A 54,215-nucleotide genomic window follows, 5' to 3' on the forward strand; every position below is an offset into this window, starting at 1 on the left:
ATGCCATGCCGCAGCTTTGCGTACCTGATCCGATAAACCATCTGGTCCACCAATGGCGAGTACTACATCATTACCTTCAAGCATCCACTGTTTCATGGTGTCAGCTAATTTTTCTGTACTGAGTTCTCGACCACCGACTTCTAGGGCAATTAAAGTTTCATTTGGTTTTAATGCATTTAGAATACTTTCGCCTTCAATTTGGCAATACTTTAAAATATCTGCTTCTGAATCATTCTTACCACGTTTGGCCATAGGAAGTTCAATGACTTGAGTTTGCACAAAAGGCTGGATGCGTTTGAAATAATCTTCAAACCCAGTGAGAACCCAAGCAGGCATTTTTTGACCAATGGTCAGAATACGAATTTTCATGTTATCTATTCATTCAAAGCAGCTTGCGCATTATACCTGAGGAAGAGATAAGTTCGTGGTAGTAAAATAGGCATAAAAAACGCAGTCCAAAAAACGGTGTTGGACTGCGATCAAATGATCATCTGTCTGGAGTTCAGATGATCATAGAGAATAAAAACAAGGCTATCTATAAAACAACAGATAACGAAGAATACTTAATTTAATTAAATACTCTTAATACCTATTATGAGGATGGTTGGATATTTTTCAATCAAATTGTGTAACAAAAAAAAGAGAGCCGAAGCTCTCTTTTTTCACATTTCAATTAGTGACGTGCTGCTTTTGAACCTTCCACCGGTTTTACAATCGGTGTTTTAGGTAAAGGCTTTGGCATTGAGACTAATGCTAAAGGTAAGATGTCATCAATACTTTTTACAGCTTTGATTTCTAAACCTTCTTTAACATTGGCTGGAATTTCTGCCAAATCACGAACATTGTCTTGTGGAATAAATACAAGTTTGATCCCACCGCGGTGTGCTGCAAGAAGTTTTTCTTTTAAGCCACCAATACGCATTGCACGACCACCTAAACTTGTTTCACCAGTCATTGCAATATCTGGACGAATCGCAATACCTGTAAATGCTGATACAAGGGCAGTGGTTAACGCTAAACCAGCAGATGGACCATCTTTTGGTGTCGCACCTTCTGGTAAGTGAACGTGTACATCAGTTTCTTCAAAACGAGAAGCCTCAATACCTAGCTCATCGGCACGCGTACGTACTAAAGTCATTGCTGTGGTAATAGACTCTTTCATGACATCACCGAGAGAACCAGTGGTAATGAATTTACCTTTACCTTTGACAGCTGCAACTTCAATGGTAAGCAACTCACCACCTACAGATGTCCAAGCTAGACCATTTACGCGGCCTACTTGCGCTTCATCTTCTGCAATACCAAAGTCAAACTTGTGTGGACCTAAGTATTCTGGAAGATTGGCAGAGGTAATATCAAGCTGTAAGTTTTTAGACTTTTTACTTACGGCTTCTTTTACCACTTTACGCGCAATTTTAGACACTTCACGTTCTAAACTACGTACACCAGCTTCACGTGTATAGCGCTGAACAATATCACGAATCGCTTCTTCATGAATTGTTAACTCTTTTGCACGCAGACCATTGTTCTTAATCGCTTTTGGAACAAGGTAACGTTCAGCAATGTTCACTTTTTCATCTTCGGTATAACCCGGTAGACGAATAACTTCCATACGGTCAAGCAATGCTTCAGGAATATTCATACTGTTTGCAGTACAGATAAACATCACTTCAGACAGGTCAAGATCAAGATCTAAATAGTGATCGTTGAACTTACTGTTTTGTGATGGATCTAATACTTCAAGTAATGCAGAAGCTGGATCACCACGGTAGTCTTGCGCCATCTTGTCAATTTCGTCGAGTAAGAACAATGGGTTCTTCACGCCAACTTTTGTTAAAGACTGCACGATTTTACCTGGCATCGCGCCAATATAAGTACGACGGTGACCACGAATCTCTGCTTCGTCACGTACGCCACCAAGCGCCATACGAACAAATTCACGACCTGTTGCTTTTGCAACTGACTCACCAAGTGAAGTTTTACCGACACCAGGAGGGCCTACTAAACATAGAATCGGACCTTTGAGTTTTTTAACACGAGACTGAACAGCCAAGTATTCAACAATACGATCTTTAACGTCATCTAAGCCGTAGTGATCTGTATCAAGAATCTCTTGAGCTTTCGCAAGGTTAATACTCACTTTGCTCGCTTTATTCCACGGCGTATCTAAAATTACTTCTAGATAGTTACGTACAACAGCCGCTTCACTAGATGCTGGTTGCATTGCTTTAAGCTTACGGAACTCAGCTTCAGCTTTTTTACGTACGTGTTCAGGTAAATCAGCTTCAGCAAGACGTTTTTCTATTTCAGCAACGTCATCTTCAGCGCCGCCATTCATGTCAGAAAGTTCACGTTGAATGACTTTCATTTTTTCATTTAGAAAGTATTCACGTTGGTTTTTTTCCATTTGGCGTTTTACGCTGTCATGCAAAGTTTGTTCAATTTGCTGTTCTGCAGATTGATTCACCAAGTAGCTCATAAGCTCTTGCAAATGTGCTTCAAACTCATCGTGCTCTAAAAACTTCTGTTTAATTTCAATATTTAGAGGCACACGTGTTGCCACGAAGAACATAAGCTGTAGCAAGTCTTCAATTTTATTAGCAGCTGCAACCAGTTCACGTGCATTACGTAATTTTGCTTCAGCATATTGAGCAAATAAAGTACGTAACTCTTGTAAACGAGTTTCTTGAGTAGCTTTATCTACGTTAATTGTCATTGGACTTAAGCTATGTTCAGCAGTCAAATGGCTATCTTCATCGATAATTTTTTCAAGCTTAGAGCGCTGTAACCCTTCAATCAGTACTTTGATGCAGTTTTCATCATTTTCATGATTTACGACCTGAACAATCTTAGCGACAGTTCCGTACTGATAAAGGTTATCGTGATCAATATCTTCTGTAAGCGAATCTTTTTGCGCAACTACAAATACTAAATTGTCACTGTTACGAGCCACATCAACTGCATTGATCGATTTTTCACGACCCACGAATAACGCAATTTGCATGTGTGGATAGACCACTACATCACGTAACGCTAAAAGTGGTAATACACTTGGAACCTGAGGCTCTAAGTCAGTTTTTTCATTCATAATAAGTTCAGACATGGGCACTCCTAATGAGTGACAACGAGGTTGCCATGTTTTTATAGTGATGTGTATTTTGAAAATTACAAGGGCCTTTCAATAGAAAATGTGGAAAAAATGACTAATTTAGTCAACTTTTTTTAAAAATATTATGAATCAATGAATTAATTCTTAAGAAGAATAAAATTTTGTAGCAAGGATAAGTAATTTAGCTTAATAATTATGAAATATTCATATAACAAAAAAACCGTTTGGATGGAAAGTAAGCAGTTTTTTATGCCATTTATAAGCAATGTATTGTTAACAATAATGCAAAACTTATTCGATATTGAACATTAAATAGGCGTGTTAATATAAGTTGGTAAAGCGGTCTGTCACTTAAAAGTAACCATCCTTAGGGTGGTTACTTTTATGATTTTAGAGGCATGAAAAGTAAAGGTTGATTTTAAGTTATTGAATTTAAATTGTTTTTATATAAGGATTATCTTTTAAAATAATAAATATGTTGAGGGGTGAGTAAAGCATCTAAGGGTTGATCCCAACTTTGACGTTTTAAAGTATGCTCAATAAATTGAAATTGATGGGCCACACCCAAACGATAAGGCTTGTGTTTTGCACTTGCCAATGTACGGTCATAATAACCACCTCCCATACCAATACGCGTACCGTATTGATCACACGCTAAAAGTGGCATTAACAGTAAATCAAGTTTAGATACATGTTTTCCTCTTGTTGCCATAGGTTCTTTCATACCCAATGGATGATGAGAAAAACGTCGATTTAAATATTGGTTTTTAGATATTTTTACCCAAACTAAATTTTGATTCATAGAACAAATCATAGGTAAGTAAACTTTCTTATTCTTTTTAAAACATAACTTTATGAGAAGGTCGGTATGGATTTCTCCAAAGGCATGTAAATATAAACCAATTTTTTTTGATGAATGAAAAATAGCAAGGGTATTTAGATAATGGAGAACATTAAGCTGAGCTTGTTTTTGCTCCAATTGGGTTAAAGAGCGTCTTTTAGATCTTAAATTTTTTCTAATAAAACTAAGTTCATTCATGTGTAAATCTAACAAAGATTTGAGATCAGTCGAGAAAAATTATACCTATTTTTTATAGCTTTATGAAAATAGAAGAGTAATTAGAAAATAACTTTAAATTTAACTGATTAATTGTCTCAAATAGATCTGATCTATTTTCTTTAGCGAAAAAAAATTCTATTTCTTTACGTATTACCAGTATTTATTTACATTTAATGAGATAAGAATATTTAAAAAGATAAATGTGAAATTGTTAAGCCTATGAAGTTAAAAAATTTAACCATTACAATAAGCGCTGTATTGATGCTTGGTGGGTGCACAAAACAAACAGAACCTGAAGCGGCTGAAGTTGACTATAAAGCTCAATTTGAAGAGTCTGACCGTAAAATTGGAGAGTTTTTAGATCAATTGGATAATCTGAATACACCACAAGAGGTTAAAGTCAAAATCTTGTGTCATGATTATCCAGAGGTTTATAAGACCCAATATATGCCTGCATTAATAAAAATTTCACCCAAACCTTATACCGAAGAAAAATTATTGTCAGATCTGAAGAGTGCAACTGATTACTACAAAGATGCCTTTGCCATTAGGTGTAACCAATAATTAATTGGTGTTTAAAATCTCAAAAAATCCGATAAGTGTGAATTGATTGGCATTATTAAGTTGTGGTAAATTTCATTTTGTCTTTATAGTTGCTAATTTAGGGGGTTCTAGATATGGAAATCTTGAAATTCTTACAGAGTTTTAATACGGTCGGTACATACTTAACAATTGCTTCAACCGTTTTAGGTGGGCTTATTGTTTATTTTTACGTGATTAATCCAGCGTGATCTTTTAAAAAGAAATAGTAAGAAATTTTCTATTTCTTTTTTTCAATAATTAAATTCTGTCATTCGTTTTAAACTATAAAAATAGGATAGGGACATGAAGTTTAGATTATTTCTTCTTGGTTTTTTGGCTTTAAGTTGTCATGCAGACGAAAACGTAAATGATCCCGAGATTTGTAATGTAGTGAAAAAAGTTGCTCATACAGTCATGGAGGCACGTCAACAGAAAGTTCCATCTCAAGACTTGCAACACATAGCGAATGGTCTCGAAGACCCAAAAGCGAAACAACTTTATCAGGATTTAATTAATTCGGCTTACTCGACCAAAATATTCAAAACCAGTTTCTTTAAAAGAAAAGCAATAGAAGATTTTCAAACAGGCTGGTATGAAGAGTGCCTTAATAGAAATGAAAAATAATATTAGAGGGTGTGGGATATATTAATCAGCCAATCTGAAATTTAATGTTTAAAAAGAAAATTTTAGACTGACAGGTCTGTATGAAAAACTAAATTAAAATAAATATTTTGAATTTTTCTTAAAGTTAAAAATAAATGCTCCGAAGATGCCGCTGCATGTGTCGTTACCCTGAACCCGATGAGTTCTCGGGTAAAAGTGATTTTATAGCACTACGAAACGATATTAGAGCATATATAAGCACATGAAAAGTATTCTTAAGTATTTGTATTTTAATAAAAATACCTGAAACAATATTTAAGCTTATGTCATGATACGACAGTATACGTTATTTGCCTACTATCTGCCTATTTATTCAAATTTGCCTATTTTTAATAGTTTTTAGCCTATTGTTTGCCTACTAAATTTTTACAAAAAAAAGGCGGTTAAACCGCCATTTGTGATGTGGATTGGATGCGCTGCCGTTCAATATAAGCTAACACATCTGCTTTTTTATAAAAAATTTTTCGATAGTGGACTTTTGAAAAGGGAATACCACCACCTTCACAACGCTTTTTCTGCAACCATGAAGTTGAAACATCAAGTATTGCCGCAAGTGATTCAGGTGAAAATTCTGCATCATCATTAGCGGCATTAAATTTTTCAACCTCAGCTTGTTTATCAATACATTTCATTTAGATTACCTCACCAAAAATACAAAATTAAAAAAGCTAAAAACCATAAAATATTTGTTACGTAGAGTGCTTCTTTCATTATTTTATTTCCTCAAAAGCTTGTTTACGGGCAGAAGCCTGATTTTTGAGTAAAGAGATATGAGCATCTTTAATCAGCTCATTGCTCTGCATGACACGTTGCTTAGCGTGGAGGGCAGAGGTCGCTTCAATACGACCTCTTAGAGTGCCGTTGCCATGTAGTTTGGCAACATACCTAAAGATATAGGTACTTAAGCACTCCAACCCTCCATATCCTTTTTTGCTGTGCAAGCATTAATAATGATTTGCTCGAATTTAGTGCCCTTGAAGTAATTAACTGGATAGTCCAAATCATCAAAAGATTGTGCTGACTCGATATGTTTAAGAGCAAGTTGATACTCGTTTTCTAAAGTCTTTTCTTGCTGGTCTTTGAGTTGCTGCTCATTTGCTTGTTGAGCTTGTTCAGTACGTTGAATTATTTTCTTAATACTTTCACACGTTTCTTCAAATATTTGCTGTTTCACATCGTGAAGACTATTTAGACCACGTTTTGCACAGTAATTTGCAATATCAATTCCCGCTTGTTGCATTAAATGCTCAAGCTCTAAATATTGATTCCCATTGATACATGCATTAGCAGATCCTGAGAGTAGCCATTGTTTTAATAAAATGCCGTCATGCTCACCCAATTGACGAGGATCTAGGAACAGACGGGAACGGTCCTTAGTTGCCATCGCAACATTGTCATGTGTTAGGTCTAAAACAGTAGTAAATTCATATTCAATACCATCGCGCTGTTCAGCTTTCATACCAACTTTTTCAACTTTCTTTTTGCCGTTATCGTTGGTCTGTATGGTTTCCATTTTTGAGCGCATGGTCACGATGATGTTGATGCTTGACTGCAACATTGCATCAATGAACTTTCGATGGCGGGGAGTTACTTGGCTCCACGCACCCCAAGAGTTACCTTTAAATGAATTAGAAGCTAATTGGTCAACAATCTCAAGACAACCGCCAACACCAGACCATTCATGAGTAATACTGTCTAAAATAAGGGTGTCAAAATTTGCTTGCTCAGCAGCTTTAATTACCTGAATGAATTTTTCAGGTGTGTATGGTGGTTGAATGTTGGCATGCTCAAATTCAACTAAATCTTCATATAGCTCAGCGCTACTATTTTCAGTGTCAGCTACGGCAATACGGCCGCCAATACCTTTTGCAAGTAATAGGGCAGTAAAGGTTTTACCTGAGCCTGTAGGCCCTGCAATAGCTAAGCGCAATTTCGCATTTTTACGTTCAGCTTTTTTAAAGAAAACTGTCATTTTTATTATCCTTATTTTGAGCCAGTGAAGCCGCGAGAACGCTTATAGTTTTTGCGGTCATGTGACGGAATATGTGAACCGCCTAGATCTTTAGCTAGTTGCTTAGTGCGCTGGAAGCTAATTACTTGGGTGAGTACTTCCCAAACTTTGGGATAATCAGCTTTGAATTTTTCAACATCTAAAGGTGTTTTAACGTCATTCTTGGCGATTTTATAAAGCACTTTGCCATTAGCGTTCGAAGCAAATACTTGCCAGCCGATCCGAACTGAGTAGAGGCCTGTTTCATCACGGCCTAAATATGACTTGTAGCCATCAGGGTGTTTTTTGAAGTTTGTCATGATTAGCCACCAAACATCCAAGTGATAAAAGATGAGATGACTACCCAAAGGATTACAGAAAGGGCAATAAACTTTAGAAAGTCGATTGAATTAGCTTTGAAAGCCGCGAAACGAGAAGGGCGCTGTTCTTCAACAGTAGGGTGTTGATATAAGCGTGCAGTCGTTTGACTAGGGATAGTGTTTTGTTTCATACTTATCTCGCAGTTTGTTTGCAAAGCACATCGGGGGTCGAAATCTGATGTGCTTTTTTGTTGTCTTGATGAATAAAATATACCTACTAGGTAAAATAAAGTAAATACCTGTTAGGTAAAATAATAAAAATAATTTTTTACTCTTGAGGTAAATTGATGTTCAATAAGCAAAAGAAAACCCACCGCGGTGGTGGGTTGGAAGGGGGTATTAATATGTATGGAATTGACAAACACGGTAAGCGTATTGAAATCACTGCTAGATCATCACTTGTAGGACGCTCATTTCATTCAATTACTATAGAGTGTGTGGATGATTTAAAGATTCTACCTAGAGTTCAAGGTCGCTTGATGTGGAGATGTACTCGTAAAAAACATCCATCAATCACCTTTCAAATAAAAGCTTTCAGCATTAATTCGTTCAAGGAGCAATTTATTGGTAAACTCAAAAATGCTTTCTTGAAGACTGACCATTAATTTATCTAATTCTTCTTTAGTGAATTTGCTCGGTATAGTTTGGCTGAAATCTTGATCACAAATAATATCAAGAAAAGAAGTCATTCTTTCCAGAATGAAATTTACATCTTCAATGGCAGCCCCTTGTTCTAAAAGGTTTTCTCGCAAAATACTTTGAATCTCTTGCTTGCTATTATCTATTTTCGGAAATTGTATAATATTATCCATTGATATTTTCACATAGTAAGTTTTAAGAAAGGTGTCGGGTCACGGTTTTAATTACACAAAAAGCTGAATTCGCTTAAATTCTTTATTAGCCTCAATATGGCTTCTATAAAATTTATCTTTATCTTCTGAATCAACAAATTCTTTGAATGTACTTGCTTCAAGAAGTCTGTAAATAAATCTTTCACCTGTTCTGAGCACCACCGTCAATAAGAAGTGTTGGTAAAGAACATGGCTGATATTGCGGGAATTAACTTCAATTTTTTTCATATTTTGATCAATAATTATGCTAACTAGGGTGGTGACTAAGTTGTTGATTTATCGGTATAACTTACTGTTAATTATTAAAATAAGGGTGGTGATTAAATCCAGTAAATAGAGATAATAGTAAATGGATTTTGGTATGTGCTTTGAAGATCATTTCTTTCATTGCATCACTATTTCAATCGCATCATATCCCAGAATATTTTTCCAAAAACTCATCAATCCATTCTTGAGCTACTTCAATATTGGTTATATCGGCTAGCTTTAGATTAGTTTCTTCTGCTTCGTTAAAACCTTCAATAATAGCTTCAAAAATATTGGCTTCGTTAATAACCTCGCGTGCCATTTCAGCAGCGTCATAGCTCTGCTTGGCTTTCTTAAGAGAGGCAATTTGTTTATCAATTCCTGCACCAATTTTACCTAATGCCAATTTAAACTCTTGACGATTAATCGTTAGTGTAGTTTTGGATTTATTAAGTGTTGCGATCATTAGTTTTCCTTGGAATTTAATACTTAAATAATCAATTATGAGCTACCACACCACTAATTATTGACATGTTGATTTTGTTGGAATTTTGAGTGGAAAAATCCGCCAATCATTTTAGTAGCCATTTGGATGCTCTTGTCTGTGCTGACTAGGTGGAACAATATCCGTAATGGCGGTAATGCTTTCAACTTCATCCATGTTGAATGTAAGACGTTCACCGCCATTAACAGCTATAAGGCTTAAGACATCATTATGTATGCCTATAAACTCTTTAATTGTGCATCGTCCGTCTTTAAGGCAAACCTGAACAAATTCCATAGGTACCAGCTCTGCATCAGGATCACATACTACATACCAACCATTGCGTATGGCAGGGAACATGGAGTCACCAGTTCCTTTGATACCATATGCATTTTCACCTGCTGCGTGAGTAGGTACATAACCATCCCCGCCATTTCCTTCATAGCCCATATCCGTGAAATAGCCATCCATCCCCATTTTTGAATAGGCTTTAACAGGAACATATCTTTTTTGACGTGGGAATGACTTAAGTGGAGTCTCTACAAACTTAACAGCGTCTTCACTATCGGGAATATTGTATTTTTTCTTAAATGCTTCTATATCAAATTTTTTAAATTCAACAACATCCACAGTTTTTTGAGTGGTTAAGTTAGACAAGTCAGACTGATCAAGATAACCACGCGGCTTATTAAAGGCATCTTCAATTTTTATAGCTGTGTCATCCCCAATATTTTTGGTCGGGTTTTTACCTAAATACTGACTCAACAGGCTATATGACATATCAATCTTCTCAGCAAACTCTTTACGTTTGAGACCAGATTCTTCCATTAGCCTCTTCGCATTAAGAAATCTAATTTCATGAATTGTCTTTAGTTCAGCCATTACAAGAACACCTATAAATCAGATTTTAAAAATACCCTACAGGTAGAAAAAATAAATACCCTGACAGGTTGAATAATATTTACCTTGAGGGTATATTTGTAATTAATTTACCTTTGAGGTGTATTTATGCCTACTCTTTATGAATTTTGGCGAGGATTAAGCAAAAGTGAGCGGGTCCAATTCTGTAGTAATGCAAAGGTTTCATACAGATATATGGAAACTCATTTAATCCATGGTCGAAAGAAACCAAGCATGGAAACCATCCAAAATATGGTTAATGCAAGCAACTCGGAATTAACTCACAAGAGTCTTTTTGATTTCTTTTTAGGAAAACCAACCACAGCCTAAAAGCTAACAAGGCAAAGTATCAACCATATGGTTTAAAAAATAAATGTGAAGGAAATGAAGGATTTCACAATGCAAGAAATGACTTTAAGCCGAGATGCGCAGATAGCACTTTGGCAAATGGTAAATAAAACACCAAATTGCACAGCAAAGGAAATTGCCCAAGCAATAGGGGACTCACATAACTCTGTGTGTAATTACGGCAATCAGAATATGCCCGCATATTTGCCAAGTTTGAAAAAACTTGAAGCAATGATTTATTTCACACAGAACCCAGCATTACTAAAGGTTTGGGCGCATGAATTGGGCTTTGCATTAGTTCCAGTTGGGTGCGACAGCTCTAAACATCATGAGTTATCAATCTTTGAAGCAATGATGCAGCACAACATTAAAAACGGAAAAGCGAACAGTGTTGTTTATGAGGCGTATGAAGACGGAATTATCACGCCGTTGGAATATGAAGAAATTCATCATCTGACACAAAACCTTATTGAACTTATCACAGCAGTTGATCAGGCAGCATTGAAGCAAATGAAAAAATGTTCAGCAACGTTCGGAAATGAAAAAGCCTGATCTCGTACATCAGGCTTAGTAATTCAATTACTTGCTAGAGGAATCGAATATGCAAACTAATTTATCAAATCAAACGGATAAAGACAATCTTCAAGAGCAGAAGCGTCAGCAAATTATTCAATCTTGGTATGAACCAGCTCTTAGAACTTTAGAAGGATTGCTTGAAGTACGTAAGCAGAATTTGCGAGACCAAAAACGTGATGAAAATAATGCAGCAGTAAAACGTGATGAGTTTATGCATGCACTTTCTGTGCAGCACAGAATGCCAATTTTCCATGCTGGTCAGATCATCTCAAGTCTACATAGAGCCAAACGGATCCGCTACTTGGGTACCACTTTCATTCAGATGAATGAAGAGGGGGATAAATGAGCTTAGACGCAACAATTTGGGCTTGGAAAACCCGTCAAAAACAAAAGGTGGGTGGGGCATTAAAACCACTCAAAAAATTGGTTCTTCTTTCGCTGGCTGATAGGGCTGGCGAAACACATGAATGCTATCCGAGTGTAGCCCGTTTGGTAGATGACACTGAAATGGACCGTAAGACAGTTTTGAAAATTATTGATGAACTAATTGAGGATGGATTTATTATCGATACTGGTAAACGCGAAGGTAAAACTAAGCAGGTTAAAGTTTATCTTTTGATCGGAGTTAAAGGCCGAGAAACAGTACCAACAACGGTACACTTTGACACGAAAGATAATGATTTAAACAGTACCAACAATGGAACAGTTCCAACAACGGAACAGTTCCAACAATTCCATGAAAGAGTCCCAACAATTCCGTTAAACAGTCCCAACGTTGGGACACGGAATCTTTCAATGAATCTACCAATAGAATCTAAAAATAAAAAAACATGGTTGAGTTTAAAAAAACTTGGTGAAGAAATTCTTTTGGCAACTGATCAGGAAACTTACGAGCAAATCAAAAACGCGAGTTGGTTCGATCGGGAGCTTCGAGCATTTGAGCTGTACAACGCTGATAAGAATCTTTGTGATGAACTCATGAATTACCACTTTGCAGATTGGTTAATCAATGCATGTGGAAAATACAAATCTCGTGAACAAGCTAAAGCCTCAAATACTGGTACACAGGTTCGAGTCCCGCAGGGTGAATCAAACGCACTTAGCTCAAAACAAATTTACTCATTCGCTCAAAAACTTTCTGTTCTTCCTGAGTTCGCAAGCAAATATGCCGAAGGTAACGAGAGCTATGAGCAACTTGCAGCCCGTATCGCCGTAAAACTTTCAGATCCTGAGCAACAACAAAAGTTGATGCCTTATCTCATTCAGGTTGGATTTCAACAGGCCAAAGGAGCGGCAGCATGAATAAATTCGAGATTTTAAGGTGGGGATTGCTTATATCTTTTTTTACAGCAGCTCTAAGCGGTGCAGTAGTTTTGTGGTGGATAGCAAGAAGGGAGTCAATTGAGGAATGAGTTCAATAAGCCTTGCCGATTACAAGCGTCTTTATGCAAAACCACGATGCAAACCTAAGCGCCGTGCTTCAGTCAAAAAAGAACGAGTTGTAAGTGAAGGTGAGGCAATGCTTGTTCAGCACTTAAAGTCACACAAGATTGGTTTTGAACAGGAATATAAATTCCATCCAACTCGTAAATGGAGAGCAGATTTTCTGATTACAGGTACAAAGATTTTAATTGAGGTTGAGGGCGGGATCTGGAGTGGAGGCCGTCATACAAGGGGCAAAGGTTACATCGGGGATATGGAGAAATATAACTCTGCATCAATGATAGGTTTTACAGTTTTACGGTTTTGCACAGATCAAGTTAAGTCTGGCATAGCAATACAACAAATTGAATTATTAATGAAGAGTAAATAGGAAGGCGATTATGTTAGTTGAAAAGTTTGATTTTATTGAGTTACTTCGCCTTGCTATCGCTCAAGGCAAAGCTGAAGGTAAGAAGATTTCAAAAGATGTGGTTTTAGGTGAATTAGCGCTGTTATCACCAGCTGCAAAGCTTTGGGCTACAGTAATGGTTGAAAAGGTTGATTTTGAACGTATTGCAATAATTACCCCAGCACAAAAAAAAACTGAAACTTTTTACAGTAAATATGATTTTAATTTTGAAACCGAGCGCCGTATTGAAGATATACCAGGCAAGGTTGAATTCGTTCGCGGTGAAATTAAATCTGGTGATTTTTTCCGAGCGCGAAATAAATTAGCGGTAAAGATTCATGAAGAAATGGTTAAGAGAAAATTTACACCTACTAATGCTCAAGGTGATCTTACTAATCTAGCAAAGGGTATGGCTGAGATTATTTTGCGTGGTCATGTTTTTGTTAAAGCTATGTGTGGTGCATGCCAAGGAATAGGTAAAATCGAAACATTTAATTCATTGGGTTTTCCTGAAGGGGCGAAGTTTTGCGAAAAGTGTAATGGAACTGGTAAGCGCCCATATACATTGAATGAAAAAATGAAAATTGCAGGTATCGTTGCCACTAAGACTGCTTACATAAAAAGCTATCAGAAGTTTGAGTTACTTGGAGAATCTATTATTGCAGAATGGGAAAATGAAATTAGATCGCGTATTTCTCGCTCATTTCGTTTTGAACTTCCTGATAATCAAGAAACTTGTGCTTGACAGTTGGGTATACACTTGAGTATAAAGATTTCTAAAATGGGCGAAATGTAAAGTAATCGCCAGAATGAATTTAAGAGCTCGCCAAAAGGTGGGCTTTTTTTGAGTCGATAAAAATTATGGATGCGATAAGAGCAACTCTTGATGCAGCTTACATTCAAGGTTTTTTTGGTTTTCTCGGGGCATTAGTTGGCGCTGGGGTTCTCATTTGGTCAATTAGAGTTACGGCAAAAAATACATTAGAAGCCTTTAAGTTGGAGAAACTGGCAGAGGCAAAAAGAGACACTTATATTGAATTAGTAAGAAAGTGGCAAAGTTTTCTAATAGCGTGTAATTCTTACCGGTTATTAGAAGAACAAGTTTTTTATGATCAATATTTTTCAGCATTAAAAGATCTTACAGCTTCTTTACATGAATCAAGCTTTATCTCAAACCCAGATACAAAAGAAAAAATAATGAATTTTACGATTCAATTTGGAGATTCAATTTCAAGCATTTCTAAATATTTCAACAAATGGTATTCAGCAACCACAGATGAAGAAAAGCGCACAATAAATATTGAACTTTTTGAATTTATGGACTTGTTTGCATTGCAAGCTTTAAAGCTTCAAGATGATTTAAGGACAGAGTTGGGGCTTCCTAATGATGAAGCAATAAATAAACGTCTTCTAGAGAACCAGAAAAAATTCGCTTCAAGAATTAAATCAAAATTAGATTGAAGAAGCTCGAGACTCTTAACGTGTTACAGTCCAATCTAATTAAATACTGGTAATTATCATGACATTTTGTGTAGGACGGGAGTGAGAAGTTTAAAATTTGACAAAGATGTGAATTCATTAAGAGTTAAATAGGTATGAAGTTTCTAATATTGTGCATAGTACTTTTGACTATCCGATCAGCAGTTGCTGATTCACCGATGCAACCAGCTACAAAAGAATATGAATATTGTAATGAGGCAGGTACTTCCTGTGGTGTAAGTATTATCGAAAAATCTTTTGAAAATGGGGTTGTCGTAAATTCTGTAGGAAATATTGATGACTCAAATGAAGAGCAATTATTAAATTTAGACCACTTTTACAGAAAGGAATGTTTAAAACTTCTTGGACTTAATCCAGATAATGGGGTTCCAAGCGATAAAAAGAAAACTTTCGGAACATGCCTTATTAGAAAACTGACTATTGCAGTTAAAAATAGAAATTCAGAAAATTCTCACTACATTGAAAAAACGAAGCGAATCTTTGATTAAGTAGATTTAAGTATCAATTATGATCAAAACACAAGTTTGGTTGGAAAAATTTAAACATTTGAAGCCTCGCTAAATATCGATTATTGGCAGGGCTTTTTCTTTTGTATGTTAAGCTGCCATTCATAATTTTATGGAAGCTTACAATGTATATTTGTATTGGCGGTGATTTAGACGGTGAAGTTGTAAATAACCGTGAAGGTACACATTTTGAAGCTAGTGAAATTGATCCTGCTAAGCAATCAACATACAACCGCCAGAGTTATATTGTTGAAGGCAATACTTACCGATTCTGGCTTTGTGCGGAATTGCCATATATGGAAACAACAGAAATCGCTGGTAAGCATCTAGCTGAAAAATACAAATACCTTTCTTGAATTTAGATACTGAATTATCAAGCCCACCAATCGGTGGGTTTTTTGAATGTTGTTTTTAATTTGCCGGACGTATTACGGCATAAGTGGCCCCTCTGAAAATTGATATTGGAGGGGCTTTTTCTTTTAAGAGGATTTGATATATGAGCATCGATATTAAACAAGAGAAGTATTTCAGCTTAGAGGTTGAAGTGGAAAAAACTACCGTAATTATTTATCAAAAAGATTCAGACATTGTGATTAGCAAAGAAGCCGCGAAACAGCTGATTGAAATTCTAAAAGGGTTTGTTGATTGATTACTTATAGTTGAAAAAGATGAGTGCCTTTTGTGTGCTTCTCACGAGCATAATCCGTTCTGATATAATGGTTACTAATCAACCATATCGAAGAAACAATTCAATGACCATGTATCTAGCTCAGCAAAATGATGAAAATTTTACCTTCACCAAAGTTAACGAAATTTCAGAAGAAATGATTTGGTTGAATTCAGTACTAACCTTCACCACAAACAATGGAATTCTAAAAGTCTATCATGACAAGGGCCTCCCTTTAGAATCAAGAGAAGATTTGGTACGACAGTGCCAACAACATTTTAAATAAGCCACCCTCGGGTGGTTTTTTTTGGAGTACTTATGACTGAATTTCAAAAAAATGTAAATGAAATTAGACAGCTCCAAACAGAGCTAAATCACTTGGGAAGTTGCACTACCAAGGGCATCACAGAACAACAGATCGCTCAATTAGATGAGCGATTTTTTTTGACCATTGCAAAGCAATATAAGTTAATTGCTCGGCTCAACAACAAGCCTGAGGGATTTCTTTAAGGGGCTTGGGTATGGATAGTAAAGATTATTTTTGGCTAACAAGAAGAAAAGAGCCAAAAACTAAACCTAAAAGCAGACCATTGCCTAAAGCTACTCAAAAATATCTAGAAGCAGAAGAAGAATTTACTCAATCCTTACATGTTCTGGAAATTAAATACGAAAAGAAGTTTCAAATTAAATCAACCAAGCACTGGCGATTTGATTTTCATTTAATAGAGCATCGTATTTTAGTTGAAATTGCTGGAGGTCCTTGGTCAGGTGGCCGAAAGGGTAAGCTTAAGAATAAAGCTTGGAGTCTTGATCGTTACGACGTGGCTGAGGAGATGGGCTATACAGTAGTTCGTATAGAGACAGCATCAAGATGTCGTATTGATGAGTCTGGACCTTTGCAGTTAAGGACTGAATACGCTAGTCAGTGGCTAAAAAATTTAAAGAGGCAAATATTTAATGGATCAGATCAGACCATTCCCGCAGCCAGACTTTATTGATCAGGCAGAAGAAGAGGAAGCAATCCGTTTAATACCGGCACCAGATTTAAAGAAATGGGTTGTTGCTAATTTCCTTACACTTGGTGGGCCACTACATAACCCGGACCATGACCATATCGCTGAGCTGCTTCATGATAATGAAGAGTTTTTAGAATTTGCTTGGGCTTCTTCTGCTTATACGCGAGCTAAGCGTATGGTGTTAGGCCAATGTGAAAAGGTTATGTTTCAACAAGGCGGATGGAAGAAAGCTCGTCAAGAACAACAAATGCGGGATTGGTTCGGATTTATACCGACTTACTTAATTACTATCGACGCTACCTTTTGCGATAAAGCCAATGATAGCGAGTTCTGTGCTTTGCTTGAACATGAGCTTTACCATATTGGTGTAGAGCGTGATGGAGACGGTGAGATTATTTATAGTGATCATACTGGCCTACCAAAGCACTATTTAGCTGGTCACGATGTAGAAGAGTTTATCGGTGTGGTCAAACGTTGGGGCGCAAATGAAAACGTTAAGCGGCTAATTGAAGTCGCTAAAAACCCGCCGTTTGTTTCTGATTTAGATATATCAAAATGCTGTGGAAACTGCGTTATCACATGATGAGCCTGAGGGCTTTTTTTTTGGCTATTTAGGTTGACGTAGGTTGACAGGATTGAGGATATGGCGGCTCTAAAAAAAGAGGTAAAACTCTTTATAGTTCGCTCACTTGCCGTATTTAATACACCCACAGAAACTGCTGAGCTCGTCAACCAAGAATACGGGATAAAAGTTACTAAGCAGCAATGTGAAAAATACGACCCAACTAAACGGGCAGGTGAGAACCTTAGTGAAGAGTTAAGAATAGATTTTGAAAAAACTCGCGAAATGTTTTTAGGTAAGCCTGAGGCAATCCCTATTGCAAATTTGGCGGTGCGGTTACAGCGATATGAAAACCAATATCAAAAGCACAGTAAAAACCGTGTGGCGGCTCTAAGTATTCTTAAACAAGCTGCAGAAGATATGGGAGGGAAGTACACCAATAAGACAGAGTTTACTGGTGCAGATGGTCAGCCACTCAACCCTGAGCATGTTACCCATGTCGTAGCAACGCCTGAACAAATAAGGCAGGCAATGGATGAACTCGAAAGTAAATACTAACTTGCTAGAAATGCAGTTAGAGCAAGAGCGCTGTGAGAAAGAACATTTATTCTTTACACGGCGTTTTTTCTTGCCTCGCATGGGCTTTAAGTTTTCGGTCAATTGGCATCATGAATATATTGCCGACAAGATCGACGAGGTTATTGCGGGGAAGGTTAAAAACTTAGTTATTAACGTTCCACCCGGTAGCGGTAAGACTGAATTACTAACAAACCTGATTTCTCGTGGCGTAGCGCGTAATCCTCGATCTCGCTTTTTGTATTTGTCATTTTCACAGTCACTTGTTGAGGATGTATCTGCAACAGCCAGAAATATTGTTAAGTCAGAAGACTTTCAAAGACTTTGGCCTGTAAAGATTTCTACAGCCACGGATGCTAAATCAAACTGGAAAACTACAGTTGATGGTTATGACGCTGGTCATGTTTATTCTGCATCAATGGGTGGGCAAGTCACTGGTCGCCGTGCCGGTACATTAGCGGATGATGGCTTTACTGGTGCAATTATTCTTGATGACCCATTAAAGCCTGAGGATGCATTTAGCCAAACAGCAAGACGTAAAGCTAATCGTAAGATTCTAAACACGGTCAACTCGCGTAAAGCCAAATCTGATACGCCAATTATTCTGATAATGCAGCGCTTGCACGTTGAAGATCCAACTAACTTTGTGATGACAGGTAACGTGCCTGGTAAATGGGAGCAGATCAGTATTCCAGCGCTTATTAATGATGAATACATCAGTAAGTTGCCAGAAAAAATACAAAACAAAATTCCACGTAATGTTGAGCGTGATGCTAAAGGCCGTCAAAGCTATTGGCCGTTGAAAGAATCATTGCAATCTCTATTGCAGCTCGAACAAGGCGGACAGGATAAAGACGGCGCTACGGTATCCCGTTATACATTTGCAAGCCAATACCAACAGGCACCTAAAAAGCTCGGCGGTGATCTTGTTAAGGCTGAATGGTTCCCGCGCTATCTAGATCTACCTGTTCTTAAATGGCGAGCTGTATGGGCAGATACGGCGCAGAAGGTCAAAAAGCATAATGACTTTTCAGTGTTCTTATGTGCTGGTCTTGGCTATGACAATAATCTTTACATCATTGATGTGAAGCGCGGCAAATGGGAAGCACCTGAGCTATTGAAGGAGGCTAAAGCCTTTATCAATAAGCACAAGGACAACAACACCAAGATCGGCAAACTTCGCTATATGGCCGTAGAGGATAAATCGAGTGGTACTGGGTTGATTCAATCTATTTCTAGGGAAACCACTTTACCTATTAGAGCAATTCAGCGTGATGAGGACAAGCTGTCACGAACAATGGACGTCATTCTTTATGTTGAAGATCGGCGCGTATGGTTACCTGCAAGCGCACCATGGTTATTGAACTACATCGAAGAGATTGAAGGACTCACCGCGGATTGGTCACATGATCATGACGACCAGTGGGACCCGACCATTGATGCGATTAATGATTCATTAGCCAAGAAGCCAACTGTATTTGATTAGAGGAAATTATGGCTGAAAATAAAAAGCATGATGCAATTGGTGATGCAGGGGCGTATACAAACTTTGTCTCAAACATTGGTACCGCCCGCGACAAGGCATCACACGGGAGCTTTGTTAAGAAGGTTATTCCTGATGAGCAATTAGAAGCGGTATATCAACACTGGTTAGCTAAGCGCATTGTGAACCGGCCAGCAAGTGACATGCTCCGAGCTGGTTGGTTCTATGAGGGGATTCAGGATAGTGATCTAGAGAAGCTTAAAGAGGCGTGTAAGGCGTTTAATTTAGATGGGGTGCTCTTATCTAGCTTGATCCTTTCTCGCTTATATGGCGTTTGCTACGTGCTCTTAGGTACTGTGGACGGCGGCAACTTAGATCAACCATTCGATATAAATAAACTAGGTGTTGGTCGTTTAGAGTTTTTCACAGTACTCAAGAAAAAGCACATTGAGGCCGATACTTCAAAGTACTTACCGCCAAATGAAGCAGGCGGGCTTTTAAAGCAGCCAGAATTTTACAAGCTTAAACTCGATGGTAAAGCGAACCAAAGGATCCACCACACACGCCTATATAAACTTGGCCATGCAGATGTGGTCAATGAAGAGCCTGTGAGTGTTTTGCAAGAAGTTTACGAGGACCTTTTAGATCATGCTGCTGTAAAGAAGGCCACGGCCAGTCTTGTTCATGAATCAAAAATTGATGTGATTAGAACGCCAGACTTAGTGGAGAAGATCAAAGAAGACATGAAATCAGTTGCTGAACGTTTTCTTAGTGTCGGTTTGCTGAAAGGGCTTAACGGTATGCTCGTATTGGATAAAGAAGAAGAGTATGACTCTAAATCTTATAGCTTTGGTGGCTTGCCTGATCTTATGCGTGAGTATTCGATTCAAACTGCTGGTGCTGCCGATATGCCATATACCATTCTATTTGGTCAATCACCCGCAGGTATGAATGCTACAGGTGAGCATGACACACGGAACTATTACGACAGTATAGCAACCAAGCAAATATGGTCCTTAAAGCCATTCATGTTGAAGCTTTTAAGAGTAATTGTTCAAGCAACATTTGGTCGTCAGATTTCAAGTTTAGATGTTGTGTTTAACCCGTTATGGCAATTAGACGCTAAGGTTCGAGCTGAGGTTGAGAAAGCTAATGCAGAACGGGATGATAAGTATCTTCAGATGGGTGTCATTACAGAGCCGCAGATAGCGAAGCAGCTTGTTATTGACGGCGTTTATTCAGTGATTGATGAAGACCACATTAAAGAGCTTGAAACAATGGTGAAGCCTGATGACGACGATAATACAAATACTAAAACCACACCTCCAGCAGGCGAAGAAACGTAAGAAAGGGCGTAAAGCTTCCAAGCCAAGAGCAGTACATGTAAATCGCCGTGTAGAGCTGTATTACACACGGCAATTACTGACTATTTCAAAGTTTTGTCAGAACCAAACTAAGGATCTTGTTATTCCAACGGTTGGCCAGAACATCGGTGATGCTTGGTTTTCTGACATGATGACGTCGTTTAGGGAAAAGCTCACAAAGTATGTAGTTGAGATTTCCCGACCATTGGCCACAAAAGTTGTGACTGATACCCAAAAGGAAGTGGACAAGCAAATTGCAGAGCACACCAAAACAATTATTGGTGTGGATCTGACGCCGTTCTATCGAGCTGCTGATATTCAGGACGAGGTAGATCTAAACATTACGGCCAATGTCAGTTTGATTAAGTCTATTCCGCAGCAATATGCCGATAAGCTTGAAGTGCTAATTACCAATGCTTTGCAGACTGGTCAAACTAATGAACAACTAGCAAAAGCAATTAAAGATTTAGGGTTGTCTACTGATTATCGTGCTCGTCTTATTGCTAGTGATCAGATGGGCAAGATTAACGGCCAAATTAACCAAGCCCGACAGCTTTCAATGGGTGTTGAAACTTACACATGGCAAACGGCGAAAGATGAGCGTGTGCGGCCAGACCACCAACATAAGCAAGGCAAGACATTTAGATGGGATTCACCGCCAGATGGAGGACATCCCGGTCAACCTATTCGTTGTCGTTGCACAGCATTACCTAATTATGAGGATATATTGATTGATTAGAATTATTTATAATCATGGTGAACTTGAAATAATGGGTTAGAACATGAGTGATTATAAATTTGTAGAAGAGCAACAAGTAATAAATATTGAAACCAATGAATCAGATATTGTTTCAGTCTATTTGCAGCAAGAAATTCAGAATACAGGGTCATTTAACGTCACTATCAATAATTATCTTTTTGTTAATTCTGCGGGGGAGCAATTAGCTTGTATTGGAAAAAAACGTTACCAATTAAAGTGTGAACCTTATTCAGTATTTGAGGCCTCATTGTCTTAATGTTAATTGAAACAGCCTACTTCGGTAGGTATTTTAATGGTGGAAATTTATGAGACGAAAAAAGTTTTCAAAAGACCGGTTTTATCGCCGTTTGAATGCTAAACAGCAAGTTTCTTATGAGCCAAATTTTTTTGAAAGTTTTATGATTGATTTCGCTAAAGGGCTTGATAAAACTGTTAACGCATTTAAGGACATGGTGAAAGGTACATTTCTAGCTTTAAGTGAAATGTCTAATCAGCAACTAAAAGACCTTGAGCATAAGTTGAAAACTGAAAGAAAGTAAAGATAGGGCAAATAGACTAATTATTTAAACTTCAATCAAGCCACCTTCGGGTGGTTTTTTATTGAGCGCAATTTATGAAAAACATTTACCTCTTCAAGGTAGGTGACTTTGCGCCAAGTGAATCATCACGCTCATTTACCAAAGAAGGGTATTTGAAGTGCGTAAATGTTCGCTTAGCTAAAGCGCCTCAGGTCCGTCAGTACTATGCCTATGAGTTTCCATCATTAGAGGGTTATTCAGCAGACCAGATTATCAATATCTATACGCCTGCAGAAGAACTCTTTAAGCCTGAAACGATCGCAAGTTTTAATGGCGTAGATGCTACCGACTATCACCCACCTAAAAATGAAATTAATGCCTCCAACTGGAAGGATTATCACATTGGTTATTGTGAGAACGTCCGACAGGAAGGCGATTATTTAGTGGGTGATCTGCTCATTAAGGACAAGATAAGTATTGACCTTATTCAAAGTAACGAGCGCATTGAAATGTCGCTTGGCTACGGGGCCATGTTAGTTGTTGAGCAAGGTACAGCTCCAGACGGTACGCCGTACCAAGCTAAATTTATCAATTTTAATGGTGATCACATAGCTCTCGTTAAATACGGGCGTTGTGGTGGCGATTGCCGCATCGGTGACGAAAAGCAAACTCCAAAGGGGAAAACAATGGAAGTAAGTGTAAACGGTATTCGTTTTGACATTGGCGATAATAAGCCCTTGGCGGATGCATTAAAGCAGCAACAAGATCAGCTTGAAAACTTGAAGGCTGCAAAACTTAAAGTCGGTGATAAGCAATTTTCTATCGGAGATGAACTAAATGCAGTTCAAGCGGTAGTAGATCAGTTGCATACCGATAAAAGTACTCTTGAGCAAAAAGTGGGTGATCTGGAAAAGAACCAGATGACGCCTGAAAAGCTTGAACAAGCTGCTGCTGAACGTACTGCTGTAATTGCCGATGCTAAAGCATTGGTGCCAACAGTTAAAACCGAAGGCTGCACATGTGAGCAAATCAAGCGCGATGTAATTGCGGCTAAAGCGGGTGATGCGTTGGTAACTGCTTTATTGGGCAGCGTATCGGTAGGCGATGCTAAGCCTGATCAGATTGACACAACTTTCCGCGCTTTGTCTGCTGTGAAGGGAACACATCCATCTAATCCGGTTGGCGATGCACTTAACTACCAGCAACAACAGCAAAACAATAATCAGGACCCTAAAGAAAATAAGGGTTATGACAAGTCTGCTGCATACAAAACAATCTAAGAGGGACTTGAATCATGGTTCAGCAATTAAATGCGGTAGTCGGTCAGCGTGGCCGTTTAACTGCCAAAGAAGTTGTACTGTCATTACCGCTTTCAGGCACAACTTTAGTCAATGACGGCGATGTGGTTGTCCGCACGACTGATGGCAAATCTGTAACGGCAGTTACTGGTGCTACACCAACTCGTTTTGGTGTGGTTGTACGACACGGCGTGGGCAAGACTGGCAAAACAGCGGCTGGGAAAGAAGCTTATAAGGCTGCTGACATGTTGCCAGTAATGTTTGAAGGTGCAATTTGGGTTAAACCTACTGCGCCAATCACAGACATTACTGCTGCTGTTTATGTGAAAACTGCAAACGGTACAACAGCCGCGCCGTTGGGTTCACTCTCAAGTGCCGCTACTGATGGAACATTACTACCTGGTGCAGCATGGGAAACTGTGACTGGTGCCGATGGTTTAGCCCTCATTAATCTTCGTGGAGCTTAATAGAACATGAGCAAATTAGTAAAAATGAAAGCACGCTTAACGCCGATTTCATACGCCATTCAGGCACAGGTAGGTGATGCGTTCAATATGGATGCATTAGCACAGCTTTTCATTAAGATTGAAGAGCAAAACGAAATCACTCCACAGCTTCAGCAAGTTCTGGACTATGCCAAATTCATTCCAGTAACAGATGTGAAGGCTGCATATGGTGGCGGAGAAATTCTCTCGCGTAAAAAAGGTGTTGGTATTGGTAAGGACCATTCAGGCACAGGTGATGATATCCCGCTTGCAGAAGTGGAATATGACACTGTGCAGTTACCTGTGAAAGTCGGTACGATCGGTTATCAATATTCGATTGTAGAGTTGGCGACAGCTCAGGCAATGAACCTTGCACTTGAAGCTGATAAAGTTCAGGCAGCAAACTTGGCTGCTGAAAAACACATGTCAAATGTGGCTTGGTATGGCTACACCACAGCGAATGCAAGTGGTCAGCTTACTCAGGTAAATGGCTTTCTTAACCAAACTGGCGTAACGGTAGTTACAGCTCAATATAACTGGGCTACTGCAACAATCGAACAAGTACTTTCAGACTTTAATAAATCGCTTGCAGATGCTGCAAATCAGTTTGATGGTGATGCATCGATTGAACCTGATACCTACATCCTTGCATCGAACCAATATTCTAATCTAGCCAACCGTATTGTCGCTGACTCAGGTGGTAAGACTTTCCTTGATTGGGTAACTGAAAAAAATATTTTCGCTACTCAAGGCAAACCATTAACCATCCGTGGTTCTGGTCGTGGTAATGGCAAAGGTACAGCAGGTGCTGACCGCTCCATCATCTATCGTCGTGATCCGTCATGCATCCAGTTTAAAGGTAATAGCGTTGAATTCTTGACAGCGCAACCAAAAGGCTTAGATGTGCTTGTGCCGGGTCACTATAAATACCAAGGCGTTTGGCTGAAGCGTGTTGATTCGCTTCGTTACTTTGACCATGCATAAGGATTAAAATCACATGGCTAAATATTCATACACATACAGCGGCTCTAATGCCGCTTTTGTTTTTGCTGGTGTAACAACTTTGCCAGCGGGAATCGCCGTAGCGCTTGAAGCAGCTCAGCATAAGGAACTGCAAAAGAATAAGTTTGCCAAGCATCTTGTTGAATCTGGTGAGCTTGAAATTCAGGAAATTCCAGATGAAGAAACAAAAGCAACAGGTAAAACCGGTGGTAAAGGCGGCAAATCAAACGATGTAGCAGGCGACCAGCAAAAGGCAGCAGATGAAGCAGCTTTGGCCGCCGTGAAAGCTGAACTAGCAGCGCTTGAAGTAACGTTCAGTGATGATGAAACACTTGAGCAATTACAAGCTAAGTTAGCTCAAGCTAAGGAATAAGGTGGACCTATGGACGTACAAACGTTTCGTGAAAAGTTCTCTACTGATACATCTTTAGTCAATTTGCCTGATGCAAAGATTCAGGATGCATTAGAAGAAGCGGATCTGGTTGTATCTCAAATCGAGTTCGGGGCATTAAAGGAACGTGCTGTAGGTCTATATGCAGCACATATTCTTAAAGTCGGTACCGCAAGCGGAAATGGTGCCGCTTTTAGTAACGCCTCGAGCATGACAATCGCGGGCCAAAGCGTGAGTTACTCCAGATCATCGAAAGAAGCTTTCTATGATCTAAGTATGTATGGCCAGCGCTATCTTGCTTTAAAAAATTCCATTCCAATTGATGATGAAGGCACAAACCCTAATCGCTTAGGCGTTGGTTCTTTTGTCGTATAGGAGATTTCCATGCCTTTTAAATATCAGGCACCTGAAGGTTATAAACCAACTAAAGTTGTTATTGCTGGTCAAAACCTCGATATCAAAAACGGCGTTTTAGAATCCGATAATGACATTATCCATATTTTAAAGCCCTTAGGTTTTGAGCGTTATGTCGAAGTGGTTGAGCCAAAGAAATCGGCGACCTCCGCTAAAGAGTAATTAAGCTATGAGCGATTATCGTGTTGATAGCCAATTCAACTTTGATGATATGAATGATCGCGTTAGGTTTGAAATAAGACGCACGATTAACGCTCTTACTTTGCGCTTACAGCGGATTGTTCAGGAAGACATGTTGAGTGGCCAAAGGCTGAATGTTCAGTCTGGCCGCTTACGTGGATCCGTTTCATCTAAAGTTGATGAGGATAAGGATTCGATAGAAGGAACAGTGGGGGCTGGTGGTGCTTTGGTTCCATACGCATTTGCCCATGAGTTTGGCTTAAATGGCTCGATGGGAGTTAAAGCTCATCTGAGAACTATTAAGCAGGCTTTTGGCCGACCTATATCACCAGTACAAGTCAATATTAAGGCTCATTCAAGAAATGTCAGATTTAGGGAATTACGATTCATGCGTGATTCACTAGATATGGTTGCCAAGATTGTGCCGAAAAATATTGATGCAGCAATTCAGCGAGGTTTAGCGAGTGGATAGCGAAGCAATCTATCAAGCGTTGTTTGAGCAGTTAAGTACAAGGGTAGAAGGGCTAGTTACAGTCAGTCGCCGTTTACGTCACTTTAACCATGTGACAGCAGAACAACGACCAGCCATGTTTATTACTCAAGGTAATCAACAGGAAGTGCCAGTTCATGGTTTAGATTCAAAAGTTGAATTAGCTGCTGAGGTTTATCTCTATATCCATGAATCTGACAGGGCAAAGCCACCATCATCACAGATGAATATTTTTATTGATCGTGTACGTGAAGCTATTCAGCCAAACCATCCAGAATTTAGTGAATATCAAACCTTAGGTGGATTGGTAGAGCACTGCTGGATTGAAGGCACGATAGAAGTATATGAAGCAGTAGAAAACATGCTGGATGATCAGGCGATTGCAATTATCCCTATCCGGATCCTCACAACCAATTAACAAAACATTCATTTTATGACCGCCTCGATGGCGGTTTTGTCATTTTAGAGAGGTCAAAATAAATGGCTCAATATTTATTTGGTGCCGGCAAGATCTTTGCTACACCGATTCAAGATGTTTATGGGCAACCGATTAGCAATCCCACACCCGTTGAAGTGGGAGTCTTGCAGTCGGTAGGTGTCGATATTAGTTTCGATTTAAAAGAACTCTTTGGCCGTGGACAATTCGCCGTTGATGCTGCACGCGGTAAAGGCTCAATTAAAGGTAAAGCATCTTTCGGTCGTATTAACGGAACCTTGTTAAATTCTATCTTCTTTGGTGGTGTAGTTGCTGAAGGTGGGATTGAGACAGTATCTCAAACCATTAATGGTGAAACTATTCAAACTGGCGGCTTGGTTACACCTGTAGTTCCAAATGCTGGCACTTTTGTTAAGGATTTAGGTGTTACAGATGGTAAGGCTATTCCACTTAAACGCGTAGCCTCAGCACCAACCGCAGGGCAATACAGCGTGGATAACGTGACAGGTGCCTACACATTTGCTACTGCCGATGTTGGGAAGATAGTTTTTATTAGCTTCCGATATTCGGCAACAGTTGCAGGTGGTAAGTCAATCACCGTGTCAAACTTAGACATGGGCTATACACCTGAGTTTGCATTGGATCTGCAACGTGATTACAAGGGCAAATTCATGCACATGAATTTCTACCGTTGTACCAGTAACAAGCTTGGGTTCAGTTCAAAGCAGGACGATTACGACATTCCTGAATTTGAATTTCAGCCTATGGCTGATGACCTTAACCGTGTTTTCAAAATCGATTTATCGGAGTAATACCAAATGCAATTTAAGCAAGTTGAAAACCCTCGAGGCTCTACAGTTCTTGTAGATGGTCAGCCATTTGTTTTTGCCCCGTTGTCACTTGGTGCAGTTGAAAAACTATTGCCGGCCCTTCAATCATTCAAGCCAGATGATGTCGGCACTGTAATTGATGTCGCACACAAATCTTTGAAACGAAATTACCCCGACATTACTCGTGATGATGTAGCAGAGATGCTATTTATGGATCAGCTCACAGAAGTGATGGAAGCTGTAATGTCTGTGTCTGGTCTTAAAGGGAATGAAGACAGCACTGCAGGTGGCTCGGGGGAATAGATTGGGAGGAGCTGTACACGCATTTAGTGCTCACCATGAGCAAAGATTACGACTATGTACGTAATGAAATGGATCTGCCGAGATTAAGAGCATTAAGTGCGTATCAGCAAAATAACCCTCCCGCACATATAGGTATACAGCGTCTTTGCCGTATATTGGAAGCATTCATGGGAATTGAAGAGACTCCTCAAGCAATCACAGTTTCAGATGATGATGAAGACGATATGCTAGAAGTTTTAGAAAGTTTCCCGCAGGGCGGTTAAGGCTGCCCTTATAAATATTAATGTGACATTAAGTAACCAGTTTGTTAGATTGTACGAACTTTATAATAATTGGTGAAATTATGACTCAAACAAAATTTTGTTATGCCTGTGGCCAACAAATTGATGTTCGTGCAGAAATTTGCCCTAAATGTGGTGTAAGACAGCAAGATGTTAGAATCACTGGGCAAAAAAGTAAGGTGGCTGCTGGCATATTTGCTTTGCTACTAGGTGGGTTTGGGGCTCATAAATTCTATTTGGGTAGAGTTGGCCAAGGTATCTTGTATCTTATTTTCTGCTGGACCTTTATTCCGGCAATTATTGCCTTTATCGAAGGTATCCTTTATCTCTGTAGTTCAGATGAAGATTTTGCAAAAAAATATGGCTAATTAATTTGCCATAATCAACTTTATAAAGCCTTGCAATCGCAAGGCTTTTTTATTTCTCCATAGCTCCTATATAGGGGCTTTTTTTATGCCTGTGAGGAAGTTATGGCAAACAATAACCGTGTTGAAGTACATGTCGGCGCCAAGACCTCTGAACTAAAAGAGGGAATGAAAGATGCAGAAAAAATAGTATCAGAATCATCAAAAAAAATTGAAAACACCAGCGAAAGTATAGATCTTAAAATTGATGTATCAGGCATGCGTTCTGAATTTAATAATTTTGCTAATAACATTTCAGATAAGTTTAAAACGGTTGGCAATGACATTAAAGAATCTTTAACAGGTGGCTTTTCACTCATTAAAGGCGGCTTTCTTTTAGGTATCGGAGAAGAAATAGCAAGAACGGCTGCTGAAGCAATTAGTGCAATACCTGAATTAGTGTCTGCGGTTGGCAAAGCCTCAAAAGAAATTGAAATTCAATCACGTTTAGCAAATGCTAATACTACTGAGTTTCAGGAGTGGGCTTTTGCAGCAGGAAAGGTAAATGTAGAGCAAGATAAGCTCAGTGACATCATGAAGGACGTCAACGACAAGTTTGGCGACTTTATGCAAACTGGTGGTGGCGAAATGGCAGACTTCTTTGAGAAGATCGCACCTAAAGTAGGAATAACAGCAAAAGAGTTTCAAGGTTTATCAGGTCCACAAATTCTTGAGAAATATTACCAGACCTTACAAAAGGCTAATGTCTCACAGGCTGAAATGACCTTCTATATGGAGGCAATTGCGAATGATGCGACATTGTTAGCACCTTTACTTGATAACAATGCAGAAAAATTAAAAGAGTACGCAAAACAAGCTCACGACCTAGGTGTCATTATGAGCACTGAAGCCATGCAGTCGACTAAGGAGTTCAATACTGCTTTAGGAACAATAGAGTCTACGTTGCAAGGTGTAATGACTCGCATGGCGGCACAAGCGGCACCAGCATTAACAGATCTTGCAAATAGATTTTTGACTTTTGCAGTCGAATCTAAAGAAGGTATTGATGATTCGATAAAGTCAATTATTGGAATTTTTGAAAGTCTATTTGGTATTGTTGGTGAAATCTTTAATACCATTGGGGGCATTTGGAAAGATTTAACTAGTGATATTGGGGATGGTTCAATATCACAAATTGGCTTCATGGATGCTGTATCAGTAGCTTTAAGAGCTTTAGGTATTGTTGCAACAGGTTTGCAGGTTGCTATTCAATCTGCATTTGCAATTATCCGAGCTGTGGTAGTTACAGTTTGCCAAGCCTTAATCATTGCATTTAATGGCCTCATGGCTGGATTTGACATGGTACGCAACACCATTCAGTTCGGTTTAGATGTACTTCAAGTTAAATTTCAAACCTTCGGTAGTGTCGTTAATAATATTCTTCACTTTAATTTCTCAGGTGCTAAGTCTGCATGGGAGGGCGGTTTATCTCAGCTAGGTGGTATTACTGAACGTTATACCAACCAAATGAAAGGCCGAATGAATGACCTTAAAAACTCATGGAACAGCGGGGCAACAACAGCGGCAAATTCACTTGTTACGGCTGGACAAAGGATTCTTGATGTTACTTCTGCCGGTGGCAAAAAAATTACAAACTATGTTTATAAGGATCCTACAAAACAAATAGAAACACCAAGTGCGCCAAAATTGGGTATTGGTGCTCCACCACCAAGTATTAATAAGGGTATCGGTACTGGTGTAAAAGATGACAAGGGTGGATCTAAGGCATCTGCTAAATCTAAAGCTGAGCAAGAGGCTAAAGAGCGTCAACGTCAGGCTGAGCAGGCAGCAAAAGCACTTGCAGATATTCGGTATAAATATGCATCTGAAGAAAAGAAAGTCGCTTTAGATCTGCAAAAGGCATTAGATGAGATTGAAAAATCTAAGATGACTGCCGATGAAAAAGCCGCCGCCAAAGTTAAAGCTGAAAAGGATGCTTCAGACAAGATCGTTGCTATCCGTTTAAAAGAGTTTGAGGAATATAAAAAAGCTCGTGAAGAACAGATCGACAATTATCAACAGCAAGCACAACGCCTGTATGAAATCGAAGCAGCTAGGATCCAAGCCGAATATGATGCCAAGAAAATTTCAAATCTTCGCAAAGTTCAATTAGAGAAGCAGCTCGAAGATCAATTACGTGAAATTAAACGGCAAGGTCTTTTAGAGCGTCTGGCACTTGAGAATGAGCAAACTGGCATTACTGGCAAACAGGGCAATCAAAACCAAATCACAAATAATATTTCTGATTTAGAGTCAGATCAGAAAGTTTCTGACACTAAGTCTATGGGCTTAATCAGTGATGCGGAAATGAAAGACTTTGAGGCTAAGTTTGGTGGCTTTACTTCTCGCCTGTCTAACCTTTGGGATCAAGGCATTCAGTCACTTATGAATGGCACATTGACTTGGAGTAACGCAACTAAAGCGGTGCTAGCTAATATGGGCGCATTTGCATTGCAATCGGCTACTAAAGAGCTCCAAGGCTGGCTGAGAATCCAAGCGATTAAGTTAGCTCGAAAGCTTGGTTTCGTGGGTGCTGAAACGGCGGCGGAAGCTTCTGGCCAAGCGGCTCAAACAGGGGCAACAATCGCAGGTGAAGCAACAAGAACCGGTGTTACTGCTGCAGGTGGTTTAACTCGCTTAGGTTTAAAAGCTGCTGAAGCTGTCAAAGGCATCATGATGTCAGCTTGGGAAGCAATGGCGGGCGCATTTAAAGCAATGGTTTCTATTCCTTATATTGGTCCAGTTCTCGCCGTGGGTGCCGGTGCTGCTGCATTCGGTTTAGTGGCAGGTCTAGCTGGCAAAATTAAATCTGCTCGAGGCGGTTATGACATTCCATCCGGTGTGAATCCAGTCACCCAGCTACATGAAGACGAAATGGTTTTACCTTCTCAACATGCAAATACCATTCGTGAAATGGGTAAAGCCATTCGTAGTGGTGCAAGTTTTGGAGCAGCCGCAGCGGCTGAAGGTGGGGGCGCTGGACCAACTATTCATATTAGTGCAGTAGATGCTAAGAGTATTGAGCGGTTATTAAAAAATAATGGTCGTGCAGTCGCTAGTGGTTTACAGAGCTATGTTCGTGGCTTTGGTAAGAATGGTAAATAAGGAGGTATAAGTGTCTAACGTATTATTTCCAGAATTACCCGGTCTTGAATGGGATCTTTCAAAAACACCGATATTCAATACCCACATCATGACATCCATAAATGGCCGAGAACTTCGAGCAAGTTTTCAGGCAGTACCTAAATATGAAATATCAATGTCCTTTGCTTTTTTACGGGAAAGCAAGGGCCGTAAAGAGTTACAGCAGCTTGAAAGTTTTTTCATAGAGCGGCGTGGCTCTTTTGATTCATTTCTCTACAAGATGCCGGGTGATAATCAATTTCAGTGCACATTTGTTGGGGATGGCATAACAGATAAATTTCAAATTTATAAGAGTAGTGCACCTATGACTATTCCTGTATCTAACACAGAACCAAGCGAAAGCGAAGATCCCTTAATGTGGGAGGATTCACCTGTAGAAATGTGGGTCGAACCTGAACAAAAAATGTGGGATATCCAATACACCGTTAATTCAAATGGAATACTTGAACTATCAGCACCATTAGAACTGGGTGAAGAAATTACTGTATCAGGAACCTTTTACTATCGTTGCCGTTTTAAGACGGATGATCAGCAGTACACTAACTTTATGGATAAGTTGTGGAAAGCTGGGAAAGTTGAATTGATCGGATCACTAGGAAATAAAATATGAGACAAGCATCACCCCAACTCATTGCCTTACTGAATGCCGATCAATTTGTTATGGCTGATCTTTACACCATAACAACGATTCAAGGTATTGAGTATTTCTACACAAGCTATGACTACAATTTGATTGTTCAGGGTAAAGAGTTTCGTAATGATGGCCCTGTTATTAGTCGAGAAGGAACTAGTCTTTCTTTAGGCATCGAAGTGGATAATTTATCTATAACTATCGAAACAAATGAAAGCACAAAATTTGGTGATGTGCCTGTAGCTCAGGCATTTCATAACGGCATTTTAGATGGCGCACGGTTTAAGCTTGAACGCATATTTATGGATGCTAATACACCTACTGATACAAGTGCTGGCGCCTTAATTTTATTCGAAGGTCGTATCGTTGAACCTGAACTGGACCGATATGTAATTAATGCCAGTGTGGTATCTGATGTTGACAACTTAAAGCTTCAGATGCCACGAAATTTATATACGCCCGGTTGTTTAAATACATTGTTTGATGGCGCATGTGGCTTAGACAGAGCTAATTTTGCTGTTAATACAACTATTGCAGCAAGTAGTACACCTAGTCGAATAATTTGTGAATTGAGTCAGCCTCAAGGCTGGTTTACCCAAGGAGTTGTAGAGTTTGTTGAGGGTGTAAACATAGGTATTAAGCGTACCGTTCGTTTGCATGAGTCTGGGGCCCTTATACTTACCTTGCCACTTTTAGAAATGCCTGAAATCGGTGAAGCAATACGTGTTTATCCGGGATGTGATAAACGACTTGAAACGTGTACCAACCGCTTTAATAACCGTGCCCGCTTCCGTGGCGCACCATTTGTTCCAGTTCCAGAAACATCAGTTTAAAAAACTTTTCATTAACCAAAGCCCTGCAAATTGCAGGGCTTTTTTTATGGGGGTAGAAAATGCCTTTACCGAATCTTACAGAAATTATTGGCAGCACAGTTACTAAAGGTGGCTTCCGTGATGTGATGGGGAAATTACATCAATATCTTGGAAATGAAGTTCCAACCAAAACAGATTTAACTACTGCTGTATCTGACAAAGTAACTCAAACATATGTAAACAATGCATTAGCAAGTTTTCAAAATGGTGCACTAAAAACTTATCCAACATTAGCGGAAGCTAATGCAGATATTGCGAATATTACTTTAAACACGAAAGTTGAAGTATTAAGCGCAACAGATGGTGGTTCATATTACAAGGCTTCTTCAGGTGCAACGACTTTAACTAAGAGTCCTTACGATCCTAAGACTACAGTTTTAGCTTATGTTGATAATGCTCTTAAAAAGGAATTGATAGAAAATTTATACAATTCGGCAAACAACTTTTCTGGCATTAACGTTAACCCAAGTGGCGGTGCTATTCGGGATAGCTCAAATGTTTCTGTCAATATTTTTCCAGTTGTACCGGGTAAAACCTATCAATTAAAAACTACAACGACAATTAATAAGAGCGTTGTAGTTTTAGGGACCTCGGCAACCTCGAATCATGAGGGTGGGAAACCAACCACTCTTATTGTTTTAAAAGACACGACAGATCCATTAATAAAAGAGTTCACTGTGCCTTATGGCCATAACTTTGGATTTCTAAATACTTATTGGGCAACGCAGTCGGTAGATATTCGTACAGGTACTTTAATTTCTTCAGATGGTTTTATCGAGGTTATCAAAAAAGCTGCTGGTGCCCCTGTTTACGATGAACCTGCACATGCAAAGATCAAAGTATTAGAAGCACAAGCATTACTTGAATCTGATATCGAGATGTCTACCGTAGATCTTTACGATATTAAGAAAGAAAAAGCAGGACTATATGTAAACCGTCTAACTTCTAATATTCTAAGTTATACCGTTTCTTCAACTGTTTTATTTAATGTTGAAGCGGGCAAAACTTATTACATTACCAGCCCTGCATTTTTATCAAATGCTTGTATTGGGTTGCTTTCTGAATCAGATATTGCACCCAACACAAATGTTCAAATTATTTTACTTACCGATCATTCAACAGGTGCAAAGACATTCACTGTGCCTGCTGACTCGCCGCATAGTTATGCTGTTTTTACTACGGCATTATCTTCTCAATCCTATGATGTGATTGGGCATGTGGTTATTCAAGACTCATCTAATCCCGCTTACGTAACTAAAATTAGAGGGGCAAATGTAATTGCCCAATTGCCTGAAAATTTTGAACAGCGTTTTGAGCTCTTAGAACATAAAGTTGACAGTATTGACGGAGTCTCTCCTTTAAGCGGTCTGGGTTGGGCCGTAATAGGTGATAGCCTCACGGAGCATAATTTTCGTACCAATAAAAATTACCATGACTATGTTTCAGATATGGTCGGGGGAATGAATATTTATAACTATGGTGCTAGTGGGCATGGTTGGGATAATAGAGCGAATGTCCCTAATAACATTACTCAAAATCCTGACATTGTTACTGTATTTTTAGGTCGTAATGATTTCGGCGTTAGAGCTCGCCCATTAGGTGAATTTGGTGACGGTACCGGAATTGAAACAGTTGCCGGATCTATTAATTTGTTACTAAGCAACTTAGTAAATAAATTTCCATTAAAAAAGCTTGGCATAATTTTGCCTTTGCCAAGTGCTGATAGTTATGGAATCGATGGTGGTAATCCTAATGCTTATGGCGTAACTATTCGCATGATTGCTGAATTGATTATTCAATACGCAAATCATTATGGAATTCCTTATTTGGATCTCTATAACGGTTCAGGTCTAGCCGTCTATAACAGTACAGCAAACTCATACTATTTTACCGCGCCCGGTCAAAGTGCTCCTGATGGTGTTCACCCAAATGATTTGGGACATCAGCGTATTGCACGATTAGTTAAAAAATTTCTGGAAAGTTTACTTTAAATGAAAAATCTAGAAGCAGTACAAGAGGCGCTTACGTGGCTTGGTACACCATACCATCACCAAGGCCGTGTTAAAAGCGTGGGAGTTGATTGCGGAACACTGATCTGTGAGGTCTACGAGAAAGTAGGACTCATGGATCATTTAGATCCACGGCCATATCCTCCAGACTGGCACATGCACCAGATGGGGCAACGCTATTTAGAACTCATTTTAGGTGTATGTGATCCAGTCGAAGGGCCACCGCAACCGGGTGACATCGTTTTATATCAATTCGGCAAGTGCATTAGTCATGGTGCAATTGTCATCGAGTGGCCAAATGTCATTCATAGCTATATGCATCAAGGAGTCATACTCCAAAATGGAACAAAAGGAAGTTTAGCCCGCCGTATAGCGGGCTTTTTTCGTATGAAGAGGCTTAAATAAATGGGTGGATTATTTGGCGGTACCACGATTAGTACTACAGATACCCGTATTAACTCTATGCGGATTCAACAATCAGCTTATGGGCTTTGTCAGCCTCTTGTGTATGGCAAAACACGTATAGCGGCTAATATGTTTTGGTATGGTGATTTTTTAGCAACACCTCATACAACTGTCACTAAATCTGGTGGTAAGGGTGGAAGTACTAAGACCAGTAACACTACATTTAGTTATAGTGCTTCGCTTATGCTTGGATTATGTGAAAACCAAATTAAGAAGATTGGCCTGATATGGGTTGATAAGGAGCAATTTGTTTCAAAACAAGAAGGTTCTATTGTTTTAGATCCTATTGATCAGCTTAAGTTTGAATTATTCGATGGAAACAATAATCCACCATGGGGCTGGTTAGTTTCAAAACATCCTAATCAGGCAATTAATTATCCCTACCTTGGATATGTGGCAGCTGCAAATTATGAAATGGGGAATAGTGCAAGCCTGTCTAATCATAACTTTGAAGTGATTAGTACAATTACTTTGTCAGATACTATTGATGATGCCAATCCAGCCGATGTAATTGAAGACTTTATTACGCATCCACGTCATGGTGCGGCGCCAAAACTAAACATGGCAGATTTAGAAGAGTTCCGTACTTATTGCCGAGCAGCCAATCTCTTAATTAGTCCAGCATTCACTGAACAACGTGCAGCCTATGAAACAATTAACGAGATTGTCGAAGCTGTAAATTGTGCTGTAGTACCAAGTCCAGACGGGTTAAAAATACGTTCTTTTGGCGATTCTGCGATTACAGGTAATGGTGTCACTTTTACTCCGGATCTCACACCGGTTTATCATTTAACTGATGATGATTTTATTAGTGATGATGAACCGGTAAGAGTACGCCGTAGCCGTGACACTGATGCCTACAATCACGTTCAGATTGAATATATCAATCGATATAACCAGTACAACACAGAAACTACTGAAGCGAAGGACCAAGCAAATATTGAGATGTTTGGCTTGCGTACTGAAGATCCAGTAGAAAACCATTATTTCTGTGAGCCAAAAATCGCTCGTCATGCTGCACAACTTCGCTTACAAAGATTGCTTTATGTACGTAATGAATATGAGTTTACTTTGGGTTGGAAGTACTGCCGGTTAGAACCAATGGATATTGTCACCATTACAGATGAAGCATTGGGCCTAAATCAATTTCCTATTCGTATTACACGTATTGAGGAAGATGAGTTCGGTGAGTTAACAATTACGGGAGAAGAGTTAGCTGTAGGTTCAAGATCTGCCATTGAATACGATTCACAAGCATCAAATGGCTATCAGGGGGGTAATGAAGAACCGGGTAATGTGAATGCACCTGTTATTTTTGAACCTCCGCTGGATCTGACAGACGGCAAAAATCAAGTTTGGGTTGCGGTTTCTGGTGGCATAAATTGGGGGGGCTGTAATGTTTGGGCCAGCCTTGATAATACGACTTATGAAATGATTGGCACTATTTACGGATCCGCAAGATACGGCCAATTAGTTACGGCAATTGATGCCGATGACACAGCTCTACAAGTTGAACTCAATACAGTAAGTCAGATTTTTAGCGGAACCTTAGAAGATGCACAAGCCGATCAAACACTTTGTAAAGTCGGTGATGAGTATTTCAATTATCAAGTTGCCACTTTAAACGGATCTGGTCTTTATACATTAAGTGATGTTTTGCGTGGACGTTTTGATGATGCGCAAAATCATAGTGCAGGTGAGCCGTTTGTACGACTTGATCGGGCTATCTTTAATTATCCTTTTAATGAAAATCTGGTGGGTAAACAGATATTCTTGAAGTTCACAAGCTTTAACGGTTTGGAGCGTAAAGAGCAAACATTAGATGAGGTAACAGCATACAGTTATACATTATCTGGTGGACGTCCTGCGGGTGTGAAAGGTCTATCGCTGCAATCGCCGTTTGTTGGTACTACGTTTAAGGTTCAATGGCAAAACTCAACCGGTGCAGATGGCTACCGTGTGCAAGTCTGGTCAAATGGCGCAATGATTCGTGAGGTTGATACAACCAATACAGATTATAGCTATTCAATTGAAGAAGCTAAAACTGATGGTATCGGCCGAGCTTATACAATACGTGTAGCAAGTAAGAACGGCAACCAGATCAGCACGTATGCTGAATTAAGTATTAGTAATCCGGTACCGCCAGTACTTCTAAATGTTTATACCTCAGCAACTATTGATTCAGTCACAGTGACATGGGTACCTAGCGAGGTTCCTGATCTGAAAGACTATGCTGTTTGGCTAAGCAGTACTTCTAATTTTGATCCAACACAAACGCCGCCTTCTTGGGCTGGCACAGAATTAACAACCACAATTGGAGGCTTACAACCAACAACCCCATATTATATTCGAGTTGCTGCACGTGATGTATGGGAAAACACAGTCTGGAATTATTCAAATCAGATTACTCAAAGTACTTCTGAAGGTTAATTTAAATTAATTCATAGCACCCAAACGGGTGCTTTTTTTTGACCAATATTTAAGGAGCCTATAATGGCTGAACCAATTAGCACTGCTGGAGCAAGTGCATTTTTTAAAATTTACGGTATGGCGATAGTTGTCATTTTAAGTACGGCTCTTATTGCACTTGTTGTGATGATGATACGGATGCCTAAGAACCCTCAAGAGTGGGCCGTAGGGCTGATTTGTACTGTGGTTTCAAGCATTACAGGAGGATCATTTTTTATTATGAAGTTTGGCTTACATGAGTGGGTAAACAATGTTTGGGGCGTTTTAGCACTTGGTGGGTTTTTCTTTGCATGTGGTTTACCTGGTTGGTTCATTGTACGTATCACAGCAAATTTTATAAACCAGCGGGAAGGTAAAAATATCGTTGAAGTGGTTAAAGAATTAAAGAAAGAAGTTAAAGGTGATTAATAAAAAAATTTAATGCCGCCTTCGGGCGGTTTTTTACTCAAAAATCACTGAATTTTACTAAATTTCAATACTCTGATTTTTATAAATTAATTTGAGAGTTGCACGTATAAGAGAGAAATTACCTGTTGACACTGCATGCCGCTAACTACTACGAAAAACTATCGACAAACAATATTATGAAACGACCACCTTCGGGTGGTATTTCATTTTTCACGGGTAGGAAAACGGGTATGAAGCGTGCGTCAACTAACAGAAACAATTTCTTAACAAAGTCAGCGGAAGTCCTTCCGCCTGATATAAAAAAACGAATGGGGGTAAAGTTCGTCTATTCATTCTATGGGAAGTAAGAAATGTACTTTATTCCAAAAAAGCAAAAACCCCAGTGCGCCAACACTGAGGTTTTGGATTATCTACTTTGAGCAAAGGAGACAACTACAAATATGCCTAATAAAGATACCAGTTTTTCAATTCACATGCTAGGTGCTGAAATGAACGTAATCAATCTAGGGCCGAATGAATTCATCAATTTATTTTATGTTTTGGTTGGAGCTTACGCATTATACAAGTTAATAAATTTGTTTATTAAATATGCTGAAAATCGACTGAACCTTAAATAATATGAACGATAAATACACATGGTGGGATGTAGGTAAGTCAATTAAGACATTCTCCATTCCCATATTACTATGGAAGCTAGATACCATAATACTAGCTCTCAAAACCTAAAAGCCGACCCATTAAAAGGTCGGTTTTTTTACATCTGAAGGAAAGTGAAATGAACATCGAACAATATCTTGAAGAACTCATTAAACGCGAAGGCGGGTATGTAAATAACCCAGCAGATAAGGGTGGGGCTACCAAATTCGGTATTACTGAAGCGGTAGCACGTGCTAATGGTTTTAAAGGCAATATGCGTGATCTGCCTTTAGATGTGGCCAAAGCCATTTATAAAAAACAGTATTGGACAGCCCCACGCTTTGACCAAGTGAATTCTATTTCTTCTGCAGTAGCTGAAGAGCTTTTAGATACAGGGGTAAATTGTGGCACCGGCTTTGCAAAACCTCTTTTGCAACGTGCTTTAAATCTTTTAAACAATCAAGGCAAAGCAGGGTGGCCAGATTTATCAGTAGATGGAATTTACGGGCCAGCCACACTAAACGCACTTAAAACGTATTTGGCCAAGCGTGGTAAAGATGGGGAGAAAGTTTTACTGCGAGTACTCAACATCATGCAAGGCCAACGTTACATTGAAATCTGTGAACGCAACCCTAGCCAAGAACAATTCTTTTATGGCTGGATCGCTAACCGGATATCATAATATGAAAACCTTTCATTGTAGGCGTTCTAAGTTTGCTTCGGTTCTAACAGCGCTGTGCATTCTATTATCAGGATGCTCAGCTCATACTATCAATAGTAATGTGAATGTAGGTATTTGTGTAAAAGCCCTTTGAGTAGGGTTTAACATATATTTCTATGCTTTTAGTTTCTCTATCGCTACTAGAATGTAACGTTCTTCAATATAACTTATAACGGGCATTAATTCTCTAGAAGCAAGCATAAAATGTGTAGCAACTTCATTATAGTTAGAATCATTACTTATCTTCATGCACACATCTGAGAATTTTTTAAATTCTGATTTAGCAAATGTTAGTTTATCTTTTACTACTTTATTATCTCCAGAAAAAAAATAAAAATTTTCAATCGATGCTACGGCTTTTAAAAAGCTAACTCTAATTTCAAGTAACTTTTTTTGTTTATGTTCTTTGAAATCAATAACTGCTAATTCAAGATGTCTTTGATCTCTAAGATCATAGGGAGTTGCAATTTGCCCATACAGCAATGTGATTTGCTCATCAAAAGACTCAAATTTTTCAATCATTATCAATGCTAGTTGTACTTCCATTGATTTATTATGTTGGGCCTTCCAATCATTGAAAAGATATGCCGCGATTATTGCTGCACCAATTGTAGTCAAAGCGGAAATCAAGCCTATTGTTAAAGTAAAAGCCTCTTTTAATGGGTTATCAATCGTATTGTGAGAATAAATTAATAATATAAAGAAGAAAAAAATAATGCATATTGAAATAATCCAAAAGCAAATATCTATCAATAAAGTCCTAAGTTCAGTCTTCATGGTTTTTTAAGTATCAATTTTTTATAGATTCTAATCTCAGATACTTTTTATGAGAAGAATTTATTTAAATTTTAGTAAAGACGCGCTGATATGATTCATAATTTGCATTTTTTATCAACTATCAAAGGTTGGCTAATTATTCTGCATTATTTGTTTAAGCTTTTAGATGCTGATTAAAATTGTTAAAAAAACAATTTATAAAATTTTGTACCTAATTTGCAATTGGCATTTTATTGCATAAAAAATTTAAATTGTGGACTCTATACTTTAAGTGAATTTAAAATTCTATTAACTTCATTGTCATCTATTAAATTTTGAAGATGAAAGTATTCTTCATATGCATTTCCGCACACATTGACAAACTCTGCAAAATCATTGACTGGGATCATAAAAAAATTAGTTATATCTGGGATTTTTTCGAAATAATCTTCCAGAATTTTAACTTTTAACGTAGAAGTTTTAGTTTCCTCTATAAGTAAATGGTAGTGCTTTAAATTCCTTATGAAAAATTTAAAATTCGTTTTTATTGTATTAGCAGTTCCTTTTATTGATTCTATTTTGGAATGGTACTCATCCTCGTGCGCCTTGATTTCAAGTTGTAATCCAACAAGAAATGGATATAGCTCCGTTTCTAAGTCACTCTGTTTTAATTGAAACTCAAGGATTGAATTAGATAATCGATCATAACTCTCAAGCACCTTTTTCGCATATTCATTGGAAACAGATTTGTTGTGTTGATCTCTCCAGTCATTAAATAAATTAGCTGCAATTATGGCGGCTCCTAACGTGGTCAAGCCTCCGAAGATTCCGGAGACTGTTGATAAACTATCTTTAATTGCTGTTACATCACCCCAATATTTAAATAGAATCCCTAACACACTCCAGATAAGGATAACTAAAAGAATGACTGATACTGAGATGCTGTAAGCAACAACATTTTTATTCATTAATCACCAACCGTTCCTAAAATTGGAATCATTTGTGGCCCTGTCATACGGGCTTTTCCAATGATCTCTACCAACTCATCATAAGTTAAATGAAAAGAATCTTCACTATCAAAAACATAGACCATGTTTTTCCCTTCATATTCTGGCGGCGTAGGTGGCACGAAGCGCTTAGGGATAAGTGTTTGAGTTAATTGTTCGTCAGTTAGTCGTGTAAAGTTCATTTTAGTTCCTCAAAAATTACTTAACGATTGGTAGTTGATCCCAAAGAAAGGGATTCTTGCTTAATTTGTCACGGGACATCGACCAGTTCCGATTGGGAACAAAACATGGTCCGACACTAATTTTTTTCTTTCCAAACTTGCTATGAATACCATCCATAGCCTTCATTAAACATTCCTTTTTCTCTATGTGCTCAAAGTCGGTTAAGAGGTCATAAGTGTGGCCAGATTTGGGCTCAAGTCCTGTCAGCAGTACGCCGCATTTCTTATATTTAATTCCTTCCTTATAAATCTCATCCACCATCCTTGTTGCAGCTCTTACAAAATCAATAGCGCAATCCGTAGGCTCAGAAAACGAACCTGTGATTGATTTATTGTAGAGCGGCACATTAGGATCGAAAGGGTTTGACTGAACGAAAGCAATCATACATCCGCATAAAAGCTCCTCTTCACGTAGCCTTTTACATGCATCCTGAGCATACATAGAGATTGCTTCTTTTAGATCTGTTAATTCAGTTACCCGACCGCCAAAGGACCGGCTTGCAACTATTTGCTTTTTTGAAGGGGGAGTGTGCTCGATATCAATGCATGAGATGCCCTGTAATTCGTAAATAGTACGAGCTATAACAATCGAGAATTTTTTCTGCATCTCGCGAGGCTCAGCACAAGCTAGATCAAGGACTGTATTAATACCCATTGATTGAAGCTTTTTTGAGTGCTTACGACCAATACCCCAAACTTCAGAAACGTCTATTTGGGCAAAGTAATATTCTTTGTTGCAAGGGTCCATATTCACTAAATCACAAACACCGTTAAAGCCTTGATTTTTCTTAGCTATATGATTAGATATCTTTGCTTCCGTCTTGCTGCGACCAATTCCTACGCACACGGGCAAACCAATCCATTTCCATATCTTTGCCCGCATATCGTGACCAACCTTCTCTAAATCAAAGTTCTTCTCATAAGCTGTGAAGTCTACAAAGCATTCATCAATCGAATAAGGTTCAACCTCTTCATCAGTTACGTACGAACTCAGAATCTTATGGAAACGTCTCGACATTTCTGCATACATTGCATAATTGCTTGAAAGTACGATTACGTTATGTTGCTGAACAATGTCTTTAATTTGGAAAAGTGGTACACCCATTTTTATATTTAGGGATTTTGACTCATTACTACGCGCAACGGCACACCCATCGTTATTTGACAAAACGATGACTGGTTTATGATTCAAAGATGGGTCAAAGACTCTCTCACATGAGACATACATATTATTGACGTCAATCAAGAAAAAGACTTTGTTCTCATGTTTCATGTGTTAATGCCGTGTCATCTTAATGATATGAGTGACAACACCCCAAATTATTAATTCTTGGCCATCTGTTAAATAGATATTTTTATATTCTGGATTTTCTGCTTTGAGCCATTTCTTCGACTCTTCAATCATTAAGCGCTTAACCGTAAAATCATTATCGATTAGTGCGACTACAATGTCGCCGTGTTTAGCATCTAAGCTACGATCGACAATCAATTCATCATTAATATCGATCCCTGCGTTGAGCATCGATTGAGAAGCAACTTTGACAATAAAGGTGGCAGTTTCATTTTTTATTAAATGCTCGTTCATATCGAGCGCTTTATCCACATAATCTTGTGCAGGGCTGGGAAAACCTGCCGATATCTTCTCAAGCGCATAAGGCACAAGCAAGTGAGTTGAAGGGATAACCTGCTTAAATGATAAGGCTTCAGATAAAACAGCATCTTGTAAATACGGCTTTATCTGGATAATGGATGGTGCAATTTCGCTCATAGAATACCCCTTAACTTGAATTTGTAACATATTCAAGATGATATGCTAGAGCTTAGTTAAATTTCAAATTTAAAAACTTGTGGATAAATAGTGACTAGTCGTAACTTGTCGCTCATTATTGTGCGTTTGGTCGGAATTTCTTCAATTCTGATCTAGGTTGTGCTACGAACTCATCAGCAGGCATATCTAAGAAAAATTCCTTAGCTTCTTCATGTTTACAGTGCAGCCAGTCATTTCTTAGTTCAGGTGGAATAACAATAATAGAGCGTTTTTCATCTGTGGGAGCATGGAACTGCTTCATGAAAGGGTGGTGGTCAGAATTAATTGTGAGCATGCTCATAGATCTGATTTCTTCGCCATTTACCTCTGCATATTCATAAATACCAGCAATCGTAAAAGGCATTTCGTCCTTCCTATAAATTCCCCACCATTCAGGCTTATCACTAATATACTTCGGCTCAAAGATTACATCAGCCGGTATTAAGCAAAATTGGTTTTTCTTCCATGCATTTCGAAAGCTCGGTTTTTCGTGAACTGTTTCCGTTCTGGCGTTGTAAGTGTTATGAACTTTTTTAAGATCCTTAACCCATGGAGCGACTAATCCAAATCTAGCTAAACGCCATTCCATTTGTTCTTTTTTAGAGAATAAGAGGGGAGCTTCATAGTTAGGGTAAATATGATCTTTATATTCAAATGTTGGCTCAAACAGATCCAACAAATGAATTCTATCTTTTGCGATTGGTTCGTAGTTCGAGCACATTGAAAAAATCCTATTAATTTTTAAATTTTCTATCTTTATAAAAATAACAATAGTAAAAATCTAGTTGATTTAGAATAGTATTATGGTAAAGCGTAAGCTCATCAATGAAATCAGTACCTTTAGACTTTGCGCGTTCAATTAAAAAAAGAAAATGAAAAATATTTATAAAATAAGAGTCTTGAAGACCAAGAGGATCTTCGATTTCGTTTTTAGTCTCTGGTTTTAGTATATCATCAGAAAATGCTTTAATTTTTTTATTGATATTTTTAACGAGCTCATTATTTTTAGGATTATTTGTTAAATTAATAGAGAAGAAAGGTAATGCTCTTAAAAAATTTTGAGCAATTAAAGGGTAATGTAAAGATTGATATTCTAAAGAGCTAATACTTATTTTATATATAGTTCTATCATTCATATATAAATTTTTACCGTCTCTAAAGTTTATTTCCTTAAAGTTTAATAAAAATCTTTTGTGTTTATTTAGCTGCGTTTGTGACTTAATGAGAGATTCAGATAAATCATTCAAAATATTATAACTATTGCCTGCTTTTGAATTGTCGGTAAGTACACGATGTTTAATCTCGAATAGAGCAATACTTTTTTGATTGTAAATAACTAAATCTAACTCCAAAGACTCAGAATTAATACCCATAGCGGTTCTTTGTGGACCTTTAACATCGTATTCATTATTTCCAATAAACTTCTGAGAGGTTGATTTTAGTGAGTGCTCCGCAAATTCTTCTAATATTAATCCCTGTTCATTGCTTTTTATGCCTTCTAGATAAAGTAGCTCAAGAAATATATAGTAAAACCCAATATAAAAAAATGAATGGTTTAGGAAAAACACTTTATCTAATATTTTTACAAAAGGTTTTTTCTTGTAATCAGCTTTATCCAAATCATAAATAGTATGGAATTTATTGTTTATAGATGTATGATTAATTAGTTTCGATATTTTGTTGGAGATTTCAATTGGATATTTATCATAAATTTTATGAATTTCTTCTGTAATATCTATAATTTCATTATGTGGCTTTGTATAGATAAATGAAGCTAATTCGAATGTTAAATTTAATTCTGGTGTGTTAAATTTATTATTAATAAAATTAAGATAATCTAAGATTGATTTAGGATCATATTGTTCAATTTTAAGTAATTGATCTCCTATAACATGATTATCAATTACTCTTAAGATTGATTCTGGTGAGCTATTTGTATACTTAAAATGAGAAAATGGATAATTTTGATATTGATATAGTGATATGTAATGTTTTGAAAATTCCAAAGCAGAGTCTAATCTAATAGTTTGAACATTTTGGGATAATGAAATTGGGTTAGAATGTTTTATTGCTTTGTTTAATATGTAACCCCAAGGATATATTTGTTTATCATGCTCTGTAATGAAAAAATAAAACTTAGTGTCAAAAAGTTTTTTTATTTTAGAAAAAATATACGAAATAGCATCAATACCAATTTTTTTAAATTTATTATCTATTATTTTTTCAATTTCTAGTACCTTTTTTTTATTAACTTTACCATTGTTAAAAAAGTTTCCTACTCCTTTTTCTTTAAAGAAAATTAATGATTCGCACAAACAATTTATTTCATCTGTTATAAATGCATGAATAGGTGTAAACATATTATTCTTTCTAGCATGTAAACAATATTTATAAGCATTTATAAAGTTGTCTTTATTGTTGTTGAATTTATTATCAAAATTGAAATTTGAAAAAATAAAACTTAAATTTTCATAAATTATTTTATAAATTTTTATATTGGATAACTTATATTGAATTAAAAAAGAGTTTTTTAGCTCAATACAGTAGCTGTAGCTATATGAATCCCCAATAAGAAGTGAATTTATCTTTTCATTAATTTGTTCAAGCATTAGTTTCTCTTGAATTGTAAAGATTTTATATTTTTTATGGGTTTTTAAAACAAAATCAAAATCAATCATCTTCTTACTCTGTAATAAGTGGTTTGAGCAATATCTTTAATTTTAGAAATAACTCAAGATAACCTTAAATAAATTTATAAATTACAACTTTCAACATGTTATATCCATTATTTCTTCTAATTTAGCTTCGTATCTCACTTATAACTATATAATTATTCTGCAAGCCTAAGGACCAACCAGACTCTTTATAGAGTGGCTTACCATATTTAATTGTGTGCTGGATATAAAAGTAAACCCAATCTTTCATTTGCTAATTCTCAATTTTTCAGTAAGTGATTCAATATTTAGGACTATCTTAACTAGCCAAACTATTCATGATATCTGCTTATAATAATATTGTTATGCTCAACCCACTTTTCTTGCATATTCCTTATTGATTTTTGTTCAAAGTAGATTCTGTTTTTTATCAAAGCTTTTGAAACATCAGATAGCACAACATTTTCAATCATATTCATAGCTTTACGTAGATCATCAAAAGTTACTTGGACATACCCATCGGTTACATCGTTGTCATCATCACCAACCATGTGATTGATGAGTTTTTTAATTGTGTAACTACCAATCGCTAGACTATTTGCGATAGTTCCGAAGGTTCTCCGCAAGTCGTGAAATGTAAATTCAATGCCAGTTGCTTCAGTTATCGTATGACGAGCTTCACGCTTATCAACGATATGTGAATCAAGCGTATCACCAGCGAAAACGTATTTATTATTGCCAGCAAGTTTTTTACGTTCCGCCAAGATATACCAAAGCATTTCTCCCATCGGTAGGAGAAGGTCTTCATGATTTTTCGGATCCTGAATTTTTATAGTTCCATATTTTAAGTCAACATTTGCCCATTCTAGTGTTTCACCTTCTTCTCTTCGGAATCCGGTTAGTATCAATAGAAGTAAGAAGTCCTGATTTGTGTAGGCACGATGATTTAAGTTTTGGTTGCCTGACCACCAATTTGCACACACAGCAAGTGACCAATCGTGAATTTGGTCTGCTCGAATATACCCTTTACGACGTTTTATCTTGTTCCATTTCTTCTCTTTATAAATAACCCCTACAGGGCTTTTTTCGGTGATAATTTTTTCATCATTATCGTTATATAGAATTGAGGCATTGAAGTTGTAGACAGCTGATAAAAACTTCATTGCAAGATTTGCTTGCGCTAAACTTCGCTCAGATAAATCCATATGTTTGTTTAAAGTCATTCTCTGAGAAATTTCAGTAATTTTGATGTTTTTCCAATCTTTAAAATAATCATTGGCACATCGGTCGTAAGCATTGATTGTATTAGCGCTTAGCTTCTTTTTACTTTTGTAGACTTCATAGGCTTGTTCAAGCGTTGGAATTAATTCATTTGCTTCTTTTTCGGTTTTAAAGTCATTCTTTAATTGTCTTTTTTGAGCAACCGGATCAATGCCTTGGTGCATCATTAACAATATTTTTTTAGCTTCTGTACGTGCTTGCTCAAGAGTATATACACCATGCTTACCAATAGACTTTCTTTTGTTTCGTCCATCAGGCATTCTCGTTTCAACAAAATAGGTTTTCGACTTTGTTGAAATTAAGCCAAAGCCAATAGTAACTGAGTCACGATAAAATTTACTTCCGCTTTCTTCGAGGGGGATGCTATCGATAAATGTTTTAGTAAGCTTATATCTTTGGGTCATGGTGACTTAAAAAGTACGAAACGATACGCAGCAATATACCACAATATTTTTGAAGCCTACTATAAGCCTATTTTTGATTAATTTGGTGAGAAATAATAGGTTTTTAAGTTGATGTTTCTTGTCTTAAGTTGTTGTTTTTATAAGTAAATAGATGCTCCGAAGATGCCGCTGCATGTGTCGTTACCCTGAACCCGATGAGTTCAAGGTGGAGGCGACGTATACTTGCTGGGTTTCCTACACGAAGGTAGGCATACACTCTAAATATACAGAACACATCCATAAGTTTAAGTATCGGCAGGGGAATAGACCCGCTGGCGAACATCCCAGAGACAGTTTAAGTATAACCGATCTGACCATGTTGGCAATCACCTAAACCTCTGGAACTGTAAACTTAGTTTGCGTTTGATGAAGCTTTGTACACTAACAAGCATAAAATAATTTTCAATTGTCCTAATAGTCTAAATAAAAAACGCCTTGCATCTATTATTCATAGAGCAAGGCGTTTTTATATGGATAGTTTATTAAACAATTTGTTCAACATCATCCAAGATCGTTTGCAGTAAACGTTCACAGTGAGTGTATTCTTGCAAAGACTTATTAAGGCTCAGTACTTCTTGAGTCAATTGTAGAGCAACCATAATGACCAATTTGTTGTGCTCCACACGTGGAGCGCTACGACGCATCTCATTAAATTTTTCATTGAGAAGTTCTGCTGCACGTTCAAGTTCATCTTTTTTATCTAAAGTAGTCGCGAGTCTAAAGGTCTGCTCAATCAGCCTAAGCTCTACCATGACTTGTTCACTCATGATTGGGTCTCCTCACCAGTTTCAGCATTAGGATGGGCAAGCTGCTGAATTTCTTGAGCATGCTGATCTTGGGCAGTACCTAAAATTCCTAAACGTTGAATAATGGCTTCAACTTTTGATTTGGCAAGCTCATTTTTTTGTAACAAACGATCACGATCTTGTTGTAAATCATGAAGCTCTTGTTGGGTTTGACGCTGGTGGGCTTGTAACTTTTCTTTGGCAACACGTAATTCATTTCGTTCGGCAAGAATTTCTTGAAAACGATTTTTTAAATCAGTCGTACTTTTTTCTAATCGGCTATAACGTTCAGCAAGTGTGTTAGCATCCTGATTCAATTGTTGAAATTGACCTTTTAACTGAGATAACTGCTCAGTTACCGACTCAATTTCCTCTTGTTTTTTAGTGATAATACTATTTTTTTGCACAACTTGTGCGTGATGCTCTGTTTCAGCCAGTTCATTAGCTTCTGAGAGTGCCGCATGTTCACTCTCTAAATGATGTAAGCGTGTTTTTAATACGCTAATATGCGCTTGTAGCCGCTGTAATTGTTCTAACATAACGAGGTCGCACAGAATTGCAATCAAAGGTAATATATACAAAGTATAGAGATTGGATAAACGAATGCAAGACGATATTTCAGGCTGGACAGATTGGAACGCTCATTTTGAAGGAATTGAAGAAATTTCAAGCCCTAGTGAGTTACATGGTCTGTTAACAGGTATTGTTTGTGTGACAGAAGCGCCAACGCGTGAAGAATGGTCACAAATTTTAACAACCCTTAATGTGCCAGAGTTAAGTGAAGATGCTTTAGCACTTTTAACTGATGAAGCAGACGATGTCGTTCACGCTATATCTGATGATGAATTAGATTATTTACCAATGCTTCCTGATGATGAACATACGCTTCAAGAACGTGTACAAGCATTATCAGATTGGTGTGCGGGTGTTGTATTAGGTTTTGGGCTGGCATCGGGTCATATTCGTGATGATGAACGTGAGTTGATTGAGAACCTTCAAGATATTGCAGCGGTCGAATTTGAAGACTCTGATAATGATGAGGAAGGTGAAAGCAGTTACGAAGAATTGTATGAATTTGTACGCTTAATACCTGTAAGCTTGTCTATTGGTAGAAAAAAAATCACTGTAGCTGACAGTTCTTTATTGAAAAACTTTCATGCAAAAATTAAATCTGCTGCTGTAGACACAGAACAAACTATTGTAGAAATGTTTACTCCACATCGCCCAAGCTAATTGAGGCGATGTGTTATTGGTTGTATTTTATTTTTTGACTTTAAAATTCTAAATCAAGTAGATCATTATGAAATTGCCTCAAGCTGATTTTCGACATCGTAGAGACCGTCTGGCAGAAAAAATGGGTCCAAACAGTATTGCAATTATTGCAACGCGTGAGGAAATGTACCGTAATCGTGATGCGGATTATAGATTTCGTGCCGATAGTAGTTTTTTCTATTTGACTGGCTTTGCTGAGCCTGAGGCAGTTGCTGTCATTGAAACTTTCGAGGACGATGAGTATAGCTATAGTCTTTTTTGCCGTGAACGTAATCGTGAGATGGAAATCTGGAATGGTTACCGTGCAGGCATTGATGGTGCAATTGAAGACTATGACGCAGATGAAGCATATGCAATTGATTTGCTTGATGAAGAGATTATTGAAAAGTTATTAAATAAAGAGCGTCTTTATTATCGGATTGGGCACAATGCTGCGTTTGATGCACGGGTGAGCCAGTGGATTAAACAAGCAGATGCCGAGCACCGACATGAGAGCGCTCCAGCTCAACTGGCACAGCTCGACCGTATTGTGGATGAAATGCGTTTAGTCAAGTCACCACAAGAACTTGAGCTGATGCAAATTGCTGCAAATATTAGTGCTGAAGCGCATACGCGTGCGATGCAAATGGTACGTCCAGGCATGATGGAATATGCACTTGAAGCTGAGCTGAATTATATATTTGGGCAAAACGGTTGTGTGCCTTCTTATAACAGTATTGTTGGTGGTGGTGCTAATGCTTGTATTTTGCACTATGTTGAAAATAACCAACCACTCAAAGATGGTGATTTAGTCTTGATTGATGCAGCTTGTGAATATGAGTTTTATGCATCGGATATTACCCGTACTTTCCCAGTAAATGGCAAATTTAGTGCTGAACAAAAAGCCTTATATGAAGTTGTATTGGCTTCTCAATATGCAGCAATTGACGCAGTTCGTATTGGCAATTCTTACCGTGAACCTCATGAAGTTGCAGTCAAAATTTTAACTGAAGGCTTAGTTAATTTAGGTTTGCTCAAAGGTGATGTTAATCAACTCATCGAAACCGAAGCATATCGTCAGTTTTATATGCATGGCACAGGTCATTGGCTAGGTATGGATGTACATGATGTTGGATCTTACAAAAAAGGTGAAGACTGGCGTCAATATGAAGAGGGTATGGTTGTTACAGTTGAACCTGGTTTATACATTGCGCCAGATGATGAAACTGTAGATGAAAAATGGCGTGGTATTGGTATTCGTATTGAAGATGATGTGGTCGCAACGTCGAAAGGGCCACGAGTTTTAACTGCCAATGTAGTTAAAGATATTGCAGATATTGAACATTTAATGGCGCAAGCTAAAGCATAATTAAACGTATTCGCCAAAGGAGCAAAACTCGATGCAACAACAAGTGATTATTGTAGGTGGGGGTATGGTTGGTTTGAGCCTTTCACTCATGCTAGCGAAGGCCAATATTGCAGTAAAGCTATTGGAAGCTGTGAAATACCCAAACTATGATGATCAAAATGTTGCCCCTTATCATTCGAGTTTTGATGCACGTAATACGGCTTTATCACGTCGTAGTGTGCAAATTTATCAAAAGCTAGGGTTGTGGGATGCATTACAGCAACATGCTACTCCAATTTTACAAGTCCACATTACTGAGCAAGGCAGTTTTGGTAAAGCACGTTTAATCGCAGAACAAGAAAAAGTCGAAAGCTTTGGGCAGGTGATTGAAAATGCTTGGCTTGGTCGTGTGCTGTTAACTCAAGTGCGTCAGCAACCTTTGATTGAGCTAATTGATGGCGTACAGGTTACAGCTTTAACTCAAGATGCTGAACAAGTACATATTGAAGCTCAGCGTGGTGAGGAAACCTTAAAGCTTGACTCAAAATTATTAATTGCGGCTGATGGACGTGATTCTTTTTGTCGTCAGGCAATTGGTGTCGGTGTTGATGTTCATGATTATGATCAGGTTGCAATTGTCACTACCGTTCAGACATCGAAACCGCATGAGCATGTTGGTTTTGAGCGTTTTAGTGCATTAGGGCCTTTAGCCTTATTGCCTTTACCGGGTGAATATCGCCGTTCGGTTGTATGGCCTGTGAAAAAAGGCACTGAAAATGAATGGCTAGGCGAAGAAAATGACCAACACTTCTTAAGTGCCTTGCAACAAACCTATGGTGACCGAGCGGGTAAATTTGAAAAAACGGGTAAACGTTTTAGCTATCCACTTTCACAAGTGCTTGCACATAAACAAGCTGTTGGCCGCGTTATTTTAATGGGTAACGCAGCGCATACAATTCATCCGGTTGCAGGACAAGGCTTTAATTTATGTCTACGTGATGCAGATGTTTTGGTGCGTTATTTAGTGAACCAGTTAACCACTTCTGATGATTTGGGTAACCCTGATAATTTACTTGCCTATGAACAATCTCGTTTATCAGATCAGCAGCGAGTAATTAAGTTCTGTGACACTGTAGTCCGTGGCTTTAGTAACCAAAATCCATTATTAAAATTAATTCGTAATACAGGATTAATTGCATTTGATGTTATTCCAGGTGTAAAACCGTTGGTGGCTAATTATGCAATGGGGTTAAAAGCATGAGTGAAGTGTTGGATGTCGTCATTGTTGGTGGTGGATTGGTTGGTGGTTTAACTGCTTTATTACTTGCGCAAGGTGGGGTACAACCCACAGTGCTTGATGCGGCTCCTGTACTTGATGTTGAGAAAACATTAAGCGTGATGAATCCACGTGTTTTAGCGCTTAGCCAAGCGACCATTCATTTGCTTAAAACGGTAAATGTTTGGGATGATCTTGCGCGTCAAATGCCTTATACGGGCATGCAGGTATGGAATCTTAATGGCTATGGTGAAATTAATTTTGGCCATGAGTCCATACAAAGACCGATGCCGGAACAAGCGTTAGGTTCTATGGTTGAACCGAGTGTATTAAATGTTGCCATTCAACAAAAAATGTTGGAGCAATTAACAGATTACCGTACCCAAGTTCGTGTTACTCGTATTGAGCAGGGTGTTGGATGTTGGCATATTCAATTGGCAGATGGTACTACGCTTAAAACTAAACTGCTGATTGGTGCAGATGGCGCTAATTCATTTGTACGTGAACAGGCTTTTATTGACCTCGATGTACTGGATTACAAACAAGCAGCCATTAGCTGTGCCATTAAAACTGCAAAACCCCATCATTATGTTGCCCGTCAAATTTTCTTACCTACAGGACCTTTGGCATATTTACCTATGGCAAGTCTTGAAGAAACTGAAAACGGATACTGGCAATCAATTGTTTGGACACTACCAGATGATTATGCCGATGAATATTCAGCTTTAAACGATACTGCGTTTATGCAGCTTTTAACTCAAGAAAGCCAACACATGTTGGGTGAGGTGTTAGACGTTCGTTCCAGAGCACAATTCCCGCTGAAAGCTCGCGCTGCAAAACAATACGTAAAAGCAGGCTTAGCTTTGATTGGTGATGCCGCACATGTGATTCATCCACTTGCTGGACAAGGGGTAAATATTGGCTGTCTTGATGCAGCAGTACTGTGTGACGTGTTGCTTCACGATTTAAGCCGTGGTGTATGGGCACATGATCAAACTTTAATGCGCTATGAGCATCGCCGTAAAGGTCAGAATGATGCAATGATGCATAGCATGTCGGCAATTGGTTGGCTTGAAAGTAGTGAGTTATTCCCAATCGTTTGGGCTCGTAATATGGGCCTTAAGCAAGTTGAGCAGATTCCGGTTTTAAAAGATAAATTTATGCAACAAGCAAATGGTTTAGGGGCTTTACAAAGTACCCGCTATAGGCATTAAAATATTTACTGGGCCTATACTCTACTAAGCGAATTAAATGCCAGTAGATATTTTTTGAACAATCATTTATATATCATTACGAATTTGGTCATAAAAGATACGGAATTGACCAAATTGGCTCTTTGCTAAATGCAAAGAGGTTGCTAAATTTCTGAGGTCTTGGGACCATAGCAATGATGCAATAAAATCATTCTGGGGAGTGTGAAATGTCAGATATCAATGATTATGAAGATGCAGAAGATTCTGCTGTAGATGAAGATGAAGCGAAAGCAGCAGAAAGCGGTGCAGCTGATGAAGAAGCAGGCAGTATGAGTGATACTGATCTTGCTGA

Annotated in this window: 70 protein-coding genes and 1 other RNA gene (2 of these 71 only partly in view); 48 read left to right on the forward strand and 23 right to left on the reverse strand. The window is 38.2% G+C overall.

Features of this window, described 5'->3' with window-relative positions:
- The 3 genes from rlmH to ACLBWE_RS08145 all read right to left on the reverse strand — a co-directional run.
- Nucleotides 1-369 carry the 5' portion of a 23S rRNA (pseudouridine(1915)-N(3))-methyltransferase RlmH gene (gene rlmH / locus ACLBWE_RS08135; RefSeq protein WP_003652981.1) on the reverse strand. The gene continues 111 nt to the left of window position 1, outside the view, so only the first 369 of its 480 coding nucleotides appear in the window; the start codon lies at nucleotides 367-369; its stop codon lies beyond the left edge, outside the window.
- 304 nt (nucleotides 370-673) lie between these two features.
- Nucleotides 674-3,103, reverse strand: a complete 2,430-nt coding sequence (gene lon / locus ACLBWE_RS08140) for an endopeptidase La (protein ID WP_045434518.1) — start codon at nucleotides 3,101-3,103, stop codon at nucleotides 674-676.
- A gap of 460 nt (nucleotides 3,104-3,563) precedes the next feature.
- A complete protein-coding gene (locus ACLBWE_RS08145; protein ID WP_447602178.1) occupies nucleotides 3,564-4,148 on the reverse strand; it encodes a 5-formyltetrahydrofolate cyclo-ligase in 585 nt (194 codons plus the stop codon).
- 240 nt (nucleotides 4,149-4,388) lie between these two features.
- On the opposite strand from ACLBWE_RS08145, the gene ACLBWE_RS08150 reads away from it, so the two are divergent.
- The 3 genes from ACLBWE_RS08150 to ACLBWE_RS08160 all read left to right on the forward strand — a co-directional run bounded on the left by ACLBWE_RS08150 (nucleotide 4,389) and on the right by ACLBWE_RS08160 (nucleotide 5,375).
- Nucleotides 4,389-4,733 (forward strand): hypothetical protein, encoded by a 345-nt coding sequence (locus ACLBWE_RS08150; protein ID WP_447602180.1) that lies wholly within the window; start codon nucleotides 4,389-4,391, stop codon nucleotides 4,731-4,733.
- A 113-nt stretch (nucleotides 4,734-4,846) separates the two neighbouring features.
- Entirely contained in the window at nucleotides 4,847-4,960 is a 114-nt protein-coding gene (locus ACLBWE_RS08155) for a hypothetical protein (protein ID WP_080758504.1), read from the forward strand.
- A 94-nt stretch (nucleotides 4,961-5,054) separates the two neighbouring features.
- Nucleotides 5,055-5,375 (forward strand): hypothetical protein, encoded by a 321-nt coding sequence (locus tag ACLBWE_RS08160; protein ID WP_045434513.1) that lies wholly within the window; start codon nucleotides 5,055-5,057, stop codon nucleotides 5,373-5,375.
- Between the two features lie 422 nt (nucleotides 5,376-5,797).
- Here the strand turns inward: ACLBWE_RS08160 and ACLBWE_RS08165 are convergent, their stop codons facing one another.
- From ACLBWE_RS08165 to ACLBWE_RS08205, 9 genes are all read right to left on the reverse strand, one after another.
- A complete protein-coding gene (locus ACLBWE_RS08165; protein ID WP_447602183.1) occupies nucleotides 5,798-6,046 on the reverse strand; it encodes a helix-turn-helix domain-containing protein in 249 nt (82 codons plus the stop codon).
- A 78-nt stretch (nucleotides 6,047-6,124) separates the two neighbouring features.
- Entirely contained in the window at nucleotides 6,125-6,328 is a 204-nt protein-coding gene (locus ACLBWE_RS08170) for a hypothetical protein (protein ID WP_447602185.1), read from the reverse strand.
- On the reverse strand, nucleotides 6,316-7,386 hold the full coding sequence (locus tag ACLBWE_RS08175; protein WP_447602187.1) for an ATP-binding protein: 1,071 nt from the start codon (nucleotides 7,384-7,386) through the stop codon (nucleotides 6,316-6,318). Before ACLBWE_RS08175 ends, ACLBWE_RS08170 begins: the two co-directional genes overlap by 13 nt.
- An 11-nt stretch (nucleotides 7,387-7,397) precedes the next feature.
- A complete protein-coding gene (locus tag ACLBWE_RS08180; RefSeq protein ID WP_447602189.1) occupies nucleotides 7,398-7,724 on the reverse strand; it encodes a hypothetical protein in 327 nt (108 codons plus the stop codon).
- 2 nt (nucleotides 7,725-7,726) lie between these two features.
- Nucleotides 7,727-7,915, reverse strand: coding sequence for a hypothetical protein (locus ACLBWE_RS08185; protein ID WP_447602191.1), 189 nt, complete (start codon nucleotides 7,913-7,915; stop codon nucleotides 7,727-7,729).
- A 378-nt stretch (nucleotides 7,916-8,293) separates the two neighbouring features.
- Nucleotides 8,294-8,596, reverse strand: a complete 303-nt coding sequence (locus tag ACLBWE_RS08190) for a hypothetical protein (RefSeq protein ID WP_447602193.1) — start codon at nucleotides 8,594-8,596, stop codon at nucleotides 8,294-8,296.
- A gap of 51 nt (nucleotides 8,597-8,647) precedes the next feature.
- Nucleotides 8,648-8,863, reverse strand: coding sequence for a hypothetical protein (locus ACLBWE_RS08195; protein ID WP_447602195.1), 216 nt, complete (start codon nucleotides 8,861-8,863; stop codon nucleotides 8,648-8,650).
- Nucleotides 8,864-9,044: 181 nt separating this feature from the next.
- On the reverse strand, nucleotides 9,045-9,347 hold the full coding sequence (locus ACLBWE_RS08200; protein WP_447602197.1) for a hypothetical protein: 303 nt from the start codon (nucleotides 9,345-9,347) through the stop codon (nucleotides 9,045-9,047).
- 111 nt (nucleotides 9,348-9,458) lie between these two features.
- Nucleotides 9,459-10,247 (reverse strand): LexA family transcriptional regulator, encoded by a 789-nt coding sequence (locus ACLBWE_RS08205; protein WP_447602199.1) that lies wholly within the window; start codon nucleotides 10,245-10,247, stop codon nucleotides 9,459-9,461.
- Between the two features lie 126 nt (nucleotides 10,248-10,373).
- Here ACLBWE_RS08205 and ACLBWE_RS08210 point away from each other — a divergent pair, with 126 nt between their 5' ends.
- The 40 genes from ACLBWE_RS08210 (at nucleotide 10,374) to ACLBWE_RS08405 (ending at nucleotide 39,802) form a co-directional block, all read left to right on the forward strand.
- Nucleotides 10,374-10,595 carry an XRE family transcriptional regulator gene (locus tag ACLBWE_RS08210; RefSeq protein WP_447602201.1) on the forward strand — a complete coding sequence of 74 codons (222 nt, stop codon included), beginning with the start codon at nucleotides 10,374-10,376 and terminating at the stop codon, nucleotides 10,593-10,595.
- A 69-nt stretch (nucleotides 10,596-10,664) separates the two neighbouring features.
- Entirely contained in the window at nucleotides 10,665-11,165 is a 501-nt protein-coding gene (locus tag ACLBWE_RS08215; RefSeq protein WP_447602203.1) for a phage regulatory CII family protein, read from the forward strand.
- 49 nt (nucleotides 11,166-11,214) lie between these two features.
- A complete protein-coding gene (locus tag ACLBWE_RS08220) occupies nucleotides 11,215-11,535 on the forward strand; it encodes a hypothetical protein (RefSeq protein ID WP_447602205.1) in 321 nt (106 codons plus the stop codon).
- Entirely contained in the window at nucleotides 11,532-12,491 is a 960-nt protein-coding gene (locus ACLBWE_RS08225) for a helix-turn-helix domain-containing protein (protein WP_447602207.1), read from the forward strand. Before ACLBWE_RS08220 ends, ACLBWE_RS08225 begins: the two co-directional genes overlap by 4 nt.
- On the forward strand, nucleotides 12,488-12,601 hold the full coding sequence (locus ACLBWE_RS08230) for a putative phage replication protein (RefSeq protein WP_447602209.1): 114 nt from the start codon (nucleotides 12,488-12,490) through the stop codon (nucleotides 12,599-12,601). Before ACLBWE_RS08225 ends, ACLBWE_RS08230 begins: the two co-directional genes overlap by 4 nt.
- Nucleotides 12,598-13,002 (forward strand): DUF559 domain-containing protein, encoded by a 405-nt coding sequence (locus ACLBWE_RS08235; protein WP_447602211.1) that lies wholly within the window; start codon nucleotides 12,598-12,600, stop codon nucleotides 13,000-13,002. Before ACLBWE_RS08230 ends, ACLBWE_RS08235 begins: the two co-directional genes overlap by 4 nt.
- 10 nt (nucleotides 13,003-13,012) lie before the next feature.
- Nucleotides 13,013-13,765 (forward strand): hypothetical protein, encoded by a 753-nt coding sequence (locus ACLBWE_RS08240; protein ID WP_447602213.1) that lies wholly within the window; start codon nucleotides 13,013-13,015, stop codon nucleotides 13,763-13,765.
- Between the two features lie 116 nt (nucleotides 13,766-13,881).
- On the forward strand, nucleotides 13,882-14,481 hold the full coding sequence (locus ACLBWE_RS08245; protein ID WP_447602215.1) for a hypothetical protein: 600 nt from the start codon (nucleotides 13,882-13,884) through the stop codon (nucleotides 14,479-14,481).
- Between the two features lie 197 nt (nucleotides 14,482-14,678).
- The gene (locus tag ACLBWE_RS08250; protein ID WP_447602217.1) at nucleotides 14,679-15,008 is read left to right on the forward strand and encodes a hypothetical protein; all 330 of its coding nucleotides are present in this window, start codon (nucleotides 14,679-14,681) and stop codon (nucleotides 15,006-15,008) included.
- A 143-nt stretch (nucleotides 15,009-15,151) separates the two neighbouring features.
- Nucleotides 15,152-15,382 (forward strand): hypothetical protein, encoded by a 231-nt coding sequence (locus tag ACLBWE_RS08255; protein WP_447602219.1) that lies wholly within the window; start codon nucleotides 15,152-15,154, stop codon nucleotides 15,380-15,382.
- Nucleotides 15,383-15,522: 140 nt separating this feature from the next.
- Complete coding sequence (locus tag ACLBWE_RS08260) at nucleotides 15,523-15,675, forward strand: hypothetical protein (RefSeq protein WP_447602221.1); 153 nt, start codon at nucleotides 15,523-15,525, stop codon at nucleotides 15,673-15,675.
- Between the two features lie 336 nt (nucleotides 15,676-16,011).
- On the forward strand, nucleotides 16,012-16,203 hold the full coding sequence (locus tag ACLBWE_RS08265; protein ID WP_447602223.1) for a hypothetical protein: 192 nt from the start codon (nucleotides 16,012-16,014) through the stop codon (nucleotides 16,201-16,203).
- Nucleotides 16,204-16,214: 11 nt separating this feature from the next.
- Nucleotides 16,215-16,691 (forward strand): hypothetical protein, encoded by a 477-nt coding sequence (locus ACLBWE_RS08270; RefSeq protein ID WP_447602225.1) that lies wholly within the window; start codon nucleotides 16,215-16,217, stop codon nucleotides 16,689-16,691.
- Complete coding sequence (locus ACLBWE_RS08275; protein WP_447602227.1) at nucleotides 16,651-17,292, forward strand: putative metallopeptidase; 642 nt, start codon at nucleotides 16,651-16,653, stop codon at nucleotides 17,290-17,292. The genes ACLBWE_RS08270 and ACLBWE_RS08275 overlap by 41 nt, the downstream gene beginning before the upstream one ends.
- A 60-nt stretch (nucleotides 17,293-17,352) precedes the next feature.
- Entirely contained in the window at nucleotides 17,353-17,829 is a 477-nt protein-coding gene (locus ACLBWE_RS08280) for a DUF2280 domain-containing protein (protein WP_174732080.1), read from the forward strand.
- Complete coding sequence (gene terL, locus ACLBWE_RS08285) at nucleotides 17,807-19,333, forward strand: phage terminase large subunit (RefSeq protein ID WP_447602229.1); 1,527 nt, start codon at nucleotides 17,807-17,809, stop codon at nucleotides 19,331-19,333. Before ACLBWE_RS08280 ends, terL begins: the two co-directional genes overlap by 23 nt.
- Nucleotides 19,334-19,341: 8 nt before the next feature.
- Nucleotides 19,342-20,676, forward strand: a complete 1,335-nt coding sequence (locus ACLBWE_RS08290; protein WP_447602231.1) for a DUF1073 domain-containing protein — start codon at nucleotides 19,342-19,344, stop codon at nucleotides 20,674-20,676.
- A complete protein-coding gene (locus ACLBWE_RS08295) occupies nucleotides 20,621-21,433 on the forward strand; it encodes a phage head morphogenesis protein (RefSeq protein ID WP_447602233.1) in 813 nt (270 codons plus the stop codon). Before ACLBWE_RS08290 ends, ACLBWE_RS08295 begins: the two co-directional genes overlap by 56 nt.
- 43 nt (nucleotides 21,434-21,476) lie before the next feature.
- Entirely contained in the window at nucleotides 21,477-21,710 is a 234-nt protein-coding gene (locus ACLBWE_RS08300) for a hypothetical protein (protein WP_447602235.1), read from the forward strand.
- A 49-nt stretch (nucleotides 21,711-21,759) separates the two neighbouring features.
- Nucleotides 21,760-21,993 carry a hypothetical protein gene (locus ACLBWE_RS08305; protein WP_447602237.1) on the forward strand — a complete coding sequence of 78 codons (234 nt, stop codon included), beginning with the start codon at nucleotides 21,760-21,762 and terminating at the stop codon, nucleotides 21,991-21,993.
- Between the two features lie 74 nt (nucleotides 21,994-22,067).
- Nucleotides 22,068-23,252 (forward strand): DUF2213 domain-containing protein, encoded by a 1,185-nt coding sequence (locus ACLBWE_RS08310; protein ID WP_447602239.1) that lies wholly within the window; start codon nucleotides 22,068-22,070, stop codon nucleotides 23,250-23,252.
- 14 nt (nucleotides 23,253-23,266) lie between these two features.
- Nucleotides 23,267-23,737: a structural cement protein Gp24 gene (locus ACLBWE_RS08315; protein ID WP_447602241.1), complete on the forward strand. Its 471-nt coding sequence runs from the start codon at nucleotides 23,267-23,269 to the stop codon at nucleotides 23,735-23,737.
- 6 nt (nucleotides 23,738-23,743) lie between these two features.
- Nucleotides 23,744-24,739 carry a DUF2184 domain-containing protein gene (locus tag ACLBWE_RS08320; RefSeq protein WP_447602243.1) on the forward strand — a complete coding sequence of 332 codons (996 nt, stop codon included), beginning with the start codon at nucleotides 23,744-23,746 and terminating at the stop codon, nucleotides 24,737-24,739.
- 13 nt (nucleotides 24,740-24,752) lie between these two features.
- Nucleotides 24,753-25,130, forward strand: coding sequence for a hypothetical protein (locus ACLBWE_RS08325; RefSeq protein WP_447602245.1), 378 nt, complete (start codon nucleotides 24,753-24,755; stop codon nucleotides 25,128-25,130).
- Between the two features lie 9 nt (nucleotides 25,131-25,139).
- Complete coding sequence (locus ACLBWE_RS08330) at nucleotides 25,140-25,523, forward strand: DUF4054 domain-containing protein (RefSeq protein ID WP_447602247.1); 384 nt, start codon at nucleotides 25,140-25,142, stop codon at nucleotides 25,521-25,523.
- Nucleotides 25,524-25,532: 9 nt separating this feature from the next.
- Entirely contained in the window at nucleotides 25,533-25,724 is a 192-nt protein-coding gene (locus ACLBWE_RS08335) for a hypothetical protein (protein ID WP_447602249.1), read from the forward strand.
- Between the two features lie 7 nt (nucleotides 25,725-25,731).
- Entirely contained in the window at nucleotides 25,732-26,214 is a 483-nt protein-coding gene (locus tag ACLBWE_RS08340) for a hypothetical protein (RefSeq protein WP_447602251.1), read from the forward strand.
- Nucleotides 26,207-26,650: a hypothetical protein gene (locus ACLBWE_RS08345; RefSeq protein ID WP_447602253.1), complete on the forward strand. Its 444-nt coding sequence runs from the start codon at nucleotides 26,207-26,209 to the stop codon at nucleotides 26,648-26,650. The genes ACLBWE_RS08340 and ACLBWE_RS08345 overlap by 8 nt, the downstream gene beginning before the upstream one ends.
- A gap of 62 nt (nucleotides 26,651-26,712) precedes the next feature.
- Nucleotides 26,713-27,480, forward strand: a complete 768-nt coding sequence (locus ACLBWE_RS08350) for a hypothetical protein (protein WP_447602255.1) — start codon at nucleotides 26,713-26,715, stop codon at nucleotides 27,478-27,480.
- 6 nt (nucleotides 27,481-27,486) lie between these two features.
- Nucleotides 27,487-27,801 (forward strand): hypothetical protein, encoded by a 315-nt coding sequence (locus ACLBWE_RS08355; RefSeq protein ID WP_447602257.1) that lies wholly within the window; start codon nucleotides 27,487-27,489, stop codon nucleotides 27,799-27,801.
- A gap of 35 nt (nucleotides 27,802-27,836) precedes the next feature.
- Nucleotides 27,837-28,064 (forward strand): hypothetical protein, encoded by a 228-nt coding sequence (locus tag ACLBWE_RS08360; protein WP_447602259.1) that lies wholly within the window; start codon nucleotides 27,837-27,839, stop codon nucleotides 28,062-28,064.
- Nucleotides 28,065-28,144: 80 nt separating this feature from the next.
- Nucleotides 28,145-28,450, forward strand: a complete 306-nt coding sequence (locus tag ACLBWE_RS08365; protein ID WP_447602261.1) for a TM2 domain-containing protein — start codon at nucleotides 28,145-28,147, stop codon at nucleotides 28,448-28,450.
- 102 nt (nucleotides 28,451-28,552) lie between these two features.
- The gene (locus ACLBWE_RS08370; protein WP_447602263.1) at nucleotides 28,553-31,591 is read left to right on the forward strand and encodes a phage tail protein; all 3,039 of its coding nucleotides are present in this window, start codon (nucleotides 28,553-28,555) and stop codon (nucleotides 31,589-31,591) included.
- A 10-nt stretch (nucleotides 31,592-31,601) separates the two neighbouring features.
- Nucleotides 31,602-32,240 (forward strand): DUF2460 domain-containing protein, encoded by a 639-nt coding sequence (locus ACLBWE_RS08375; protein WP_447602265.1) that lies wholly within the window; start codon nucleotides 31,602-31,604, stop codon nucleotides 32,238-32,240.
- Nucleotides 32,237-33,094 (forward strand): DUF2163 domain-containing protein, encoded by an 858-nt coding sequence (locus ACLBWE_RS08380; RefSeq protein ID WP_447602267.1) that lies wholly within the window; start codon nucleotides 32,237-32,239, stop codon nucleotides 33,092-33,094. Before ACLBWE_RS08375 ends, ACLBWE_RS08380 begins: the two co-directional genes overlap by 4 nt.
- A gap of 59 nt (nucleotides 33,095-33,153) precedes the next feature.
- Entirely contained in the window at nucleotides 33,154-35,124 is a 1,971-nt protein-coding gene (locus tag ACLBWE_RS08385) for an SGNH/GDSL hydrolase family protein (RefSeq protein ID WP_447602269.1), read from the forward strand.
- Nucleotides 35,125-35,547 carry a C40 family peptidase gene (locus tag ACLBWE_RS08390; protein ID WP_447602271.1) on the forward strand — a complete coding sequence of 141 codons (423 nt, stop codon included), beginning with the start codon at nucleotides 35,125-35,127 and terminating at the stop codon, nucleotides 35,545-35,547.
- The gene (locus ACLBWE_RS08395) at nucleotides 35,548-38,037 is read left to right on the forward strand and encodes a phage tail protein (protein ID WP_447602273.1); all 2,490 of its coding nucleotides are present in this window, start codon (nucleotides 35,548-35,550) and stop codon (nucleotides 38,035-38,037) included.
- 63 nt (nucleotides 38,038-38,100) lie between these two features.
- Nucleotides 38,101-38,484 (forward strand): hypothetical protein, encoded by a 384-nt coding sequence (locus ACLBWE_RS08400; RefSeq protein ID WP_000830091.1) that lies wholly within the window; start codon nucleotides 38,101-38,103, stop codon nucleotides 38,482-38,484.
- Between the two features lie 775 nt (nucleotides 38,485-39,259).
- Complete coding sequence (locus ACLBWE_RS08405; protein ID WP_447602276.1) at nucleotides 39,260-39,802, forward strand: glycoside hydrolase family 108 protein; 543 nt, start codon at nucleotides 39,260-39,262, stop codon at nucleotides 39,800-39,802.
- Nucleotides 39,803-39,955: 153 nt separating this feature from the next.
- Here ACLBWE_RS08405 and ACLBWE_RS08410 read toward each other — a convergent pair whose 3' ends face one another.
- The 11 genes from ACLBWE_RS08410 to ACLBWE_RS08460 all read right to left on the reverse strand — a co-directional run bounded on the left by ACLBWE_RS08410 (nucleotide 39,956) and on the right by ACLBWE_RS08460 (nucleotide 49,334).
- Complete coding sequence (locus tag ACLBWE_RS08410) at nucleotides 39,956-40,618, reverse strand: hypothetical protein (protein WP_447602278.1); 663 nt, start codon at nucleotides 40,616-40,618, stop codon at nucleotides 39,956-39,958.
- Between the two features lie 260 nt (nucleotides 40,619-40,878).
- On the reverse strand, nucleotides 40,879-41,565 hold the full coding sequence (locus ACLBWE_RS08415) for a hypothetical protein (protein ID WP_447602280.1): 687 nt from the start codon (nucleotides 41,563-41,565) through the stop codon (nucleotides 40,879-40,881).
- Nucleotides 41,565-41,786, reverse strand: coding sequence for a hypothetical protein (locus tag ACLBWE_RS08420; protein ID WP_272421537.1), 222 nt, complete (start codon nucleotides 41,784-41,786; stop codon nucleotides 41,565-41,567). Before ACLBWE_RS08420 ends, ACLBWE_RS08415 begins: the two co-directional genes overlap by 1 nt.
- A gap of 16 nt (nucleotides 41,787-41,802) precedes the next feature.
- Complete coding sequence (locus tag ACLBWE_RS08425; protein WP_447602282.1) at nucleotides 41,803-43,098, reverse strand: Y-family DNA polymerase; 1,296 nt, start codon at nucleotides 43,096-43,098, stop codon at nucleotides 41,803-41,805.
- 3 nt (nucleotides 43,099-43,101) lie between these two features.
- A complete protein-coding gene (locus ACLBWE_RS08430) occupies nucleotides 43,102-43,593 on the reverse strand; it encodes a LexA family protein (RefSeq protein ID WP_447602284.1) in 492 nt (163 codons plus the stop codon).
- A gap of 115 nt (nucleotides 43,594-43,708) precedes the next feature.
- Nucleotides 43,709-44,353: an SOS response-associated peptidase gene (locus ACLBWE_RS08435; protein ID WP_447602286.1), complete on the reverse strand. Its 645-nt coding sequence runs from the start codon at nucleotides 44,351-44,353 to the stop codon at nucleotides 43,709-43,711.
- Nucleotides 44,354-44,366: 13 nt separating this feature from the next.
- Nucleotides 44,367-46,310, reverse strand: coding sequence for a hypothetical protein (locus tag ACLBWE_RS08440; RefSeq protein ID WP_447602288.1), 1,944 nt, complete (start codon nucleotides 46,308-46,310; stop codon nucleotides 44,367-44,369).
- 308 nt (nucleotides 46,311-46,618) lie between these two features.
- On the reverse strand, nucleotides 46,619-47,971 hold the full coding sequence (locus ACLBWE_RS08445) for a tyrosine-type recombinase/integrase (RefSeq protein ID WP_447602290.1): 1,353 nt from the start codon (nucleotides 47,969-47,971) through the stop codon (nucleotides 46,619-46,621).
- 149 nt (nucleotides 47,972-48,120) lie between these two features.
- Nucleotides 48,121-48,304, reverse strand: a non-coding RNA gene (ssrS, locus tag ACLBWE_RS08450) — 6S RNA.
- Between the two features lie 188 nt (nucleotides 48,305-48,492).
- Complete coding sequence (locus ACLBWE_RS08455; RefSeq protein WP_003652859.1) at nucleotides 48,493-48,777, reverse strand: cell division protein ZapA; 285 nt, start codon at nucleotides 48,775-48,777, stop codon at nucleotides 48,493-48,495.
- Nucleotides 48,774-49,334 carry a hypothetical protein gene (locus ACLBWE_RS08460; RefSeq protein WP_042898254.1) on the reverse strand — a complete coding sequence of 187 codons (561 nt, stop codon included), beginning with the start codon at nucleotides 49,332-49,334 and terminating at the stop codon, nucleotides 48,774-48,776. Before ACLBWE_RS08460 ends, ACLBWE_RS08455 begins: the two co-directional genes overlap by 4 nt.
- A gap of 64 nt (nucleotides 49,335-49,398) precedes the next feature.
- On the opposite strand from ACLBWE_RS08460, the gene ACLBWE_RS08465 reads away from it, so the two are divergent.
- The 5 genes from ACLBWE_RS08465 to ACLBWE_RS08485 all read left to right on the forward strand — a co-directional run.
- Nucleotides 49,399-50,028, forward strand: coding sequence for a UPF0149 family protein (locus tag ACLBWE_RS08465; protein WP_042898255.1), 630 nt, complete (start codon nucleotides 49,399-49,401; stop codon nucleotides 50,026-50,028).
- 67 nt (nucleotides 50,029-50,095) lie between these two features.
- Nucleotides 50,096-51,415, forward strand: coding sequence for a Xaa-Pro aminopeptidase (gene pepP, locus ACLBWE_RS08470; RefSeq protein WP_447602293.1), 1,320 nt, complete (start codon nucleotides 50,096-50,098; stop codon nucleotides 51,413-51,415).
- 31 nt (nucleotides 51,416-51,446) lie between these two features.
- Nucleotides 51,447-52,655, forward strand: coding sequence for a 2-octaprenyl-6-methoxyphenyl hydroxylase (gene ubiH, locus ACLBWE_RS08475; protein WP_447602295.1), 1,209 nt, complete (start codon nucleotides 51,447-51,449; stop codon nucleotides 52,653-52,655).
- On the forward strand, nucleotides 52,652-53,884 hold the full coding sequence (locus ACLBWE_RS08480; protein ID WP_447602297.1) for an FAD-dependent monooxygenase: 1,233 nt from the start codon (nucleotides 52,652-52,654) through the stop codon (nucleotides 53,882-53,884). Before ubiH ends, ACLBWE_RS08480 begins: the two co-directional genes overlap by 4 nt.
- A 206-nt stretch (nucleotides 53,885-54,090) precedes the next feature.
- Nucleotides 54,091-54,215, forward strand: partial view of a hypothetical protein gene (locus ACLBWE_RS08485; protein WP_003652849.1) — the 5' portion only. The gene runs 127 nt beyond the window's last position; only the first 125 of its 252 coding nucleotides appear in the window; the start codon lies at nucleotides 54,091-54,093; its stop codon lies off the right edge, out of view.

This window comes from Acinetobacter sp. M5A5_2a (assembly GCF_053345265.1).

Excerpts from the sequence above, each read along its gene's own strand:
- ACLBWE_RS08245 (WP_447602215.1), top strand. The coding sequence starts at position 13,882 with ATGGATGCGATAAGAGCAACTCTTGATGCAGCTTACATTCAAGGTTTT.
- ACLBWE_RS08380 (WP_447602267.1), top strand. The coding sequence starts at position 32,237 with ATGAGACAAGCATCACCCCAACTCATTGCCTTACTGAATGCCGATCAA.
- ACLBWE_RS08355 (WP_447602257.1), top strand. The coding sequence starts at position 27,487 with ATGCAATTTAAGCAAGTTGAAAACCCTCGAGGCTCTACAGTTCTTGTA.
- ubiH (WP_447602295.1), top strand. The coding sequence starts at position 51,447 with ATGCAACAACAAGTGATTATTGTAGGTGGGGGTATGGTTGGTTTGAGC.
- ACLBWE_RS08250 (WP_447602217.1), top strand. The coding sequence starts at position 14,679 with ATGCAACCAGCTACAAAAGAATATGAATATTGTAATGAGGCAGGTACT.
- ACLBWE_RS08150 (WP_447602180.1), top strand. The coding sequence starts at position 4,389 with ATGAAGTTAAAAAATTTAACCATTACAATAAGCGCTGTATTGATGCTT.
- ACLBWE_RS08365 (WP_447602261.1), top strand. The coding sequence starts at position 28,145 with ATGACTCAAACAAAATTTTGTTATGCCTGTGGCCAACAAATTGATGTT.
- ACLBWE_RS08215 (WP_447602203.1), top strand. The coding sequence starts at position 10,665 with ATGCAAGAAATGACTTTAAGCCGAGATGCGCAGATAGCACTTTGGCAA.
- lon (WP_045434518.1), bottom strand. The coding sequence starts at position 3,103 with ATGTCTGAACTTATTATGAATGAAAAAACTGACTTAGAGCCTCAGGTT.
- ACLBWE_RS08330 (WP_447602247.1), top strand. The coding sequence starts at position 25,140 with ATGGACGTACAAACGTTTCGTGAAAAGTTCTCTACTGATACATCTTTA.
- ACLBWE_RS08315 (WP_447602241.1), top strand. The coding sequence starts at position 23,267 with ATGGTTCAGCAATTAAATGCGGTAGTCGGTCAGCGTGGCCGTTTAACT.
- ACLBWE_RS08270 (WP_447602225.1), top strand. The coding sequence starts at position 16,215 with ATGGATAGTAAAGATTATTTTTGGCTAACAAGAAGAAAAGAGCCAAAA.
- ACLBWE_RS08175 (WP_447602187.1), bottom strand. The coding sequence starts at position 7,386 with ATGACAGTTTTCTTTAAAAAAGCTGAACGTAAAAATGCGAAATTGCGC.
- ACLBWE_RS08405 (WP_447602276.1), top strand. The coding sequence starts at position 39,260 with ATGAACATCGAACAATATCTTGAAGAACTCATTAAACGCGAAGGCGGG.
- ACLBWE_RS08340 (WP_447602251.1), top strand. The coding sequence starts at position 25,732 with ATGAGCGATTATCGTGTTGATAGCCAATTCAACTTTGATGATATGAAT.
- ACLBWE_RS08190 (WP_447602193.1), bottom strand. The coding sequence starts at position 8,596 with ATGGATAATATTATACAATTTCCGAAAATAGATAATAGCAAGCAAGAG.
- ACLBWE_RS08415 (WP_447602280.1), bottom strand. The coding sequence starts at position 41,565 with ATGAATAAAAATGTTGTTGCTTACAGCATCTCAGTATCAGTCATTCTT.
- ACLBWE_RS08180 (WP_447602189.1), bottom strand. The coding sequence starts at position 7,724 with ATGACAAACTTCAAAAAACACCCTGATGGCTACAAGTCATATTTAGGC.
- ACLBWE_RS08460 (WP_042898254.1), bottom strand. The coding sequence starts at position 49,334 with ATGTTAGAACAATTACAGCGGCTACAAGCGCATATTAGCGTATTAAAA.
- ACLBWE_RS08225 (WP_447602207.1), top strand. The coding sequence starts at position 11,532 with ATGAGCTTAGACGCAACAATTTGGGCTTGGAAAACCCGTCAAAAACAA.
- ACLBWE_RS08265 (WP_447602223.1), top strand. The coding sequence starts at position 16,012 with ATGACTGAATTTCAAAAAAATGTAAATGAAATTAGACAGCTCCAAACA.
- ACLBWE_RS08230 (WP_447602209.1), top strand. The coding sequence starts at position 12,488 with ATGAATAAATTCGAGATTTTAAGGTGGGGATTGCTTATATCTTTTTTT.
- ACLBWE_RS08185 (WP_447602191.1), bottom strand. The coding sequence starts at position 7,915 with ATGAAACAAAACACTATCCCTAGTCAAACGACTGCACGCTTATATCAA.
- ACLBWE_RS08400 (WP_000830091.1), top strand. The coding sequence starts at position 38,101 with ATGGCTGAACCAATTAGCACTGCTGGAGCAAGTGCATTTTTTAAAATT.
- ACLBWE_RS08370 (WP_447602263.1), top strand. The coding sequence starts at position 28,553 with ATGGCAAACAATAACCGTGTTGAAGTACATGTCGGCGCCAAGACCTCT.
- ACLBWE_RS08410 (WP_447602278.1), bottom strand. The coding sequence starts at position 40,618 with ATGAAGACTGAACTTAGGACTTTATTGATAGATATTTGCTTTTGGATT.
- ACLBWE_RS08275 (WP_447602227.1), top strand. The coding sequence starts at position 16,651 with ATGGATCAGATCAGACCATTCCCGCAGCCAGACTTTATTGATCAGGCA.
- ACLBWE_RS08455 (WP_003652859.1), bottom strand. The coding sequence starts at position 48,777 with ATGAGTGAACAAGTCATGGTAGAGCTTAGGCTGATTGAGCAGACCTTT.
- ACLBWE_RS08240 (WP_447602213.1), top strand. The coding sequence starts at position 13,013 with ATGTTAGTTGAAAAGTTTGATTTTATTGAGTTACTTCGCCTTGCTATC.
- ACLBWE_RS08390 (WP_447602271.1), top strand. The coding sequence starts at position 35,125 with ATGAAAAATCTAGAAGCAGTACAAGAGGCGCTTACGTGGCTTGGTACA.
- ACLBWE_RS08325 (WP_447602245.1), top strand. The coding sequence starts at position 24,753 with ATGGCTAAATATTCATACACATACAGCGGCTCTAATGCCGCTTTTGTT.
- ACLBWE_RS08420 (WP_272421537.1), bottom strand. The coding sequence starts at position 41,786 with ATGAACTTTACACGACTAACTGACGAACAATTAACTCAAACACTTATC.
- ACLBWE_RS08195 (WP_447602195.1), bottom strand. The coding sequence starts at position 8,863 with ATGAAAAAAATTGAAGTTAATTCCCGCAATATCAGCCATGTTCTTTAC.
- ACLBWE_RS08165 (WP_447602183.1), bottom strand. The coding sequence starts at position 6,046 with ATGAAATGTATTGATAAACAAGCTGAGGTTGAAAAATTTAATGCCGCT.
- ACLBWE_RS08480 (WP_447602297.1), top strand. The coding sequence starts at position 52,652 with ATGAGTGAAGTGTTGGATGTCGTCATTGTTGGTGGTGGATTGGTTGGT.
- ACLBWE_RS08305 (WP_447602237.1), top strand. The coding sequence starts at position 21,760 with ATGAGACGAAAAAAGTTTTCAAAAGACCGGTTTTATCGCCGTTTGAAT.
- ACLBWE_RS08155 (WP_080758504.1), top strand. The coding sequence starts at position 4,847 with ATGGAAATCTTGAAATTCTTACAGAGTTTTAATACGGTCGGTACATAC.
- ACLBWE_RS08385 (WP_447602269.1), top strand. The coding sequence starts at position 33,154 with ATGCCTTTACCGAATCTTACAGAAATTATTGGCAGCACAGTTACTAAA.
- ACLBWE_RS08280 (WP_174732080.1), top strand. The coding sequence starts at position 17,353 with ATGGCGGCTCTAAAAAAAGAGGTAAAACTCTTTATAGTTCGCTCACTT.
- ACLBWE_RS08200 (WP_447602197.1), bottom strand. The coding sequence starts at position 9,347 with ATGATCGCAACACTTAATAAATCCAAAACTACACTAACGATTAATCGT.
- ACLBWE_RS08300 (WP_447602235.1), top strand. The coding sequence starts at position 21,477 with ATGAGTGATTATAAATTTGTAGAAGAGCAACAAGTAATAAATATTGAA.
- pepP (WP_447602293.1), top strand. The coding sequence starts at position 50,096 with ATGAAATTGCCTCAAGCTGATTTTCGACATCGTAGAGACCGTCTGGCA.
- ACLBWE_RS08360 (WP_447602259.1), top strand. The coding sequence starts at position 27,837 with ATGAGCAAAGATTACGACTATGTACGTAATGAAATGGATCTGCCGAGA.
- ACLBWE_RS08430 (WP_447602284.1), bottom strand. The coding sequence starts at position 43,593 with ATGAGCGAAATTGCACCATCCATTATCCAGATAAAGCCGTATTTACAA.
- ACLBWE_RS08295 (WP_447602233.1), top strand. The coding sequence starts at position 20,621 with ATGACGACGATAATACAAATACTAAAACCACACCTCCAGCAGGCGAAG.
- ACLBWE_RS08310 (WP_447602239.1), top strand. The coding sequence starts at position 22,068 with ATGAAAAACATTTACCTCTTCAAGGTAGGTGACTTTGCGCCAAGTGAA.
- ACLBWE_RS08235 (WP_447602211.1), top strand. The coding sequence starts at position 12,598 with ATGAGTTCAATAAGCCTTGCCGATTACAAGCGTCTTTATGCAAAACCA.
- terL (WP_447602229.1), top strand. The coding sequence starts at position 17,807 with ATGAACTCGAAAGTAAATACTAACTTGCTAGAAATGCAGTTAGAGCAA.
- ACLBWE_RS08320 (WP_447602243.1), top strand. The coding sequence starts at position 23,744 with ATGAGCAAATTAGTAAAAATGAAAGCACGCTTAACGCCGATTTCATAC.
- ACLBWE_RS08260 (WP_447602221.1), top strand. The coding sequence starts at position 15,523 with ATGAGCATCGATATTAAACAAGAGAAGTATTTCAGCTTAGAGGTTGAA.
- ACLBWE_RS08145 (WP_447602178.1), bottom strand. The coding sequence starts at position 4,148 with ATGAATGAACTTAGTTTTATTAGAAAAAATTTAAGATCTAAAAGACGC.
- ACLBWE_RS08395 (WP_447602273.1), top strand. The coding sequence starts at position 35,548 with ATGGGTGGATTATTTGGCGGTACCACGATTAGTACTACAGATACCCGT.
- ACLBWE_RS08160 (WP_045434513.1), top strand. The coding sequence starts at position 5,055 with ATGAAGTTTAGATTATTTCTTCTTGGTTTTTTGGCTTTAAGTTGTCAT.
- ACLBWE_RS08465 (WP_042898255.1), top strand. The coding sequence starts at position 49,399 with ATGCAAGACGATATTTCAGGCTGGACAGATTGGAACGCTCATTTTGAA.
- ACLBWE_RS08220 (WP_447602205.1), top strand. The coding sequence starts at position 11,215 with ATGCAAACTAATTTATCAAATCAAACGGATAAAGACAATCTTCAAGAG.
- ACLBWE_RS08445 (WP_447602290.1), bottom strand. The coding sequence starts at position 47,971 with ATGACCCAAAGATATAAGCTTACTAAAACATTTATCGATAGCATCCCC.
- ACLBWE_RS08425 (WP_447602282.1), bottom strand. The coding sequence starts at position 43,098 with ATGAAACATGAGAACAAAGTCTTTTTCTTGATTGACGTCAATAATATG.
- ACLBWE_RS08440 (WP_447602288.1), bottom strand. The coding sequence starts at position 46,310 with ATGATTGATTTTGATTTTGTTTTAAAAACCCATAAAAAATATAAAATC.
- ACLBWE_RS08335 (WP_447602249.1), top strand. The coding sequence starts at position 25,533 with ATGCCTTTTAAATATCAGGCACCTGAAGGTTATAAACCAACTAAAGTT.
- ACLBWE_RS08350 (WP_447602255.1), top strand. The coding sequence starts at position 26,713 with ATGGCTCAATATTTATTTGGTGCCGGCAAGATCTTTGCTACACCGATT.
- ACLBWE_RS08205 (WP_447602199.1), bottom strand. The coding sequence starts at position 10,247 with ATGGCTGAACTAAAGACAATTCATGAAATTAGATTTCTTAATGCGAAG.
- ACLBWE_RS08290 (WP_447602231.1), top strand. The coding sequence starts at position 19,342 with ATGGCTGAAAATAAAAAGCATGATGCAATTGGTGATGCAGGGGCGTAT.
- ACLBWE_RS08435 (WP_447602286.1), bottom strand. The coding sequence starts at position 44,353 with ATGTGCTCGAACTACGAACCAATCGCAAAAGATAGAATTCATTTGTTG.
- ACLBWE_RS08255 (WP_447602219.1), top strand. The coding sequence starts at position 15,152 with ATGTATATTTGTATTGGCGGTGATTTAGACGGTGAAGTTGTAAATAAC.
- ACLBWE_RS08210 (WP_447602201.1), top strand. The coding sequence starts at position 10,374 with ATGCCTACTCTTTATGAATTTTGGCGAGGATTAAGCAAAAGTGAGCGG.